We start from the raw sequence: 56,278 nt of genomic DNA, 5'->3' as shown, positions 1-56,278 counted from the left end.
TTCCGCCTCACCGGCGACGAGCCCGTCGTCCGGGACCGCGGCGACGGCACCGTCTCCCTGCTCACCTGGTGCCACGACCGCGGCTCCGAGTGACGGCGGCGGGCTCCGCCGGACCGCGGCGGTGCCGACCGCTCAGTAGGTTGAAGGTTCAGGACGGTTCGAAGGTTCGAGGCGGCCCGAAGGTTCGAGGCGGCCCGAAGGTTCGAGGCCCCGCAACCGAGCTCAGGAGTGGCCACCGATGCAGCCCGATCGCCCGCTTCCGGCCCTGACCCGGGCCGAGCAGGACTTCCTCGATCACTACCTGCGGATCCTCGAACTCCTGGGCCGGATCAACCCGGCCTCCGCCGAGTACACCTATGCGGGGGTCACCGCCGCGCAGGCGCTGGCGGCGGAGGCCGCCAAGCTGCGTGATGCGCTCACGCTGATGTACGACAGGGCGGAGAAGGAGATCCACCGCGAGCCCCTCGTCCGGGCGCTGCGGATCCTGGGCGCGGAGGACCGCCTCCGCAGGCTCGCCCTCCCGGGTCCGGAGCCGGACCGGGGACCCGCCTGATCCACCGGCCGTCCCGCCCGGCTCGGGAGGATCGTCCCGCCCGGCTCGGGAGGATCGTCCCGCCCGGCTCGGGAGGATCGTTCCACCCGGGGAGGAGCCCTCCCGGGACAGGCCGCCCGCGTCCCTCAGGGCGGCATGTCACACGCCCCTCCGGGACAGAGACCGCCCCGCGCCCTGGCAGGACCCGGAGCCGGGGCGGAGACCGCCCCGCGCCCTCAGGGCAGGATCCGGAGCCGGGGGCGGCGGCAGACCAGCACGCGGGCGGGCGGCACGTTCCGCCACACCGTACGGCTCACGACGATCTCGTCGAACCGCTCGTGCAGGCGCTGACGGAACTCCCTGGCGGCCGGGAAGAGGCTCGACGGATGCGCGGAGATGGTGGCGAACGCCGCCTCCGGCCGTATCACGGCGCAGATCTGGTCCAGGATCCGCTCCTGCTGGGACCCGTCGAACAGGGTCCACGGCAGCGCGCTGACCACCGCGTCCACCTCCCCGGCGCCGACGCCCGCCGCGTCGAGCAGCCTCCGCAGGTCGGCCGCGTCGCCCTGGACGACGTCGATCCCGGGCCGGGTGGCCCGCAGGTGCTCGGCCAGGTCCCGGTCGAGCTCGACGGCGAGATGGCGGCTCCCGGGCCGGAGCCGGTCCTGGACGGCGTCGCTGACCGGACCCGTTCCGGCGCCGAGCTCGACCACGACGGCCTCGCGCGTGCTGGGCGTGATCGTGGCCAGCAGGCGGGCCACGCGCGCGCCGGTGGGCGCCATGGCCCCGATGGTGGAGGGCCGCTGCACGGCGGCGCCCATGAACGCCCGCACGTCGCCGGCACGCGTCGCGCGGCGCTCCTCCTCACCGGTGGACGGGACCGGCGTGAGATGTCGGGCGGCCGGAGAAGGGGGCGTGGTGAACGTCATACGGCATGTCCCTCGGCAGTCGGGTGGAGAGGCGGCGGCCCGCGCCACCGCCCTTACGGTGCTCCCCTGCCCAGCGGCGGCCGGTGTACTCGACCGTCTCGGGCGACGGCCCGCATACTGCGGTCAACCTCAATGACACGGCGGACCTGCGTCGGCCAGTCTTGGCGTCATGGACACCACCACCTCCCTGGGCGACCTCGTGCGCCGGGCCGCCGAACGGCTCGCCGCCAAGCGACGCGGGGCCGTCGCGGTCGGCGCGGTCCTCGGCGAGGAGACCGCGACGCACGGCGCCGACCCGGGCACCCTGTTCGAGATCGGCTCGATCAGCAAGACCTTCACCTCCCTGGCCCTGGCCCGGCTGGCCGTACGCGGCGAGGTCGCCCTCGACCAGCCGCTGCGCGACCTGCTGCCCGAGGGCACCGCCGTACCGCGCCGCGACGGCGGGGAGATCGAGCTGGTCCACCTGGCCTGCCACACCTCGGGCCTGCCCAAACTGCCCAGAGGGCTGCTGCCGCGCGGGCTGTTCAGCTCCGACCCCTACGCCGGCTGCACGCCCGGGATGCTGCTGGAGGGGCTGGGCCGTACCCGGCTGCGCTCGGCGCCGGGGCGCCGCTTCCGCTACTCCAACCTCGGCGCCGGCCTGCTCGGCCTGGCCCTGGCCCGCCGCGCCGGCGGCGGTGCGGGCTCCGGCGCCGACTACGACGAGCTCGTCCAGGCGGAGATCTGCCGCCCGCTCGGCATGGCCGACACCGGAGTGGTCCTCGACGCCGGCCGCACCGCCCGGCTGGCCCCCGGCCACTCCCGCCTGGGCAGGCCCCGCCCCCGCTGGAACCTGGCCGCGCTCGCCGGAGCGGGCGGCCTGCACTCCACCGTGCCCGATCTGCTCCGGTTCGCACGCACCCAGTTCGGCGACGCGCCGGACGGGCTCGCCGAGGCCGTGGCCCTCACCCACTCCACCGGCCACCGCATCACCGGCGGCGCGACGGTCCGCCCCGGCTGGATCGAGCTGCGGCAGCCCCCCGGCCGGGGCGAGCACCGGACCCTGTTCCACAACGGCGGCACCGGCGGCTACCGCTCCCTGCTGGCGGTCTCCCCCGAGCGCCGGGCCGCGGTCGTCGTGCTCAGCGCCGACGCGCGGTCGCCCGACCGCGTCGGCATGGACCTGCTCGCCGAGCTGGCCGCCCGCTGACGGGCCCGTCACCCCCCGCCGTCCGCCGACGGGCCGCGGCACCCTGCGGCCGTCCGCGGACGAGCTCCACCGCCCTCCGGCCGCCCCGCTGACGGGCTCCACCGACCCCGGGGTGGCTCCGGGACGGCCGGTCGGGCAGCGGCCGGGACTCCGGGACGGCCGGTCGAGCAGCGATCGGGGACGTCCGCGCCGGCGTCCCCGCGGCGCGGCACCGGCGATCCCACGCCCCGAACCGGAATGGCGGAGGAGCTCACACGATCCGGGCGGTGCGCGCCCCGATGAAGGGCAGCAGGCGTTCCGCCTCCGCGAGCACCGCTCCGGGGTCGGCGAGCGGCCGGAACGGAGAGACGAGCACGGCCCCGTCCTCCAGCGCCCACGTGCCGCCGACGAAGCCGTCCACGAGGAACGCCGGGACGCCGCCCGAGGCCGCCGGAGCGATGCGCCTGCGGTCCTCCTCGCTGATCACCCGTGTACGGTCCCGGTGCCCGAGCAGGACGTTGTCGAACGCGGGCAGGAACCGTACCGGGGCCGGCAGGTCGGCGTCCGCGAGCGTCGCCTCCGGCACGTCGAACAGCTCCCTGCCGTCCTCGTCCCGGTGGACGCGCAGGCGCGGCCGGAGCCCCTCCACCACCTCGCGCAGGCGGGTCACCCCGGCCCAGGCCTGCACGTCCATGACGCTCGCCGGCCCGAACGCCGCCAGATAGCGCACGACCATCGTCTCGAGCCGCCGCTCCGGGGCCATCGGGACGCCCGTCCACTCCTCCGCGAGGGCCACCTCGATCGAGGAGCGGTTCCGCCACGCTCCCCAGACACCGGCCGACGGGCCGTGGACGAGCGGCTCCAGGAGCTCCACCGCGTCGGCGAGCCGGCGCGCGTGACGTCCGGGGAACCGCTCGCCGAGCGACCGGCCGAGTTCGCCCCGCGTCAGCGTCCGGCCGCGGAGCACCTCCCTGCCGGTCCGCGCCAGCTCGTCGAGATCGACCCCCTCGATCTCCTGCGCGTAGTAGGAGTGCCGCAGGGCGGCGCCGACGACGGGCTCGACCGCGGGCCGCAGCCAGGCGAAGTCGTGGGCGCACACCAGGTGCACGGTCCTGCGGATCGCCGTCGAACGCACCACGGCGCGATCGTGGATCAGCGCCTCCAGCTGCTCGTGCCGGAAGCCGTCGATGCGCGTCCACAGCCCGACGTACGGCCAGTTGGGCTCCTGCCCCTGTACGGCGACCAGATGCCGGAGCACGTCCAGGGGAGCGCGGGAGGTACGGGCCAGCAGGAACTGCCGGTCGAGGAGGGTGCGGTTGAGGACGCGCCGGGAGATGATCAATGGTCCGCCTTCGGGAGGGTTGCGGCGTTTCACCGATGATCTCATCGACGCCGTTCCCGAAGGCCCAGGCGGCGCGCAGGCCCAGGCGGCACGGAGGCCCAGGCGGCACGGAGGCTCAGGCGGCGCGGAACACGACGGTCGTGGTGAACGTCGTGCCGTCGACCTGCAGCACGTAGCAACCGGGCCCGCCGACCGTCGTCGTCCCCGGCAGATCGCTCGTCGGAGAAGCGAGCTCGGCGTAGTGGCCGCCGTGGCGCTGCTCACCGATGTAGGAGAACCTGCTGCTCGCGGTGCCCTCCCCGTCGATCCGGGCGGCCCGGACGAGGACCGGTCCACTGTATCCCGCGCCGATCCAGCGGACCTTCTTCACGTAGGAGCCGTCGGGCCCGCGGTCGTCGGGGCGCAGTTCCAGGACGGTGCCGGCCCTGAAGTAGTCGGCGACCGGGTACACCGGCCCGTCGCCGAGAACCGCCGTCGCCACGCCGGGGCCGGACCACCGGCGCGGGGCGGTGGTGGGGCATCCGCCCCCCGCCGGGATGCGGGGGATCCGGAGCGCCCGGGGTGTCAACGTCGCCGAGGGCGTCGAGGCCGACGGCGGTGGAGCCGGTGAAGCGGCCGGATCCCGCGGCGGCGGATCGTCGCAGGCCGCCACGGCCAGCGCGAGCAGAACGAGTGCTGCCGCCCGCTTCGGTGCCTTCATGGGAGCTACTATCGCCCAGAACATCCAGGTTGTCGCCGTCAGCGGAGGACGATGGCCCGCCCGACCGCCCGACCGACCGTCCGACCGACCGGCCGCTGCCCGAGGTGCCCTTCCCAGCCGGCGATGCGGACCGGACTGGTCAACACGGTCGGAGGCCAGGCCGTCGGCGTCAGTCTCCGGCCGCGCGCTCGCGTTCGGCGTTGATGCGCAGCGCCTCGGCGAGCTGGTCTTCCAAGACGATGATCCGGCAGGCGGCTTCCACGGGGGTGCCCTGGTCGACGAGTTCCCGGGCGCGCGCGGCCAGGCGCAGCTGGTAGCGGGAGTAGCGGCGGTGGCCGCCGCTGGAGCGTTTCGGCTCGATCAGGCGGGCGGCGCCCAGAGCCCGCAGGAACGTCGGGGTGACGCCGAGCATCTCGGCGGCCGCGCCCATGCTGTAGGCGGGGTAGTCCTCATCGTCGAACCGGTCTTCGGCCGCGGGTCCGGCCGTATCCGTGATCTTGCCGCGAGCGAGCGTGTCACCCTCGGCAGCCGAGCGACGTTGATCCATGCGTTCCTTTCTCACCACGCGTACAGGGGCCCCGGCGCCTGTTGCGCCGGGGCCCCGAAGAGTTCAACACCATCTACCGGCCTACCGGCCGGCTCACCGTTGTGCGCATCCGCCGTACTGAGCGGCGATGATGCGCGGATCGCGGATGCGTGACCGTAGACCACCTTCCAATCCCGTGGAACTGCGGTACCCGCGCGGCGACACTCAGCCGGCGACGGGCGATCCCGATGGCGTCAACACTCCTTTCATCTCTTCCGGTATTACTCGTCCGGCTTCACCTTCGGCAGCGCGTCCACGCTCTGGGCCCCTTACCACTGCACCGGCCCGTCACGTCCGACCTTCTGCCGTCAACCTTCGACTTCAGCGTGCTCCGGGCAGTTCGTCGTAATGCCGATAACCACTTCTGCTGCCCGGTGGATCCGTTCCTTGCTACGTCAGAAACCATAGCTCCCACAGTGGCGAATGTCTACTGCGGCGACGACAGATTTTCCGCACGGGGCATGGCAGCCTTTCGGCGGCACGCAGGCGGACCCCGAGACGGCACGCCGTCTGGAGCCGCCCATCCCGACCGGGAGCGGCCCCCGGCTCCTTTCCGTCGCATGCCGTACGGCGGCGGCTTCAGCCCGTCGTCGCGAAGCCGTGCAGCAGGGACCGGACGACCTCGTCGGGATCGGGGAGGTCGAGGCCGAGCAGGCCCCGGTAGGCCACGAGCCCGGCGAACAGATCGGTCAGCAGCCACAGGTCGCCGTCGGGGCGGAGTTCGCCGCGCTCGATCGCCCGCTCGTAGACCACCCAGGACCGGGCCATCCGGTCGCGCATGCTCGTGCGGACCAGGTCGGCCACCACCGGGTCGCGGCCGGTCTCGCCCAGGACCTGGCGGCTCAGTGCGGCGAGCCGGTCGTCCCGCCAGACGGCCAGCGTGTCGGCGACCACCTGCCGCAGGTCGCCGGCGAGCGAGCCGGTGTCGGGGATGGCCACCTGGACGTCGAGCACCTGGGTCAGCGCGTCCAGCAGCAGGTCGCGCTTGGTCGGGTAACGGCGGAACACGCTGGCGCGGCCCACCCCGGCGTGCGCGGCCACCTCGTCCATCGTCATCTCCAGTCCGCGCTGGAGCAGCAGTTCCAGTACGGCGGCGCGGATCTTCGCGTCGACGGCCGGGTCCGGCCGGCGGCCTCGGGGGGACGGAGATGTCGACATATATGATACTTTCGATATCAGATACTTTGAGTATCAAAATTGAGGTGGCGTGATGAGAGTACTGGTAGCCGGTGCGGGCGTCGCCGGACTCGCCGCCGCGCGCGGCCTGGTCAGGGCGGGGCACGAGGTCGAGGTGCACGAGCGGGCGCCCGCGCTGCGCACGGTGGGCGGGTCGGTGACGCTCTGGAGCGGGAGCACCGGGATCCTGCGCGACCTCGGGGTCGACCTGACCGGCGTCGGGCGGCGCATCGACACGATGGAGTCGTGGTCGTCCGGTGGACGGCCGCTGGTCACCGTCGACATCGCCGCCGTGGCCCGCCGCTACGGCACGCCGAACGTGCACCTGCCCCGGCAGCGGCTGGTCGAGCGCCTCGCCGACGGCCTGCCCGAGGGCACGCTGCGCTTCGGCTCCGCCTGCACGCGGGTGGACCCCGAGCGGGGCGGGCTCGCCTTCGTCGGCGGGAGCACGGCGCTCGGTGACGTCGTGGTCGGCGCGGACGGGCGCTCCTCGGTGGTGCGCGACCACCTGTGGGGCGCCGATCCCGCCCGGCTCACCGAGTGGGTCACCTGGCAGGGCTTCATCAGGCGCCCGTTCGACCTCGTCTCGTCCCACCGGGCCATCATGATCGTCGGACGGGAGGGGCTCTGCGGCCTGATCCCCGCGGGCGAGGGGCTGCTGCTGTGGTGGTTCGACCACCGGGTCGACCACCGCGAGCCGCCGCCCGCCTCCCCCGCCGAGGCCCTGGCCGAACGCTTCGGGAGCTGGGCCGCGCCCGTCCCCGAGGTGCTCGCCGCGATCGACGGGATCGACCGCTTCACCCACCACCGCCACCGCGTGCCGAAGGTCTGGGGCCGCGGTCGCGCGACGCTCGCCGGGGACGCCGCGCACTCCATGCCCCCGACGATGGCCCAGGGCGCGAACCAGGCCCTGGAGGACGGCTGGACGCTGGCCCGCGAGCTGGACGGCGCCGGCCCGGTGACCGAACGGCTGCGCCGCTACGAGCGGATCCGATCCCGCCACGCCGCCCGGGCCGCCGACCTGGCGGCCACCGAGCAGACCGACAGGTACCGGCCGCCGGCCCTGATGCGGCTGCTCCCCGACCGGCTGGTCACCGCGGGCTACACCGCCTGGCTCCGCCGCGTCAGCACCTACCTGAGCACCACCGCCTGACCAGGCCGGTGCGGCGCCGCCCTCATCCGCGGGGCTCCTCCCCGGTGAAGCCGCGCAGCTCCGGGCTGAGCACGGCCGCGGCGGCGGTCAGGCCGAGCAGCCCGCCCAGCACGACGAGCGCCGCCGCGCCGCCCAGCGCCGCCGCCAGCGCCCCGCCGAGGACCGCCACGACGGCCGGCAGCAGCCTGCCGGGCGGCAGGAGCCTGCTGATCCGGCCCGACAGCAGCGACCCGACCAGGCCGCCGACGCCGAGGCCGGCCAGGACCGCGCCGGTGACGAACGCGTCGCCGCCGCGCTCGCCGACGAGCACGATCAGCGGGATCAGGAACGCCCCGCCCAGCAGGTTGAGGACCATCACCGCCGCGGTGACCTCCCGCAGACCCTTCCGGCGCCACAGCCAGGCGACGGCCTCACCCGCCTCCCGGCACAGCAGGCCGCCGAGCGGGGGGCCGATCAACCCGGTGGCGTGGGTGCGGGCCTCCTCCTGCGCGTAGGCGGCGTGCAGCTGGCCCGGCGGGACGATCCCGCGGATCGCCGTGGCCTGGGCGGGTCCGATGAACGCGGCGCACAGCCCGTCGAGCACCGCCAGCGCGACGAAGTGCCAGGCCTGCGCCCGGCCGGTGAGGATCAGCGCCGCCAGCAGCACCGAGACGACCGTCTGGCACCCCTGAGCGGTGACCAGCGTGCGGCGGCGGTCCCACCGGTCCACCCACACGCCGGCGGGCAGCTGGACCGCGACGAAGGCGACGGTACGGGCACCGGCGACGACGCCCGCCAGCCCCGGCGAGCCGGTGAGCGCCAGCACCAGCAGCGGCATGGCGAGCCGGGTGAGCTCCGATCCCAGCTGGGAGACCGCGCTGCCGAGCCACAGCAGTTGGAAGCGCACGTTCCTGCGCAGCGGGACGATGTCGGTCACGAAATGTCTTCCTCGGCTTCCGGAACGCCGTTCGCCCGGCCGGGGGCGCGCTTCCGGCCAGAGGGTTCCGCACCGACGGGCTGTCCGGCGCGGAGTCCATGATGCCCGCCGGGCCACATGGCTTCGGCATCCGCGCCTTCCCGAGAGCTCCGTCGGCGTTGTCGGCGCCTACCTCGGCGGCACCATCTGGTCAACGGGCGAGATCGTCAAATCGCGGACGCTCGACCGGCCGAGTGAATCGGCACCCGGCTCGTCAGGCGTGACGTCGCCGGGGAACTCACGAGGTTCAAGCATGAGCCCGGCGAGGACATCGCCATCGTCGGCAGCTCAAAGCCGACCGCGAGCGTCCCGCGGATGGACTCCTCGACGAACTGCGGATCACGGTGAATCCGGTCGTGCTCGGAGGCGGCGCCCCGCTCTTCGGGGACGCGGTCGGCCGGATCGACCTGGAACTGCTCAACACCAGGACCTTCGGCTCCGGAAACGTCCTGCATTCCTACCAACCCGACCCCTCGTAGTGCATTTTGGCCACTTTTACCCAATTCCCATTTGCTCGTGATTATTGCGCCAATACAGTTATCCTTAGTTCCCGATCAAGGAGGTCTCCTCCTGGAATCACGTGAGCAGGAGGCACCTATTCGTGGACGGCGCACCCGTTGTCGGCCTGTACGACTCGCTGGTCACGCTCCAGCTCGCCCAACGTGCGGCCTCCTGGAGCGATTCCGGTCATCTCGTTGAGATCTCCCAAGTCGACAAGGAAGAGGTGGCCCACCTACTTGGCCGGTTCATCGGTGAGGCCGCGTCTCGGGCACTGGCCGCGCTCAAGAACCCCGACGAGCAGGTGGCACTGGCCAACCGGTTGCTGCAGCAGCTGACCGAGCCCGAAGCCGTGGAGAGCGGCCCGAAGAGACTGCTGTCGGTCGTCAAGGACGTCCCCGGTGCGGAATCGCCTCGCCGCCCGCTGACCTCGCTGTCGGAAGCGGCGCTGCTCACCAACGCCCGGGAAGATCCGAACCTGGCCCACGAGCTGGTGACCGAGCTGGCCAGCGCCGACCGGGTGGATCTGCTGTGCGCCTTCGTCAAGTGGTCCGGGCTGCGCATCCTGGAGCGGTCGCTCACCGAGCTGCGTCGCCGGGGTGTGCCGCTGCGCGTCATCACCACCACCTACATGGGCGCGACCGAACGGCGTGCGCTGGACCGACTGGTGCGTGACTTCGGAGCCGAAGTCCGGATCAGCTACGAACAGAACTCGACCCGCCTGCACGCCAAGGCCTGGCTGCTGCGTCGCCGTACCGGGTTCGACACCGCATACGTCGGCAGTTCCAACCTCTCACGCGCCGCACTGCTGGACGGCCTGGAGTGGAACGTCCGCCTGTCGTCGGTGACCACACCCCGGTTGCTGGACAAGTTCGAGGGCACCTTCGACTCCTACTGGAACCGGCCGCAGTTCGAACCGTACGACCCGGAGACCGACGGCGATCGCCTCGACGAGGCGCTGGCCCGTTCGAAGGCCGGTGAACGGCTCTTCGACATCCCCGCACTGGTCCCGCATCCGTTCCCGCACCAGCGGGAGATGCTGGAGGACCTCGACGTCGAGCGGACCGTGCACGACCGGCACCGCAATCTGCTGGTCGCCGCAACAGGGACCGGCAAGACGGTGGTGGCCGCCTTCGACTACCGCAACCTGCAGCAGCGTCTCGGCCGCCAGCCCTCGCTGCTGTTCGTCGCGCACCGCAGGGAGATCCTCAATCAGGCGTTGCGGACCTACCGGCAGGTTCTGGCCGTGCCCGACTTCGGTGAGCTGCACGTCGGCGACGAGCGGTCCAGGCACTGGCGACACGTGTTCGCCTCGGTCCAGTCGCTCACCTCCCGCGGCATCGACACCTTCGATCCCAATCACTTCGACGTGGTGGTCATCGACGAGTTCCACCACGCGGCGGCCCGCACCTACCGGTCGATCATCGACCACCTCAAGCCGAAGGAACTGCTCGGGCTCACCGCCACCCCCGAGCGCGCCGACGGCACCTGGGTCCAGGACGAGTTCTTCGACCGGCGCATCGCCTCCGAGCTGCGGCTGTGGGACGCGTTGGACGCCGATCTGCTCTGCCCGTTCCACTACTTCGGGATCAACGACGAGACCGACCTCAGCGGGGTGAAGTGGTCGCGGGGTTCCTACGACAGTCGCGCGCTCGACGACGTGCTCACCGGTGACACCGCCCGTGCCCGGCTGGTGTTCAACGCGCTCCTGGACAAGGTCAGCGACCTGGCCGCGGTCCGCGGGCTGGGCTTCTGCGTCTCGGTACGGCATGCGCGCTTCATGGCCGACTTCTTCACCGACGCCGGCCTGAAGTCCCTGGCGGTGGACGGGACGACCGACGACGCCGACCGCAGGGCGGCCCTGACCGCCCTGCGCGAAGGGGAGATCGCCTTCCTGTTCGCGGTGGACCTGTTCAACGAGGGTCTGGACATCCCCGACGTCAACACGCTGCTCTTGCTCCGCCCCACCGAGAGCGCGACCGTCTTCCTCCAGCAGCTCGGCCGCGGGCTGCGCCGTACCCCCGATAAGGACGTGCTGACCGTCCTGGACTTCGTCGGCCAGCACCGCAAGGAATACCGGTTCGGGAACCGGTTCCAGGCGCTGACCGGATTCACCCGCGGGCGCTTGAAGGGGCAGGTGGACGGTGACTTCCCGCTGCTTCCGTCGGGCTGCCAGATCGTCCTGGACCGAGTCACCAAGGACCGCCTGCTCGCCGAGCTCAAGACCCATCTCAGCGTCACCGTCAACACGATCACCCAGGAGATCCGGTCCTGCGCGGAGTCCTCCCTCTCCGGTTATCTCGAAGCGACCGGACGCGACATCGGCGACCTCTACCGGAACAATCACTATTGGACCGGGCTGCTGCGCCGGAGCGGTCTCCTCGACGGTGTCACCTCTCCCATGGAAGAAACGCTCGGCCGCCGGGTGCGCGCTCTGCTCCACGTGGACGACCGCCGCCGAGCCGAGGCGTACGTCCGGCTGCTGCGGCCCGACGGTCCGCGCTACGACGACTGCTCACCGGTCGACCAGGCGTTCGCCCGAATGCTGTTCTTCTCGTTCTGGCGCGACGGCGGCGGCTTCGGCTCCTACGACGAAGCGCTCGCCCGGCTGCGCGCGGAGCCCGCGCTACGCGAGGAGATCCAGCAGGTCCTCACCTACGGCGTCGAGCGCCCCCGGCACGTGGCCAAGCCGCTTCCCGAGTCGTTGGAGCGGATCCCTCTGGCGGTCAACGCCCGTTATTCGGCCGACGAGATCCTCGCCGCCCTCGGCTGGGCGAAGCTGGGCGGATCCGTGCCGTCGACCATGCGTGAAGGCGTCGCCTGGAGCCCCGCCACCCGCTGCGACGCGCTTCTCGTCACCCTGAACAAGAACGAGAAGGAGTTCTCACCGCAGACCATGTACCGGGACTTCGCGCTCACCCCGACCTTGTTCCACTGGGAGTCCCAGAACCGCACCAGCGCGACATCAGCGACCGGCCTGCGCTACCAGAACCACGAGCGCGAGGGCAGCCACATCATGCTGTTCACCCGGGAGCGCACGGAGAACGAGAACCGCCATCCCGAACCGTTCGTCTTCCACGGCACCGCACGCTATGTGGAACACCAGGGCGAGCGCCCCATGGCCGTCACCTGGAAGCTCGACGAGGAGATGCCCGCCGACCTGTTCCGCCGCGCCGCCATCGCGGGGTGAGGAGGACCGTCCGGTCTATCGGTGAGTACCCAGCCACAGCTGATCGGCCGGGTGCTCGCCGCGGGGCATCAGGTCAGACCGTCGAATTCACCATTCCGGATGCCGGCGGTGAAGGCGCGCCAGTCGACGGTGGAGAAGACCAGCACCGGCCCCTGCGGGTCCTTGCTGTCCCGGACGGCCACAACACCGGAGAGATTGTCGGCGACCTCGACGCATGCACCGCCGTTGCCGTTACTCAGTGAGCTCTTACGCCACACCGCACGGGAGAGGTCCACAGGCTGGTTCTCTGTCATCCCAAGCTCCTTCTCGATTGCTCGTCTGCCGCCAGAGCCCACGGTTCAGAAGGCAGTCCAGCATGGTTTGTCGACGTGGTCGCTCCTCGGTGGGTTGTGTCGCTTCACCCGCATGATGATCCGATGAAGCACGCCGCCCACGTTCCGTACGGTGGACCCATGACTGCGGCGAGACCTGTCGGCGCATCCAGCGAGGGCGTGCGCAAGAGCATGCGGGCGAACAAGGGACGGGACACCAAACCCGAACTCGCCCTGCGGCGCGCGGTGCACGCGCTCGGCCTCCGTTACCGGGTGTCGATCCGACCGCTTCCGAAGATCCGTCGTACGGCCGACCTGGTGTTCACCAAGGCCAAAGTAGCAGTCTTCCTCGACGGTTGTTTCTGGCACGGATGTCCCGAGCACCACACCAAGGCGGTGACCAACGCGGGCTACTGGGCCGAGAAGGTGACTCGTAACCGCGAGCGGGACGCACAGACCGATCGGTTGCTCGCCGAAGCCGATTGGGTGGTCATCCGCGTCTGGGAGCACGACGATCCGGGCAAGGCTGCGGTTCGGGTCGCCGAAGAGGTGCGTGCACGACGACCATGACCGCAAAGGCCTCGCACGTCCCGGTCATGATCGCCGGGCGACGACGGGCCTTGATACACGGCTCAGTGGGTCTCCACGAGGCGGTCATCGTCGAACTCGCCGTTCTTGACGCCGCCGGTGAACGCTCTCCACTGGTCCGGGGAGAACGTCAGGACCGGGCCGTGGGGGTCCTTGCTGTCGCGGAGGGCGACGAGGCCGGGGAGGTTGTCGGCCACCTCGACGCAGTTGTTGCCGCTGCCGCTCAGGCTGCTCTTGCGCCAGACGGCGCCCGACAGATCAGTCACGGGGAAGACGCTCCTTCGCCTCGGCGATCAGCCCCACGGAGTCCTCCGGGGACAGAGCCACCTCGCAGATGCGGGCGAAGGCCAGACTATAGCGATCCACCTGCTCCGAGCTCTCGACGTATATGTCACCCGCCGTGCCCTCCACGTAGGCGACGTCGGGGTCGATCTCCTCGGGGAAGGACAGGACGGTGAACGCTCCCTCCAGGCCCGCGTGCGCTCCGGCGCTGTACGGCAGTATGCGGATCGTCACGTTGGGTCGCCGGGCGGCGGCCAGCAGCGCCTCCAGCTGTTCCCGCATCGTCTCCCGGCCGCCGATCGGACGGCGTACGACCCCTTCGTCCAGCACCGCGTGGAGCTCTGGCGCGTCCGGTCGGCTGAGCAGCGTGCGCCGGGCCATGCGGGCCATGACACGACGCTGGATGTCATCGGCGTTGTGCGGTTCCGGCCGCCCGGCCCTGATGACCGTGCGCGCGTACTCCTCGGTCTGTAGAAGACCGGGAACGAGCTGCACCTCCCACTGGCGGATCAGCGCCGCCTCGTCTTCGAGTCCGATGTAGGAACCGGTGAACACGTCCGCGTAGGCCGTCCACCACCCTCGCTGACGGGCCTCCTTGGCGAGCTGGAGCAGCCCGGCGCGGGCCGACGAGCCGACACCGTACAGGTCGCAGATGCTCGCGACGTCGGTGAGGCCGGCGCGGGTGCGGCCGGTCTCGATGCGGCTCACCTTGCTACGGCTCCATCCCAGGCGAGCCGCGGCGTCCTCGGGGCGCAACCCGCTCTCTTCACGCATCCTGCGCAGTTCACGGGCGAGACGCCTCAGCCGGACCGTGGGGCTGTGGGTCGGTGACATGTGGTCAGTGTGCCGAAGGAGTCCACTCTCCGCGCCCGAATGCACGACCCGAACAGAATCTGCACAGTGCATTGACATCATGCACAGAGCAAATCATCATGGCCGTGACGTCACCGTGCGCTACGAGTAATCACTAAAAGTTAGAGAAATGTGGACATAGCGCACGCTGGCCCTCCTTTCGCTCCACGTCGCGCAGACCACGTCTGCAGTACGGCCCCACTCCGGAGGTTCGACACGATGAGTACGCACAATCCGCAGGCGCAGTTCATCCACCTTCTGCGGCTGGGATGGGATCTCCGGACCCTCGGGGTCGGCACCGCGCTCGTCCTCCCCGCCATCGGCCGGCCGGTGCTGGAGGTCATGTCCGGGGGTGAGACGCGCGCCCGGATCACCGCCGTACGGCGGGGCCGCGAGTGGGTGTTCACCTGGCGGCCCTGGTGGTCGCGGTGCTGGCGGCGGGGCGACTCGGTCTGCGCCGAGGCGGACAACGCGGCGGACATAATCGTCGCGGAGGTGATCGCATGACCGCGCCGCAGCGGATCCAGCGGAACGGGCCCCGGCAGGCGCGCCACGCCGTACTCGAAGTGCTCCGGCGCCGGGAGTTCCCCGGCGTCCCCGCATCCGTGGCGGAGGCCCGCGCGTGGGCTCGGGACCTGCTGACCGGTCAGGTCTCCGGTGACACCCTCGACGTCGCGCTGCTCCTGCTCAGCGAGGTCTTCACCAACTCCGTGGTGCACTCCGACTCCGGCCGCGTCCCGGGCGGGACGGTGACCGTCTACCTCGGTGCCCTCGACGGCCTGGCCCACGTCGAGGTGATCGACGACGGGTCGGCCACGACGATGCCCTTCCTCCGCGCCGCGACCCCCGACGGCGAGAACGGGCGCGGCCTGGCCCTGGTGGACCTGCTGGCCGCGAAGTGGAGCGTCCACCACGACGAGGAGACCGGCACCGCGGTCTGGTTCCAGGTCTGCGAGGAGACAGCGATATGAGGCTGCCCGCCGTGTTCGCCGAGGCTTCAGCCCCCGAAACCGCACAGCGGAAGCCGTCGTTCATCGGACTGGGAGCCTCTGGACGCGGCGATGTCTCCGAACGGCATGACGAACTGCTCCGGGAGGGATTGGATCGTCCTTCGTGACGGCGGTCCCGGAAGGGCTGCGGGCCGGTGTGCCGCGGCTACGCGCCGACGGCCGAGACCTCCTTGCGGTACGCGGTGGGGCTGATGCCCCGGACCCGTTTGAAGGCCGTGCTGAAACCGAAGGCGTCGGCGTAGCCGACCCGGCGGGCCACCGAGGTGACCGTGGTGGCCGGCTCGGTGAGCAGGTCGGCGGCGAGCGCCATCCGCCACCCGGTCAGGTACGCCAGCGGCGGCTCGCCCACCAGCTCGGTGAAGCGCTTGGCCAGCGTGGTGCGGGAGACCCCCGCCTCCGCGGCCAGGGAGGTGAGCGTCCACGGCCGGTCCGGCGCCTCGTGCATGGCGCGCAGCGCCGGGCCCGCCACGTCGTCGCCGAGCGCGCGGTACCAGGCGGGCGGGACGGACTCGGGCCGGTCGAACCACTCCCGCAGCGTGCAGACCAGCAGCCAGTCCAGCAGGCGGTCCAACACGATCTGCCGGCCCGGCCGGTCCGCGGCGAGCTGCGTCTCGAAGTAGTCGCGCAGCGGCCCGCAGTCGTGGTGGTCCGCCACGACGACCACCGGCGGCAGCACCCGCAGCAGCCGCCGGGGCACCTCGCCCCGGACGTGGTACGCCCCGGCCATCAGCACCGTCCGGCCGTCCAGCTCCCCGCGACCGCCCGGCCCTCCATGACCGCCCGGCTCCGCGCGCCCGCCGGTCCCTCCATGACCGTCCGGCTCCGCGCGCCCGCCCGGTCCTCCGTGACCGCCCTGCTCCCGGCCGCAGCGCACGTCGAGCGGCGGGTGCGGCCGCGCGGCGGCCCCGGGATCGTCGGCGAACACGAAGGGCTCCGGCCCGCGCACGATCGCCACCTCGCCCAGCCGTACGGCGTGCGGCCGCCCGCCGTCTCCCCCGTCGCCCGGCGGGATGATCCAGCCCTCCCCGCGCAGCGGCACGCACAGCGTCATGGAGGCGCCGTCGGTGAAGCGCAGCGCCCACGGCGGCGACAGCACCGACCGGCCGAAGACGGCGCCGTCGGCGCGCACGCCCCGGAGCAGATCGTCGAACGGGTCCATGAACGTCACGATATGCCCGCCGTACGGCCCGCACGCCGTACAACGGCCCCGGACGGACGATCGCGCATGCACGCCGTACGGACGGCCATGGCGCGGTCCCGGTGCCGGGCGGTTGACTCGACGGCATGACGACGACACATGCGGATCAGATCCTCGTACTGGGCGGCACCGGCAAGACCGGGCGGCGGGTGGTGCGGCGGCTCCGGGAGGCGGGCGTGACCGTGCGGGCGGCGTCCCGCTCGGGCGAGGTGCGGTTCGACTGGTCCGAGCCGGACACCTGGGCCGCCGCGCTGGAGGGCGCCTCGGCGGTGTACCTCGTCGCACCGGACGACCCCGCGCCCGTCCACGACTTCGTCAAGCGGGCGGTGGACGCGGGCGTCCGCCGGTTCGTGTCGCTGTCCGGGCGGGGCATCGAGCACGTGACCGGCGACTTCGGGCAGGGGATGGTCGCCGCCGAGCAGGCCGTACGCGGCTCGGGCGTGGAGTGGACGATCATCCGGCCGAACAACTTCGACCAGAACTTCGACGAGGACCTGTGGCGGGAGCCGCTGCGGGCCGGTCGGCTGGCCCTGCCGATCGGGGACGTGCCGGAGCCGTTCATCGACGTCGAGGACGTGGCGGAGGTCGCGGCGGTGCTGCTGACGGAGGACGGGCACGCCGGGCGGGTGTACGAGCTGTCCGGGCCGCGTGAGCTGACCTTCGCCGAGGCGGCGGAGACGATCGGGCGGGCGGCGGGCCGGACGATCGAGTACGTGGAGCTGACCCCGGAGGAGTACCACCGCGAACTGCTCGCCGAAGGACTTCCGGAGGCCGCCGCCTGGGCGCTCGGAGAGCTGTTCGCGGCGCACCGCGCCGGGCATCTCGTCGGGGTCGCCGACGGGGTGCGCCGGGTGCTCGGCCGCGAGCCGGCCTCCTTCGAGGACTACGCCGCCCGGGCCGCCGCAGCCGGCGCCTGGTCCTGACCCGGACGGCGGTGGCCGGTGAAAGCACAGGTCACCGCTACCGCCCGGCGGAACGCGGCCTCCTCGCCGGAGGCCGCGGCGCCGTACATCGTGTGGATCGTTCTACCGGGGGGCGCGGCCGGGCGGGCCCGGTTACACGCCGAGGGCGGGCGGGACGAGGCCCGGCATCGCGGGGACGTTGCCGTCCATCGGGGCGAACGGGCTGCCCGATCCGCCCTGGCCCATCGGGGACCCCGGGAATCCCCAGTTCTGGCGGTCCTCGCACCCGTGGGTGCCCTCGGCGTAGGCCGGCATGGTCCCGTCCACGCTGTAGATCATGCCGGTGTAGCGGACGCACCTGCCTTCCGTCGTCAGCTTGACGGGTCCGGCGTAGTACCGGTATTTGCCCTGCATCGCCTGGTTGTAGCCGCGTCCGCCGCCGTTCTCCGAGTCGACCTCCAGGGCCACCTGGGTCGTCGTGGCGGTGCCGAGGGACGTCGCCTTCATGGTGAGCACGCAGTGCTGCCGGGTGTCGGCGTTGTACAGCAGGTAGAGGTAACCGACGACCCCGCCGGGGAAGCCCGCCCGCATCGGGCGGACGCCCCCGGGGACCTTCTTGAAGCCCGAACCGCACACCGCCTCGGGCTTGTAGGGGTTCGTCACCGCCGAGGCCGCCTGGGCGGGAACCACGGTGACGGCGGCAGCGGCGGCGACCAGCGCCGCCAGAGCGGCTTTCTTCTTGACGAGTCTCATCATCGATATCCCCCGAATATGACGCCGGAGATTCCCGTTACCAGTGCGGAAATCCTTTTCATGATCAATCGAGGGCCCCCGAAAGGCAAGGACATCCGTGCAAAAAACCCGCATCCCTTCATTCACCGCGCCCCTAAATGGGAAGAAACATATACGGGCCGATAATTCACACTAATAGTGGATGAAACCCCGCAAGAGCCACGGCCTGCGGGGACGACGGGACGACGCGACGACCACGCCCCGGGCTACTGGCCCGAACTCCCGTTGGGCGAATACGGTGGGCGCCCATCGGTACCCGATGTCCCGGAATGTCCGGCGGCATCCGGCAGTGAGGAGCACCCCCATGGACGCGGACGTCATCGTCGTCGGCGCGGGCCTGGCCGGTCTGGTGGCCGTCCACGAGCTGACCGCGGCGGGCAGGAAGGTCGTCCTGGTCGACCAGGAGAACGCCGCCAACCTCGGCGGGCAGGCGTTCTGGTCCTTCGGCGGCCTGTTCCTGGTCGGCACGCCCGAGCAGCGCCGCCTGGGGGTCAGGGACTCCTTCGAACTGGCGTGGAGCGACTGGACGGGCAGCGCCGGGTTCGACCGCCTGGACGACGAGGACGCCTGGGCCGTCAAGTGGGCACGCGCCTACGTGGAGTTCGCCGCCGGGGAGAAGCGGTCGTGGCTGGCCGGGCACGGCATCACGTTCCTGCCGACCGTCGGATGGGCCGAGCGCGGCGCCCTGCGCGCCGGCGGGCACGGCAACTCCGTGCCCCGCTTCCACGTCGCCTGGGGCACGGGGACCGGCGTGGTCGAGCCGTTCGTCCTCTCCGTGCACCGGGCCGCCGCGGCCGGGCTGGTCCGCTTCCACCACCGGCACCGGGTCGACGAGCTGGTGATGACCGACGGCGCCGTCACCGGGGTGCGGGGGACGGTGCTGGCCGACGACGACTCCCCCCGCGGGGTCGCCTCCAACCGCGACGCGGTCGGCGAGTTCGAGCTGAGCGCCCAGGCGGTGATCGTCACGACCGGCGGGATCGGCGCCGACCACGACCGCGTGCGGCGCCACTGGCCCGAGCGGCTCGGCCGGCCCCCGGCGCACATGGTCACCGGCGTCCCCGCCTACGTCGACGGGCGGATGCTCGACATCGCCGAGGGCGCCGGGGTCCGGCTGGTCAACCGCGACCGCATGTGGCACTACACCGAGGGCCTGCACAACTGGGACCCGATCTGGCCCGGACACGGCATCCGCATCCTGCCCGGCCCGTCGTCGCTGTGGTTCGACGCCCTCGGCCGGCGGCTGCCCGAGCCGTGCCTGCCCGGCTACGACACGCTGGGCACGCTGAAGCACCTGCGCACCACCCCGGACATCGCCGGTTACGACCACTCCTGGTTCATCCTCAACCAGCGGATCATCACCAAGGAGTTCGCGCTCTCTGGCTCGGAGCAGAACCCCGACATCACCGCCAAGGACCGCAGGGCGTTCCTGCGCTCCCGCCTCCTCGGCAAGGGCGCGCCCGCCCCGGTGGAGGCGTTCAAGCGCAACGGCGCCGACTTCGTGGTGGCCCGCACCCTGGAGGAGCTGGTGGAGCGGATGAACGGGCTCACCGACGAGCCGCTGCTCGACGCCGCCGCCGTCCGCGCCCAGATCGAGGCCCGCGACCTGCAGGTCGCCAACCCCTACGGCAAGGACGTCCAGGTCCAGGGCATCCACAACGCCCGCCGCTACGTCGGCGACCGCCTCGGCCGCACCGTCCCCCCGCACCGGATCCTCGACCCGGCGGCCGGGCCGCTGATCGGCGTGAAACTGCACGTCCTCACCCGCAAGACCCTCGGCGGGATCCAGACCGACCTCGACTCCCGCGCCCTGGGCCGGGACGGGCAACCGGTCCCCGGGCTGTACGCCGCCGGAGAGGTCGCCGGGTTCGGCGGCGGAGGGGTGCACGGCTACAACGCCCTGGAGGGGACGTTCCTGGGCGGCTGCCTGCTGTCCGGCCGTACCGCGGGCCGCGCCGCCGCCCGGCAGACGGCCTGACGGCCGCCCGACGGGAGGATCTTCTCCGCAGAAATCCGGATAGGCGAGAAACGGGGCCCCGGTGCCGGACACGTAGGGGATGACGAGTCCCCGACGGAAGGAGCAGCGTGGGCCCCCTGACCCCCAGCGGCGCTTCGAGGAGATCTACACCGCGCACTACCCCGGCCTCCTCGCCTACGTGCGCCGCCGCACCGCCTCCCCCGACGACGCCGCCGACGCGCTCGCCGAGACGTTCACCACGGCCTGGCGCCGCCTGGACGACGTCCCCGAGGGGCACGCCGCCCGGCTCTGGCTGTACGGCACGGCCCGGCGCGTACTGGCCAACGGCCGCCGGGCCGCCGACCGCCGGACCGAGCTGGCCGTACGGCTCCGCGCCGAGCTCGCCGTCTGGGCCGAGCACACCGGTGACGCCGGGCCCGCCGGGCATGATCCCGGCGGGGTGCGGGAGGCCTTCCGGCGGCTGAGCGCCGATGACCGGGAACTGCTCGCCCTGGTCAGCTGGGAGGGCCTGGACGCCGGGGAGATCGCGACCGTGCTGGGCTGCTCGCGCGGGGCCGTACGCCTCCGGCTGCACCGGGCGCGCAAACGGCTCGCCCGGGAACTCGATTCCGCCGGCCTGGATCCGGCCAGGTACGGCTCGCGCGCGGCCGCGCTGGCGAAAGGAGAAGTGTGATGCACGACATCGACCGTCTCGTGGCGGGAATCGTCCCCGATCCCGGCCCCGGCATGACCCGGGGGGCGAGGGAGCTGTTCGACGAGATCACCGCCGTCGCCCCGGCCGCTGACGTTTCCGGCGGGCCCGCCCGGCTCCGGTGGCGGCCCGCGATGCCGGCCCGGCGGCGCCGGTGGATCGCTCTGCCGGTCGTCGCGGGCCTCGCGGCCGTGGCGACGCTGGCGGGCTGGGTGCTTCCCGGCTTCCTCGGCGCGGCTCCCGCCTCCGCCGCGCTCGACGTCATGCGGGAGGGCGACCACTACGTCATCACGGTGAAGGACCTCTACGCCGACCCGGAGAAGTACGAGTCCGAGCTCAGGGCCCTCGGCCTGAACATCAGGCTCAGCGTCGAGCCCGCCTCGGAGGCCGGGGTGGGCCGGTTGCTCAACGTCACGGAGGAGGGCAGGCTGCGGCACCTGCGCCGCCTCATCGCGGAGGGGAGGCTGAAGGCCGGGCAGGACGTCCCATCCGTCGAGGGCGAGATCACCGTCATCGACTCGTCCGACTCGTGCTCCGACCAGCCCTCCTGCTCGATCATCGGCCTGAAGGTGCCGGTGGACTACGCCGACAGCGCGGAGATCTCCCTCGGACGGGCCGCCCGGCCCGGCGAGGAGTACAGGGACTGGCCGGATCTCGGTGCGCCGCACCAGGTCTTCCACTGCGTCCGGTACGCCAACAAGACCGTCGCGGAGGTGACGGCGACGCTGCGGGAGCGCGGCGTGACGCCGACGTGGACCTCCTACACCGAGAAGGGGGACCGGCCCTCGGTCCCCGGCGACTGGTACGTGTACGAGGGCATCATGACCTCGGCCACCACCGCGCGCGTCCTGGCCGAGCCCACGCCGCAGCGCACGCCCCGGCCCCTGGAGGTCTTCTGCCCCGGAGGGTCGCCGGACTCCCCGACCCGGTGAGCCCGCCCTCCCCGGACTCCCCTGCCTCCTGAGAGGGCGCGGGCCGACCCGCGCCCTCTCGGGAGGTGCCCGGCGTATCCGTGCGGTCCGCCGCCGGCCGCGGTCCTGCCCGTCGTCCCCGGCCCCTTCTCCTGCCTCGCAGCGGTCCCTGCCCGTCGTCCCCGGCCCCTTCTCCTGCCTCGCAGCGGTCCCTGCCTGTCGCTCCTGCGGACGACGCCGTCGGGGGCTTCCGGCACCCGTGGCGCAAAGAGGCGTTCCGCCGGGCGGAAGGCTCGGAAATCCCGTGCCGTCGCCGACGGACAGGTCGACAACGAGCTGACACGGCGACAGAGAGCACACCATGAACGACATGTCTGACCAGGCGACGAAGACGACCACCGGCGGGCCGGGCCGCTGGCACTGGACCATCGGCCGCCGGCTGACCGCCGGGTTCGCAGCCGCCCTGGTCATGATGGGCGTCATCGGTGCCGTCTCCTACAGCAACACCGTCGACCTGGTCGAGAACGAGAAATGGGTGGAGCACACCCACCAGGTGCTGAACAGGCTCGACGGCGTGCTGTCGACGCTGAAGGACGCCGAGACCGGCCAGCGCGGTTACCTGATCACCGCCGAGGAGTCCTACCTCGGCCCCTACACCGAGGCCAAGGACGCCGTCGGCGACCTGCTGGACGAGACCGCGGAGCTCACCTCCGACAACGCCGCCCAGCAGAAGAACATCGAGACCCTGCGCCCGCTGGTCGACGCCAAGTTCGCCGAGATGCAGCAGACCGTCGACCTGCGCCGCGCCGAGGGCTTCGAGGCCGCCGCCGCGGTCGTGCTGTCCGACAAGGGCAAGGCGGTCATGGACAAGATCCGCGCCACCCTGAGCGAGATGCGCGACGCCGAGGCGGGCCTGCTCACCGTGCGCGCCGCCGAAGCCGAGGCGACCGCGTCGGCGACCAAGAACGTGGTGCTGTTCGGCACCGGCCTGGCCGTGATCGCGCTGCTGGGCGTGGCCTGGTTCCTGACCCGCAGCGTCACCCGGCCGGTCAACGACCTGGCCCGGCGGTTGCGCGACATCTCCGAGGCCGCCACCGGCGCGACCGCCATCGCGCAGAGCGTCCAGGAGATCGCCACCACCGCGCACGCGATGGTGAACAGCATCGGCGAGGTGCGGCGGGCGTCGGAGGAGCTGGCGCAGAACTCCACGCACCTCAACTCGCTGGTGGGACGCTTCCGCGTCTGACAGCGACCGGCCGCCCGGCCGGTGGACGATCCTCCCGGGGCCGGGGCCGGGGGCGCACGCGGTGCGCCTCCGGCCCCGGGCCGTTCCCCGGCGAGGGAGGGCGACGTCGGCGGAACCTCAGGCGTAGACATCCTGGGGGGTGACGAGACGCAGCCCGGGCGCGGTCGCCGCGTAGGCCGCCAGTCTGGCGCTGAACCCGTTGCGGGAGAAGATGAACCTCTCCTCGGTTCCGGTGGAGCCCTCGACGTGCGGAGTGAGGCGGTCCAGAAGGTTCAACTCGTCGAAGTCCACCTCTCCGGCCGTCCACTTGCACATGCCGACGGCCAGCGGGGTCCGGTTGCCGTCGACCCCCACCACGTCGATCTCACGCTCCTGCGTCCTGGGGCCGTCGCCGGCGGGGACCTGCCCCCACCACCGCCCGACCGCCATGACCCCGGGCACGGTACGGAGCACGTACTGGCGGCACATGTCCTCCCACGCGTAGGAGGCGTGGTGGTCGAGCTGCGGGAGGACCGTCTCGGAGAGGTAGGCGGCCGCCAGTGCGCTGGTCCGCAACTGTGACCTGGCGGGCTCGACGAACCGGTGGTGGAACCTCAGGAACTGGTCGCTGATCGCGTACGCCGTCTTCTTCGCACGCGATGACGCCGTGATGGGCCGGAGCCGTTCGACCAGCCCCAGTTGCTCGAGCGAGCTGACGATCTTGACCACGTGGGCCGGAGTCAGCCCCGTGCGCTGACTGATCTCGTTGTTGCGGTTGTGCCCGTGGGCGATCGAGCGCAGCACCGCCGTGTGGTTGGCGAGGTCGGCGATCGACTGCCTCAGCATGAGTTCGGCCTCGTCGTGCAGGAGGCCGGTGCGCTCGAACACCTCCGTCAGCAGGTGCTCGGCGAGCGGGCGGTCGTCGGTGAAGCGCTCGAGGTAGTAGGGGACACCCCCGCAGATCGAGTATGCGCGGACCCGGTCCTCGGCGCTGTAGCCCGGGTGGAAGAGCGCGGCCTCCCTGGCGAGGAAAGGGGCGAGCTTGAGCTGCCCTGTCCGCCGGCCGTACAACTGCCCGGCCAGCACCTTGTCCTCGAAGAACGACAGCTCACTTCCCGCCAGGACCAGGACGATCGGGAGGTCTCGCCCGGTCGTGCGCCACCACCTGCTGAGGGTCGTCTCCAGCTCGCGCGACCGGCCCGCCAGCAGCTGGAACTCGTCCAGCACGACCAGCGTGCGTTGCGTGCCCACGAACTGGGCGAGTGCGGTGAGCGCCGCTTCCCAGCTGCCCAGGGGCTGTACGGCCAGCAGCTCATTGCCCCAGACCCGGGCCAGCTCGTCGGTGAAGTCGCGCAGCTGCTGCGGGGCGACGGTGTCCGTCGCCTCGAAGTAGAACGACCGCACTCCGCCCGCGAGATGAGCCAGCAACTCGGTCTTTCCGACACGGCGGCGGCCGTACACCACCAGCAGTTCGGCCTGGATGCCGGAGATCCGTCGTCCCAGCATCTCCAGCTCGTCGGTCCTGTTCAGAAACTTCACAGGATTATCCTATGAAGGAATTTCCTCACCAGGACAATCTTTTTCAGGAAACTCGCTCCGCACGGAAGGATCCCGATCGCCGCGGTGCGCGCCGGTCCCTCGTCTCCCCCGAAAGCCGTCGGCGGCCCTCTCCTGGAGACCCGTGGAGCGCCTCCACCTGCCCGTGCGCCGTACCGGTGGACCCGAATGTACGAACACCTGAGCGACATGTACTTTTTGTGCGATCGTTGATCGGGATTCACCGAACGGGGAGGTATGCCGGTGTCCAGGCCGACGCGCCGGGAACGGATGCGCTACTGGTTCGACAACACCATGTCGCGGGGCACGGCGGCGCTGATCGGGTGGCTCGCGGCGATCTCCGCGGCGCTGATCGTCGTGGTCACCGGGCTCGTGCTCTGGCTGACGCCGGTCGAGGCCGAGCGGCACCACGGCGTGGCGGGCGTGCTCTGGGCGACGCTGATGCGCACGCTCAGCCCCGGCAAGGTGGCCAGCGACACCGGGAGCGCGCCGTTCGTGGCGCTGATGTTCGTCGCGTCGCTGGGCGGGCTCTTCATCGTCAGCGCCCTGGTCGGCGTGCTCGCCAACGGGCTCAAGGAGCGGTTCGAGCAGCTCCGCAAGGGCCGGTCGCGGATCATCGAGCGCGGGCACACGGTGATCCTCGGCTGGTCCGACCAGGTCTTCACGATCGTCCGGGAGCTGGTCCAGGCGCACGCGAGCCAGCGCGGCTCCGTCATCGCGATCCTCGCCGACCTCGACAAGGTCGCCATGGAGGACGCGCTCCGCACGCACGTTGGCGACACCGGCGCGACCAAGGTGGTCTGCCGGACCGGACGCCCCGTGGAGCCGGCCGACCTCGACCTGATGAACCTCGACGCCGCGCGCTCGGTCGTCGTGCTCTCCCCGCACGGGGACGACCCCGACGCGCACGTCATCAAGACGCTGCTCGCCCTGGACAAGCGCGCCGGAGACCACCCGCCGGTGGTGGCCGCGATCGCCGACACCGCCAACATGGCCGCCGCCCGCCTCGCCGGCGGCCACGGCGTGCACCTCGTCGACTCCGACGACACCGCCTCCCGGCTCATCGTGCAGTCCTCCCGCCAGTCGGGCACGTCCGTGGTCTGCATGGACCTGCTGGACTTCGCCGGGGGCGAGATCTACCTGCGCTCGGACCCCGGCCTGGCGGGCACGCCGTACGGCAGGGCGCTCCACGCCTACCAGGCGGCCACCGTCATCGGCCTGCGCCGCGGCGGCCGGACCATGCTGAACCCGCCCGCGGACACGGTGATCGAGGCCGAGGACGAGATCATCGTGATCGCCCAGGACGACTCGATGATCCGCCTGGCGGACGGCATGCCGAAGGCCCAGGAGGACGCGATCGTGATGACCGCGCACCCCCTGCCCGGACCCGAGCGGACCCTGGTGCTCAACTGGAACGGCCGGGGCCGCCAGATCGTCCGCTGCCTGGACGGCTACGCCGCCCCCGGCTCGATCCTGGACGTCGCCTCCGACCACCCCGACGCGGCGACCGGCGTCGACGGCCTGGTCAACCTCACGGTGAACGTCAAGGACTGCGAGACCACCGACCGCTACGCGCTGGAGTCACTGGGCCTGGGCGTCTACCAGCACGTCATCGTGCTGTCCGACGACCGCTACGACGCCGGGCACGCCGACACCCGGACGCTGATGACCCTGCTCCAGCTGCGCGACATGCAGACCTCGCTCGGCGAGCGCTACTCGATCGTCAGCGAGATGCACGACGAGAACAACCGGTCCCTGGCCGAGGTCACCCGGGCCGACGACATCGTGATCAGCGACACGGTGATCGGCCTGCTCCTGGCCCAGCTCACCGAGAACCGGCACCTGGCCGACGTGTTCGGCTACCTCTTCGACTCGCGCGGCTCGGAGATCTACCCCCGCCCCGCCGAGCGGTACGTCCGCTCCGGCGCGCCGGTCAGCTTCGCCACGGTGATCGAGTCGGCCGCCCGCCGGGGCGAGACCGCGATCGGCTACCGCCGGGCCGACCGGATCGGCGAGGCCCCCCACTTCGGCGTGGTCCTCAACCCCGACAAGTCCCGCCTGGTCCGCCTCGGCCCCGGCGACTCGGTGATCGTCCTGGCCGAGCACTGATGTAGGCGACCGGCGGCGGACCGCAACTTCCGGGGTACGGCGGGCGTCATCCCCGGGGGGACGCGCGGGCGGGGCCGTACCGGGACGCTGGGGCCATGGACACGCTCGACCTGGCCCGGCTGCAGTTCGCCCTCACCGCGGGGACGCACTTCCTGTTCGTCGCGCTCACGCTCGGCCTGGCCACGCTCATCGCGGTCGTGCAGACGCGGGCCACGCTGACCCGCTCCGCCGTGCACGAGCGGATGACGCGGTTCTGGGGACGGCTCTACGTCATCAACTACGTGATGGGCATCGTCACCGGGCTGGTGATGGAGTTCCAGCTCGGGATGGCGTGGAACGGGCTCTCGCACTTCTCGGGCAACGTCTTCGGGGCGGCGCTGGCGATGGAGACGCTGGTCGCGTTCTTCGTCGAGTCCACCTTCCTGGGACTGTGGATCTTCGGCTGGGGGCGGCTGAACCGGTGGGCGCACCTGGCGGTGTTCTGGGTGGTGACGCTCACCGCCTACGCCTCGGCCTACTGGGTGCTGGTGGCCAACGGCTTCATGCAGAACCCGGTCGGCGCCGAGCTCTCCGGCGGGGTGCTCCGGCTCACCGACGCGGCGGCGGTGCTGGCCAACCCGGCGGCGCTCACCGCCTTCGGGCACGTCATGGCCGCCTCGCTGGTCGCCGCCGGGTTCTTCCTGGCCGGGGTGAGCGCCCACCACCTGCGCCGCCGGACCGCCGAGCAGGAGTTCTTCCGCCGCTCGCTGCGGATCGGCGTGTTCACCGGCCTGCCCGGCCTGGCGGCCGTCCTCGCCTTCGGCGAGCTGAGCTTCTCCACGGTGCAGCCGATGAAGTGGGCCGTCTTCGAGGGGGACGCGGCGGAGATCGAGCGGCTCCGGGCGGAGGCCGCGGCGGCGTACGAGGCGGTCCGGGAGAGCGTGGGGGGAGCGGGGGGCGCCGGAGGTCCCGCGGGCCTCGCGGACCTCGCGGACCTCGTGCCGCCCGCGCTCCCGGTGCAGGCCGGGGGGATCGCGATGCTGGGGCTGTTCGGGGTGATGGCGCTCGTCTCGCTGGTGAGCGTGCCGCTGGCGCTCTCCTCCCGGGCGGTCCGGGGGCTGCGCGCCTGGCACGTGCTGCTGACCGCGGCGGTCCCGCTGCCGTTCGCCGCCGTGCTCGGCGGATGGGTGCTGCGGGAGGCGGGCCGCCAGCCGTGGGCGGTGCAGGGGCTGCTCACCACCGAGGAGGCGCTGAGCGACCTGCCGCCCGGTCTGCTCCGGTTCTCGCTGGCCGCCTTCACCGTGCTGTTCGCGGCCCTGGTCGCGGTCAACGTCTGGATGCTCGCCCGTGCCGCCCGCCGCGGCCCGGACCCCGCCGGCGGCCCGGCGGGCGGCGCTCCGGACCTCCCGTCCGGCTCCTCCGCCGCCCGGGACGAGCCGATCCCGGCGGTCGTCTTCTGAGCCGCGTTCCGCGCCTCCTCCGGAGGCCGCCTCCCCGCCGCGTCCCGGAGGCCGCCTCCCGGAGGCCACCGCACGGCCTCCCGGGAGGCCGCGTCCCCGCCGCGTCCCGGAGGCCGTGCCCGACCGTGCGCCGAGCCGCCTCCCGGCGTCCCCGCCCTTCCCGACAAGGACCACCACGATGGAAATCGCCCTCCTCGCCTTCTTCACCGCCGGGTACCTCGTGCTCTCGGGGGCCGACTTCGGGATCGGCATGCTCCTGCCGTACCTCGGGCGCACCCCCGGCGAGCGCGGCCGGGTACTGGGCGCGATCACGCCGTTCTTCCTGGCCGACGAGGTCTGGCTGGTCGTCGCGGTCGGCTTCTTCGCCGGGGCCTTCCCCATCCTGGAGGGTGAGTTCCTCGCGGAGAACTACGCGGCGTTCACCGTGCTGCTGCTCGGCTGGGTGGCTCGGGACGCGGGGATCCTGCTGCGGGGACGGGTGGACCGGGCGGCGTGGCGGACCGGGTGCGAGGCGGCCGTGGTCGCCGGGAGCTGGGCGGTGGCACTGAGCTTGGGGTTCATCCTCGCGGGGAGCGCGGGGAGCGCGGGGAGCGCGGGGAGCGCGGGAGCGGCGCCGCCGGTCCTGGCCGCGGCGGTCGTCGTCCTCGCCGCGCTGTTCTGCGCCCAGGGACTGGCGCTGGCCGCGCTCCGGCTGCGCGGGGAGACCTCGCGCGGGGAGACCGGGAAGGCGTCCGGCGGGGAGGCGGGGAAGCCGTGGCGGCGGGCACGGCGGCCCTTCGGCGCGCTGGGCGAGCGTGCCGCCTACGCCCTGACCTCGGCCGCCATCGTGTCGGCCGGGCTGGCGGCCGGATCCCGCCTGCCGCTGGCGGAGCACCTCGCCGACCCGGCGACGCTCGCCCTGCTCACCCCCGCCGCCGCGATCCTCACACCCCTGCTGGTGGGCACCCAGGTGTGGCTCTGGTGGGTCCTCGCCCGCCCCCAGGCAGGAGCGGCGGGGACGGCGACGTCATGATCCTCCGCCGGTGCGCCCGCGGCGGGAGGGGCCGGTCGGGCCCGCGATCGGCGCCCTCTCCGGACACGGAACGGCCGCGCCCCGCCGGAGGGCGGGACGCGGCCGCGTCGCGGAGATCATGAGGTCTCGAGAAGGACCCGTCGTCCCCTTCAGCACAGCGCCCTGATCGCGGCGCCGTCCGGGTCAGGCCGTCGCCGTGATCATCCAGGCCAGGCCGAGGAGCACGGCCACGGGGATCAGCCACACCACGGCCTCGATCGCGAACTCCTTGTACACGGTGAACTTCCTTCTCTGGGGAACCGGGTCGATGACAATATCGGCCCGTAGCATACGGGGTTGAGGGAATCGGGGGCTCCCGGGGACGGCCGAGACCCGCCTCAGCCGATGGAGGCCCGGCGGGCGGCGAAGGCGCGGGCGCCCTCCGCCCAGGTGCGCTCCAGGTCGGACCCCTCGGGATAGCGGCCGTCGAGCTCCAGGATCACCATGCCGTGCGCGAAGGACCACAGGGCCTGCGCGAGGTACGGATCGCCTGCGGCGAGGAAGAACGGGGTGCCCGACCACTCCTCCAGCACGCCGTACAGGACGGCGTCGATCTCCATGAGGCCGCGCTCGATGAGGGCGGCCTCGACGGCGGCCTTGTCGGAGAAGTGCTTGTAGAGCGAGGGCGCCCGGATGCCGAGCCGGTCGGCCAGCGCCCGCATGGTGAGGGCGTCGCAGCCCTCCTCCTCCAGCAGTTCCCGTGCGGCGGACACGATCTGCACCGCGCGGGGGTGAGGGGGCTCGGTTCCGAAGACGGGAGATGCATCAGGGTTGGGCGAGCAGGAGCGGACAGATCGGATAGATCACTCAAAGGATTTACGGAATCACCGTGCGTTGCGCTCCCTGCAGGAGTAGCTTGACCAGCGAATTAAGGCTAGCCTTGAATTGGGGAGACCTCTTGGCCTGGACGGTGAAGGTCACGGATGAGTACGCCGACTGGTTCAGCACGTTGATCAAAGAAGATCTCGATTCCGCGATCCAGGTCGCACAGGCCGTTGCCGCCCTGCGGGAGGAAGGGCCGACCTTGGGAAGGCCACTCGTGGACCGGCTCAAGGGAAGCGCTCTGCATCACTTGAAGGAGTTGCGTCCAGGATCACGAGGCCGGTCAGAGATCAGAATCATCTTCGCGTTCGATCCCACCCGGGCGGCTCTGCTGTTGCTGGGCGGGGACAAGGCGGGAAACTGGGATCGGTGGTACAAGGAGAACATCCCCCTGGCCATACAGCTCTACATCGACTACACCAGCGACATCGAGGAGTGAACGTGCCGAAGAGGACTCCGGGGGACTGGGAAGATCTGGAGCGGCAGCTGCACGCGGCCGGCGTTTCTCCTGCGGAGATCGAGGCGGGGGCGCGCCGACTGCTCGCCGAAGCGAGAGGCCACCAACTGGCCGAGGCGCGCAAACAGCTCGGTCTGGGACAGAAGGACGTTGCGGCGGCCATGGAGGTGAGTGTCGCCCGCGTCTCCCAGATCGAACACGGCGAGGTCACCTCCATCGAGGTCATCGCCCGCTACGTCGAGGCGCTCGGCGCACGCCTCGACCTGGTGGTCGATTTCGGTGATCGGACCCTGCGCCTGCCGGTCAGCGAGAAATCTCTGGACAGCGCCGCCTGATCGAGGACGGCTCGACGGATCGGCGCCCGGTGGCAGCGTCTCCGAGGTGGTCGGCCGAAGCGCTGCGACCGGGCGGGAGCAGTGGCGGGCGGTCAGTGGCCCTTGGCCGAGGCGTCCTCCGGGAACTCGTCGGGCTCGGCCACCCGGAACCAGCGGCAGCCGTACGGGCCCATGGTGAAGCGCACGCGCCCGCCGGGACCGACGTCCAGGGTCCCGTCCACCAGCAGGTCGACCAGGACGCACGGGTCGCCGAGACCCTCCAGGACCAGTTCCACCTCCGCCTCGCGGTCGGCGAAGTTGTGCACGGCGACCACGGTGCCGCCCTCGGCGTCGGCCCGGTGGGCCAGCACGGCCTCGTCCCCGGCGTCGAGGACGTCGTAGTCGCCCCAGGCCAGCTCCGGGCACTCCCGGTAGCGCTCGACCAGCATCGTCACCCAGTGCAGCAGCGAGTCGGGGTCGCGGCGCTGGTCCTCGACGTTGACGTGGCGCGGGCCGAACTCGCCGGTCACCGGCGGCACGGGCGTGCGCACCTCGCCCCGCGAGAAGCCGCCGCTCGGCGCCCACTGCATGGGCACCCGCACGGCCATCCGCCCCTTGGCGTCCAGGTTCTCGCCCAGCCCGATCTCCTCGCCGTAGAAGAGCACCGGGGTGCCCGGCAGGGAGAACAGCACGCTGTAGGCCAGCTTGAGGCGGCTCAGGTCGCCGCCGAGCATCGGCGGCACGCGGCGGCGCAGTCCCCGGTCGAAGAGCTGCATGTCCTTGTCCGGCCCGAAGGCGTCGAAGACCTCGTGCTTCTCGGCCTCGGTGAGCTTGTCCAGGGTCAGCTCGTCGTGGTTGCGCATGAACATCGCCCACTGGGCGTCGTCGGGCGCCTTGGGCCGCTCGCGCAGCGCCTCGGCCAGCGCCTTCGGGTTCTTGCGGGCCATGGACAGGTGGAAGCGCTGCATGGCGATGAAGTCGAAGCACATGGTGACCTCGTCGCCGTTGCCGTCGCCGAAGTACTCCGTCAGCTCCGGGTAGGGCAGGTTGACCTCGCCCAGCAGGATCGAGGTGCCGTCCCGCCGGTTCATGAAGGCCCGCAGGTCCGCGAGGAACTCGTGCGGGCCGCCGTCGATGCCCTCGATCAGGAACGGCACCGCGTCGACCCGGAAGCCGGACAGGCCGAGCTCCATCCAGAAGCCGAGGATGCGCGCGATCTCGTCGCGGACCTCGGGGTTGGCGGTGTTCAGGTCCGGCTGGAAGCGGTAGAAGCTGTGGTAGTAGTACTGCCCGGTCTCCTCGTCGAGCTCCCAGAGGCTGTCCTCCTCGTCCGGGAAGATGATGGCCTTCGGGTCGAAGGGCTCCGGCTCGTCCCGCCAGACGTACCAGTCGCGCTTGGCCGAGTCCCGGCTGGACCGCGACTCCTTGAACCACGGGTGCTGGTCGGAGGTGTGGTTGACCACGAGGTCGGCGATGACCCGGATGCCCCGGTCCCTGGCGGTCCGCATGAACTCCACGAAGTCGCCCAGGGTGCCCAGCCGGGGGTCCACGGAGTAGAAGTCGGTGATGTCGTAGCCGTCGTCGCGGCCGGGCGTCGGGAAGAACGGCATCAGCCAGATGCAGGTCACCCCGAGGCGGTCGAGGTGGTCGATCTGCTGGGTCAGGCCCCGGAAGTCTCCGATGCCGTCGCCGTTGCCGTCCTTGTAGGTCTCGACGTCCAGGCAGTAGACCACGGCGTTCTTCCACCACAGGTCTCCGGTGTAGGTCAGTCGCATGCGAGCGCACTACCCTCCCGTGGGACTTTTATGAGGATGCGACGGCATCCCTCCCGTGGGGCTTCATGAGGATGCGACGGCATCGCGGCCCCCTGCGGCCCCCTGCGACCCCCTGCGACCCCTTGCGGCGGCCCACTGCGGCCCGTCGGCCGGAGCGTCCCGGCCGGCGCGGTGGCGACCGGTTATGGTGGGTGGGATCACACGAGGTGGTCCCGGTCCACCGGAGGGCGTCATGCGGCAGCGAAGGTGCGGTGCGCCCTTCGGCTGGCTGCTCGCCCTGCTGCTCCCGCTGTTCGTCTCGGGCGGGCTGAACGCGCCCGCCGCCCTGTCGTACGGCGCGCAGCACCGGCCGTCCGTCGCCAAGGCCCCCGGCGACCACCACCCCTTCTCCCGCCAGGCCCCGCTGGGCGAGCGCCAGTTCTCGGCCGCCTCCGCCTTCACCGGGACCGGCGCGGGAGGCGGCCACCCGGCCGCGTCCCCGTCGCGCTCCCTCCTGCGACCGCCGTCCTCCCCCGGCCCGGCCGCGCGCCCGGCCCGGGACGACGACCCCCGCCCGCTCGCGGCCCTGCTCGTCAGGTCCGGCCGCGCGCCTCCCTCCACAGGCGGCTGAGGCACCCCGCGTCCCCGCGTTCCGGGGTGCTCCGCCGTACCCGCCGACCGACGTCCCCCCGGACCCGTCCTCCGGGTGCTCCGCCGTATCCGGCGTAGTCCCGCGGGCCCGCGCCGGGGCGCCCGGCCGTACGCGGGACCGCTCCCTTCCTCTTCGAGCCTGTGGAGGCTTCCATGTCGCGTGCCCCGCTGATACGCGCGATAGCGGCGTTCGCCGTGATCGCCGCGTCTCTCTACGTAGCCCTGACCATGCGTCCGACCCTCGGTCTCGACCTGCGCGGCGGGACCCAGATCGTCCTGGAGACCAGGGACTCCCCGACGGTCAAGGCCGACGCCGAGACCACCGACCGCACCCTGGAGGTGCTCCGCCGCCGCGTCGACGCGCTGGGCGTGTCGGAGCCGACGCTGGCCCGCTCCGGCGAGCAGCGGATCATCGTCGAGCTGCCCGGCGTGCTGGACCCGAGCAAGGCGGCCGAGGTCATCGGCAAGACCGCCCAGCTGACCATCCATCCCGTCATCGCCGTGGCCGACGCGAACACCAAGCCCGGCCAGGGCGAGCAGGTCATCGCCGACGAGGACGGCTCCCGCATCCTCGTCGGCCCGGCCCGGCTCAGCGGCGACGACGTCGGCGCCGCCGAGGCGGGCATCGACCCGCAGTCGGGCGGCGGCTGGTTCGTCACCATCGACTTCCGCGGCAAGGGCGCCCAGGCCTGGCCGAAGCTGACCGGTGAGGCGGCCTGCAACCCCTCCGGCGACCCCAAGCGGCGGGTCGCCATCGTGCTCGACGGCAAGGTGCTCGTCTCGCCCCAGGTGAACGAGGACGTGGCCTGCAACGTGGGCCTGCCGGGCAACTCCACCCAGATCACCGGTTCCTTCACCGCCGAGGAGGCCAAGGAGCTGGCCGTGCTGATCGAGGGCGGTTCGCTCCCGGTCCCGGTCGAGACCGTCGAGCAGCGGACCGTCGGCCCGACCCTCGGCGCCGCCGCGATCGCCGCCAGCGCCCAGGCCGCCGTCATCGGCGTCGCGCTCACCGCGCTGTTCATCGTCATCACCTACCGGCTGGTGGGGCTCGTCGCCGCCTTCGCGCTGGCCTGCTACGGGCTGATCTCCTACGCGGCGCTGGTCGCGCTCGGCGCGACCCTCACGCTGCCCGGCCTGGCGGGCTTCGTGCTCGCGATCGGCATGGCGGTGGACGCCAACGTGCTGGTCTTCGAGCGGGCCAGGGAGGAGTACGCCGCCCGGTCGCGGCCCGGGACCGGGTCCGCGGCCGCCAAGCAGGCCGGGGAGCGGCGGGAGGCCGCGGCGGCCGGTGGCGGGACGCGGCTCCGGCAGGCGCTGGAGAAGGGCTTCCGCAACGCCTGGAGCGCGGTGGCCGACTCCAACATCACCACGCTGCTCGCCGCCGGGCTGCTGTTCTTCCTGGCCTCCGGGCCGGTGCGCGGCTTCGGTGTGACGCTCTCCATCGGTGTGATCGCCTCCATGGTCACCGCGATGGTCATCACCCGGGTCATCGCCCAGTGGGCGGTCAACCGCCGGGCCGTCGCCTCCCGGCCGAAGATCACCGGCGTGGCCGGCATCGGACGGCTCCGCACCTGGCTGAACGAGCACGGCCCCGACCTGATGCGCCGCCACGTGACCTACCTCGTGGTCGCCGCCGCGGTGGCGGTCGTGGCACTGGCCGGGCTCGCGGTGCGCGGGCTGAACTACGGCGTGGAGTTCACCGGCGGCCGGATCGTCGAATACTCCACCACTCAGGCGATCACCGCCGACACCGCCCGCGACCTGGTCGCCGACGCCGGGTTCCCCAGCGCCGTGGTGCAGACCTCGGGCAAGGACATCTCCGTGCGGACCGGCCAGATCGGCAACGCCGAGGTGAACCGGATCGAGGCGTCGCTGGAGCGCGGGGCCGGGCAGGTGAACAAGGTCCGCGACGAGCTCATCGGCCCGAGCATGGGCGCGGAGCTGCGCCGCAACGCCCTGATCGCGCTGGCCGTGGCGCTCGCCGCGCAGCTGGCCTACCTGGCCTTCCGGTTCCGCTGGACCTTCGGCCTGGCGGCCGTGCTGACCCTGGCCGTCGACGCGTCGGTCGTGGTCGGCGCGTTCGCATGGATGAACAAGCCGATCGACGGGGTGTTCCTGGCCGCCATGCTGACGGTGATCGGCTACTCGGTCAACGACAAGGTCGTGGTCTTCGACCGGGTCCGCGAGCTGTGGGGGGAGCGGCGCAAGGAACCGTTCGCCGCGGTGGCCAACACCGCGATCCTGCAGACCGTGCCGCGTACGGTGAACACCGGTCTGGGCGCGATCTTCATCCTGGCCGCGCTGGCCGTGCTCGGCGGTTCCTCGCTCACCGACTTCGCGGTGGCGCTGCTGATCGGCGTCATCGTCGGCACCCTGTCGTCGGCGTTCGTCGCGGCGCCGCTGGCGATCCGGTTCGAGAAGCGCAACCCGGCCCCGCCGCCGCAGCCCAAGCTGAAGCGGACCGCCCGTCCCCGGGAGGGTTCCGGGGCGGTCGTCTGAGGTTCGTGTCGGCCCGGGATCCCGGGAGATCCCTCCGGGGTCCCGGGCCCGGGCCGCTAATGTGCATCCGTCTGATTCCTCCGCATCCGGAAGGCGGATCCACCCATGGCCAACGACTACGCGCTGACGTTCAGCATGGTCGACGTCGACGGTGACGGCCTGATCTCGGCCGTCGAGCTGGCGCGTCTCATGGAGGTGCTCGGCCAGCCCCTCACCCCCGAGGCCGCCGCCGCGGCGATCTCCAGGATGGACGAGGACGGCGACGGGCTCATCTCCCTGGACGAGTTCGCCGCCTATCTCGGATAGGTCTCAATCCCTCCCGCCGGATGCGTCAGGTGTTGCGCCTGCGACGCTAACAAGCGTTTGCTTACTGCCAAGTGTTATCACGTCAGAACATGAGGCGCACTCCGACGGGAGGGTCTGTGGCGACGAAGGAACACACGAGGATCGCGGTCCGGGGACCGGGCGGCCGCGGCGGGCCGGACGACGCGGTGTCCGACCAGAGGCTCTGGGGCTCCACCCCGTCCGCGGTGGCGAGGCTGCTCCGGCCGGGCCTGTCCCGGATCGCCGAGCAGGTGATCGGCGAGATCGTCCTCCGCATCCCCGAATACTCCCGGCCGGCCGACGAGACGTACGTCAAGATCGTACGGCTGGCCGTGGACGAGGCGCTGCGCCAGTTCGTGGACCGGATCGAGAACCCCAGCAGGCCGCTGGAGGCCGACGTGTTCCGCACGATCGGGCGCGGCGAGGCCAACGAGGGCCGCAACCTCGACCCGCTGCAGACCGCGATGCGCCTGGGCGCCCGGGTGGCCTGGCGGCGCCTGACCGAGCAGGCCGAGGACCTCGGGCTCACCCCCCAGCAGCTGTACGACCTCGGCGAGGCCATCTTCGTCTACCTCGACCAGCTCGCCGACGCCGCCGCCGAGGGCTTCGACGAGGCCCGGGCGCGCGCCGCCGGGGAGATGGAGCGCCGCCGCCACCGCCTGCTGAACCTGCTGCTCAGCCGTTCCCCGGCCTCCCCCGACGCCATCGCGGACCTGGCCAAGACCGCCGGCTGGCGGCTGCCCAGGACGGTCGCCGGGGTCGCGCTGGACGAGCGGTGCGGCGGCTACCGCCCGCCCTCGCTCCCGCCGGACGTGCTGACCGGCCTCGACCGGCCCGATCCCTGCCTGATCGTGCCCGACCCCGGCGGACCCGGCCGGGTGCAGACCCTGGAGGCCGGACTGCGCGGCTGGAAGGCGGCGATCGGCCCCGCCGTGCCGCTGTCCGCCGCCGCCACCTCGCTCCGCTGGGCCCGCGAGACGCTGGAGCTGGGCAGGCGCGGCGTGCTCTCCGGCAAGCGGGGCCTGGTCCGCTGCTCCGACCACATGGCCACCCTGGTCGTGTTCCGGGACGAGGAACTGGTCAACGCCCTCGCCGAGGTACGGCTCGCGCCCCTGGCCCACCTGCGCCCCAGCCAGCAGGACCGGCTGGCCGAGACACTGCTGGCGTGGCTGCGGCACGGCCGGGGCGCCGGCGAGGTCGCCGCGCGGCTCCACGTGCACCCGCAGACCGTGCGCTACCGGCTGCGGCAGCTGGAGGAGCTCTACGGCGACCAGCTCTCCGACCCCGACGTCCGCTTCGAGCTGGAGATCGTGCTGCGCGCCCGGCAGGCGGTCAGCTCCGGAACGTCCTGATCCGGTCCTCGCCGATGCGCTCGCGCAGCGCGTGGTCCTCGATCCCGAGGTCCTCGGCGGGGGCCAGTCCCAGCACGCCGACCTTGCCGACGTGCCGGTTGAGCTGCACGGCGCGGGCCGCCTCGCCGGTCCGCGCCAGCGGGTAGACCGCTGACAGGGTCGGCTGCAGCATGCCCAGCGCGAGCAGCCGGTTGACCTCGTGGCACTCCTGGTAGTTCGCGCCGTGCGAGCCGATGATGCTCTTCAGCTTCATCCACAGGTGCCGGTTGTCGTAGGAGTGCGCGTACCCGCTGGAGGAGCCGCAGGTGACGACGGAGCCGCCGCGCCGGGCCACGTAGACGGACGCGCCGAAGGTGTCCCGGCCGGTGTGCTCGAAGACGATGTGCGGGTCCTCGCCCACCTGGCGGCGGATCTCCGCGCCGAAGGCCCGCCAGGCCTTCTCGTCGTCGAGGTGCTCGAACTGCGAGCGGTCCACGATGTGCTCGCAGCCCAGCCTGCGCAGCAGGTCGGCCTTCTCCTCCGAGCCGACCACGCCGACCGGGATGCCGCCGCCGTTGCGCACCAGCTGCACGCCGTACGCGCCGAGCCCGCCGGCGGCGCCCCAGACGAGCACCACGTCGCCCTGCTTCATGCGGGCGCCGCGCGGGCTGACCAGCATCCGGTAGGCGGTGGAGGCGCACAGCATGTTGCAGGCGGCCTCCTCCCAGCTCAGGTGCCGGGGTTTGGGCAGCAGCTGGGTGGCCTTGACCACGGCGAACTCGGCCAGCCCGCCGTAGTTGGTCTCGAACCCCCAGGCCCGCAGGTCCTCGCCGAGCATCGAGTCGGCGTGGGTGATCGGGTCCTGCGCGTCGACGTAGGCGGGCGAGACGACGACCCGGTCGCCGATCCGCCAGTGCCGTACGGCCGCGCCCATCCGGACGACCACCCCGGAGGCGTCCGAGCCGAGCACGTGGAAGTCCCGGTCGTGCCGGGGGTCGGTGCGGCCGAACCGCTCCAGGAAGGCGAAGGTGGGGATCGGTTCGAACATGGCCGTCCACACGGTGTTGAAGTTGATCGCGCTCGCCATGACGGCCACCAGCACCTCGTCGGGGGCGAGCTCGGGCATCGGCACCTCGCCGACGTGGACCGACTTCGTGATGTCCTTGTCCACGCCGCCGGTGCCGTGCGGGACCCGGCCGAACACGCCGACCTGGTCCTTGCGGGTGTGGGCCGCCCGGAAGGACGAGGGGACCTCCAGGCGGGCGAGCTCTTCGGGGTCGGCGCCGTCTACGACGGCCTGGGCGAGGGTCATGGCTGGCCTCCAGCGTGTTCGGCGAGGTGAGCGGCGATGACTTCGACGTGGGGCGGGTCGAGCAGGTCGAGGTGGTGCGAGCCCGGGACGGTGACGACCTCCAGGGCCGGGCTGTACGGGCCGAAGCCCCGTGAGGGGTCGCCGGCGTGGACGTACCGGACGTCGTGGACCGCCCAGGGGGTCGGCTCGGTGGAGCGGTAGAGGATCACGCGGCCGGTGAACACCCCCGGCCGGTAGGCCTCCAGCGCCCGGGTGTCGGCGTGCGAGGTGACCTGGTGGCGCAGGATCGCCTCGCCCAGCAGGCCGGCCACCCCCGAGGCGGCGACGCGCGCCTCGGTGAGCGCGAGCTGCCCGTCCTCGTCCAGGACCGCCAGCTCCTCGTAGCCGAGCTCGACGGCCGCGCCGTACGTCTCGTGCAGGTAGACGGCGAAGTCGGCGTACCGGCGGGCGGTGATCCGGGTGCGCTCCCCCGGGTCGGTCTCGTCCGGCAGGCCGGAGTCGATCATCGCCACCAGCTCCACGTCCCGCGCGCCGAGCCGCCGCGCGATCTCGAAGGCCAGGACCCCGCCGAACGACCAGCCGCCCAGCCGGTACGGCCCCTCCGGCCGCACCCTCCTGATCTCCTCCACGTAGCGCTCCGCTCGCTCCGCCACCCCCCGCCCGTCCAGCCGCTCCAGCCCGAACACCGCCGGGCCGGGGCCCAGCAGCTCCACCAGCCGCGCGTAGACCTCCGTGGTCCCGCCCGCCGCGTGCGCCAGGAACAGCGGCGTCCCCGTCCCGGTCTCCCCCGCCAGGTGGGCGCGGGCCGCCGGGTTGAGCGGCCGGACGACGCCCCGCGCGGCCTCCTCCGCACCCCCGGCGCGCCAGGCGGGATCGGCCCGCCGCAGGAGACCGTCCCGCCGCGGCCCGACCGGCGGCTCCCCCGCTGATGACTCCCCGGCCTGCGGCCCGCTCGGCACCGGCTTCCTCGACGGCGGTTCCCCGGTCGGCGGCTCCGGGTCGCGCACGCCGAGCTCCGCGGCCACGGCCGCGGCGACGTCGCCGAGCGTCGCCCCGTTCAGCAGCAGGGCCGCCGGGAGCGTCACCCCGAAGTCCAGCTCGACCGCGCCGCGCACCCGGGTCGCCGCCAGCGAGTCGAGCCCCGCCTCGGTCAGCACCGTGCCCTCCCGGAGCCGGTCCCGCTCGAAGCCCAGCACGGCGGCCGTCCGCTCGGCGAGCCCGGCCGTGATCACCGCCACGGCCGCGTCCGGTTCCAGGCCCTCCAGCGCCTCCGCGCCCGGCCGTCCGGAGCCGGTCCCGGCACCCTCCCCGGAGCCGCCCGCCGTACCCGCCAGCTCCGCGAAGTACGGCATGCGCGCGATCCCGGGGAAGGCCGCCACCGCCGCCGCCGCGTCCAGGCGGACCACCCCGGCCGCGGGCACGCCCCTGGCCAGCAGGGCCTCCAGCGCCTCGACGCCCTCATCGGGGGTGATCGGCGAGACCGCGGGCAGCACCGCCCGCCCCGCCCCGCCGACCTCGGCCCAGGTGCCCCAGCCGACCGTCGTCCCGGGCAGCCCCTCCGCCCGGCGCCGCTCGCAGAGCGCGTCCAGCCAGGCGTTCGCCGCGGCGTAGGCCGCCTGCCCCGGCGAGCCGAGCAGCGCGGCGGCCGACGAGAACGCCACCCACCAGTCCAGGCCGGGCCCCCGGGTCGCCTCGTGCAGCGCCAGGCCGCCGTGGACCTTCGCCGACCAGACCCGGTGCAGGTCCGCGGCCCCGACGTCGGCGACCAGCCGGTCGTCCAGCACGCCCGCGGCGTGCACCACCCCGCGCAGCCGCAGGCCGCCCGCGACGGCCGCGCCGACCATCCGCCCGGCCGTCCCCGGCGCGGCCAGGTCCCCGATCACCACCCGGACGTCCGTCCCGAGGTCCCGCAGCTCCTCGATGGCGGCGATCCCGGAGGACCCGGGCCCCGAACGGCCGCCGAGCACGATCCGCCCGGCCCCCCGCTCGGCCAGCCACCGGGCCACCACCAGCCCCAGCCCGCCGTACCCGCCGGTGACCAGGTAGCTCTCGCCCCGCCGCACCACCGGCCGCGCCGTACCGGGCGGCGGCGGGGCGGGAAGGGGCAGGGCGGCCAGGCGGGCCGCCAGGCGGACGCCGCCGCGCCAGGCGACCTCGTCGTCGGCGGATACGGAGTCGCCCGGTGCAGCGAGGCCGGTGGTGCGGCGGGTCAGCTCCGTCAGGAGCGCGGCCGGGTCGTCGGCGTCGATCAGGCAGGCGCGCAGGCCGGGGTGCTCGAAGGCCAGCACCCGGACCAGCCCGCGCAGGGCCGCCGCCCCGGGGTCGGCGCCCTCCCCCGGCAGTACGGCCTGCGCCCGCTCGGTGGCCAGCCGCAGCCTCGCCCCGCTCCCGTTCCCGGTGAGGTCGCGGACGAGGCGGGTGACCGCGAGCATCACCTCCTCGGCCCCGGCCGGGTCCAGCCCGGCGGGGACCAGCACCACGGCCTCCGCGGTGACCGGTACCGGACCGTCCTCGTCCGCGTGGGGTGCGCGGCGCTGGGCCGGGACGAGAACGGGGCCCGGAGACGAGGTCCGGAGCAGGGGCGCACGGCGGACGGTGTGACCCTCGGCCGTCAGACCGGCCGCGAGCCGCTCCGCCCGCGGGTCCCCCTCCACCGCCACCAGCAGCCAGGAGCGGGCAGGTCCCGTTCCGTCCGCGGTTCCGGCGTCCGGCGACTCCGCCCACCTGCGGCCGACCAGCTTGGCCGCGAGCGGGACCGGCACGGCGGTGGCGGGGATCCGTCGGACCCGCACATCCTCCGGTGTGCCGTCCGGACCGAGGTATCCGATCTCAACGGGCACCGGTGCGGCCCCGCCCGGTTCCCCCGCCGACCGGCCGTGCAGCCGGGCGGCGAGCTCCGCCGGGCTCGGGACCGCTCCGGCCGGGGGCGCGTCGGTGACGATGGTCGCGGTGCCGTACCGGATCCAGGTTCCCGCGGCGTTCCTCGCGTCGATCTCCACCTCGCCGCACGGGGTGACGGTGGTGACGACCTCGGCGGGCAGCGGGAGCAGCCCGTCCAGGACGACGTCGGTCAGCTCGGCCCGGCCGCAGGCCTGCGCGGCCGCGGCCTGCGCGAGGGCGGCCACCGCGGCCAGCGGCAGCACCGGCAGGCCGTGGACCCGCCAGTGCGCGGGGTCCAGCCGCCAGGGGGCGTCGGCCAGGTCGTCGACGGTCGTGGTCCACACGTGTCCGGCGGGACCCTCGACGTGCGTGCCGAGCAGCGGGTGCGTCCCCGGCGGGAGCGCGGCGCGCCGGGCGGCGGAGACCCAGTGCCGCTCGTGCCGCCACGCGGGCAGGGGCAGGTCGGTGACCGCGCCGTACGGGGCCAGCTCCGCCGAGGGCAGCGCCACGGCCACGGCCGCCAGCTGGGCGGCGAACTCCTCGTCGTGCCCCCGGCGGAGCGAGTGCGTGACCACGGTGCCCGCCGGGAGGGTGTCGCGCAGCGCCGCGGCCAGGACCGGGTGCGGGCCGATCTCGGTGAAGACGGTGTGCCCGTCCTCGGCGGCGGCCCGGAGCGCGGCCATCAGCCGGACCGGGCGGCGGACCCCGGCGGCCCAGTAGGCGGGCTCGAAGACCGGGACCTCACGGGGGTCGTCGAACACGGTCGAGTAGAAGGGGATGCCGGGCTTTCCCCCCTCGATCCCGGCGAGTTCCTCGCGCAGCCTCGGCAGGAGCGGCTTGACCTGGGGCGAGTGCCCGGCGCCCTCCGCGGTCAGCAGCCGGGACAGCAGGCCCCGCGCCTCCACCTCTGCGGCGAAGGCCGCCACCCGGCCCGGATCCCCGGTGACGACGCACTGCCTCGGCGAGGAGTGGACGGCGACGTGCAGGTCGGCCGGGACCTCCTCGGCCGCCACCTCCAGCACGGCCATCGCGCCGCCGCCGCCGAGGGTGCCCAGCAGCCGGGCCCGGCGGCAGACCACCCGGACCGCGTCCTGCGGGCCGATCCCGCCCGCGACCAGGGCGGCGGCGATCTCGCCCATCGAGTGCCCGACCACGGCCGCGGGCCGTACGCCGTGGGAGTTCCACAGCCGGGCCAGCGCCACCTGCACCGCGAAGATCAGCGGCTGGGCGGTGGCCACTCCCCCGGGGTCGCGGCCCGCGGCGACGACCTCCCTCAGCGGGAGGTCCGCCTCCTGGCGGAACAGGGGGTCCAGCTCGTCGATCACGCCGGCGAAGACGGGCTCCAGGGCGTACAGGCGCGCTCCCATCCCGGCCCACTGCGAGCCGTACCCGCCGAACACCCAGACGGGCCCCCGTCCACCGGCCGCGGTGCCCACCGCCGTGCCCTGTGCGGGCCGTCCCTCGTGTACGGCCCGCAGCCCGGCGGCCAGCTCCCGCGCGTCCCGGGCGACCACGGCGGCCCCGGCCCGGCCCCGTCCGGCGCGCCGGGCGAGCGTGCGGGCGACGTCGTCCAGTCCGGCCGGGACGCCGCCGATCCACTCGGCGAGCCGTCCGGCGTGCTCCCGTACCCGGTCGGCCGAGGCGTCCGTCAGCAGGAACACCCGCGCGCCCCGCACCTCGGCCGCGCCCTCGACCTCGGGCCCGGGTCCGGCTCCGGGCCCCGTTCCGGCCCCGGGCCCGCGTCCGGCTTCGGGATCGGCTTCGGATGTGGCTTCGGATTCGGTTCCGGCCCCGGGCCCGCGTCCGGCTTCGGGATCGGTTTCGGGCGTGGCTTCGAATTCGGTTCCGGTTTCGGCTCCGGACGGGACGGCGGGCTCCCGGAGGGCCGCGTCGAGGACGACGTGGGCGTTGGTGCCGCCGAAGCCGAAGGAGGAGACGCCCGCCCGGGGGCGTGCGCCGAGTCCGCCCGGCCAGGGGGTGGGGGCGGTGACGACCTCCAGCCGGTCCCAGGGGATGTGCGGGTTGGGGCGGTGGAAGTGCGCGCTGGGCGGGACGACCCCGTGGTGCAGGGCGAGGACGGTCTTGATCAGGCCGGTGATCCCGGCGGCGGCCTCCAGATGGCCGAGGTTGCTCTTGGCCGAGCCGAGCAGGACCCGGTGCCCCGGCGGCAGGGCCGCGTCGATCGCCCGCGCCTCGATCGGGTCGCCGAGGAAGGTGCCGGTGCCGTGCGCCTCGATGTAGTCCGGCGGCTCCAGCCCCGCATAGGCCGCGCGCAGCAGTTCCTCCTGGGCCTCGGGGTTGGGTGCGACCAGTCCGTTGGAGCGGCCGTCCTGGTTCACCGCCGTGGCGCGGACCACGGCCAGCACCCGGTCGCCGTCGCGCAGCGCGTCGGACAGGCGCTTGAGCACCGCCACGCCGCAGCCCTCGGCCCGGACCATCCCGTCGGCCGCCGCGTCGAACGCCTTGCACCGGCCGTCGGGCGCGGTCCCGCCGCCCCGGTCGAACGCCATCGTGACCACCGGCGAGAGCAGCAGGTTCACCCCGGCCGCCAGCGCCAGGTCGCTCTCCCCCTCCCGCAGGCTGCGCACGGCCAGGTCGACGGCCACCAGCGACGAGGAGCAGGCCGTGTCCACCGCGAGGCTGGGCCCGCGCAGGTCGAGCACGTAGGAGAGCCGGTTCGCGGCGATGCTGGACGCCGCCCCGGTCGCCGTCCAGGCGTCCACCCGGGAGACGTCCGCGGTGGTCAGGTAGGCGTACTCGTGGCCGGAGACTCCGGCGAACACCCCGGTACGGCTGCCGCGCAGCGAGCGCGGCGCGATCCCGGCGTGCTCCAGCGCCTCCCAGGCCGTCTCCAGCAGCAGCCGCTGCTGCGGGTCCATGGTCTCGGCCTCGCCGGGGACGATCCCGAAGAAGTCGGCGTCGAACCCGGCCACGTCGTCGAGGAAGCCGCCGTGCCTGGTGGTCCGGGCCAGCGCCTCGGCGGTGCGGGGGGAGCCGTCGTCGAACTCCTCCCACCGGCCCCCGGGGACCTCGCCGACCGCGTCGCCGCCCGCCAGGAGCAGCCGCCAGAAGTCCCCGGGCCCGTGGACGGAGCCGGGCAGGCGGCAGCCGAGGCCGACCACCGCGACCGGTTCGCCCGGGGCCGCCCGCCGTACGGCCTGCGGAGCCGGGTCCGCGGTCCGCGCGGCGAGGCCCCGGGCGAGCCGGTCGATCGTGGGGTACTCCCAGACCAGCGTGGGTCCCAGCGCCCTGCCGAGCAGCGTCTCCAGCTCCCCCGCCACGGCGACCGCGTCACGCGAGGACAGCCCGAACTCCTCCAGGGGACGGTCGGCGTCGACGTCGGCGAGAGGCAGGCGGCAGCGGGCGGCGATCCGCTCCGAGAGGAAGCGGCGGATGTCGTCTTCACCGAGCAGGTCCACGGGGCGACTCCTGAGAACAGCCGAGGTGATCGGCCAACTTACCCAGGGGGGTCGGCGGGAGGGATCCCTGGCGGACCACAATCCACCAGGGCGTTTTGTCATGGGCGTGACAACGGGCCGGTACGGCGCCCGGGGCGCGGGCGGGTTTGTCGCCGGAGCTCAAGCGGGTCCGGCGATTCGTTGCGGACGCCCATATCGGCGCCCCGCCGTCCGGCCTAAGGTCGCCTCCCACGGCCCTCACCGCTCCGGGCCGGTGGAGGAATGACGATGCGCCCTGCCCGACGCGGATTCCCGGTCCCCTCGACCCCGCCGTCGCCCCCGCCTCCGGTCCCACCGGCGCCCTCCCCGCCGCTCTCACCGTCGACCTCCCCCCCGCTCTCACTGCCGCTCTCACTGCCGGTCGCGCTGGTGGTCTCGCTGTCGGCCTCGCTGCTCTTCGGACCGCCGGCGACCGCGCACGCGACCACGCACGCAGCGGCGGCCCCGGCGGCGGTCCCGGCGGTGAAGCCGAGTCCCTCCGCGAAGCCGGGCCCGGACCCGAGCGCGTCCCCGCGCCCGTCCACGGGACCGGCCTCCGCCGCGAAGGCGGGCCGGAGCCCGTCGGGTCCCTGGCCGGCGGCGCTGCGCGGCAGGGCGCGGGTGGTGAAGGAGCGCTGGTTCGGCCTGCGCATGGTCGACCTCACGGTCTCGTCCCCGGCGGTGAACGCCCGGCTCCCGGTCCGGGTGCTGGTCCCCGGCGGCTGGTCGAAGCGGGCGGACCGCACCTGGCCGGTGCTCTACCTGCTGCACGGCGGCGCGGACGACTACACCTCCTGGACCCGGATGACCGACATCGAGGAGCTCACCGAGGACCTCGACGCGATCGTCGTGATGCCCGAGGCCGGACGGGCCGGGAACTACAGCGACTGGCACAACGGCGGCAGGGGCGGCCCGCCCGGCTGGGAGACCTTCCACACCCAGGAGCTGCGCCGCCTGCTGGAGTCCGGATACCGGGCCGGGACCCGCCGGGCCGTGGCGGGCCTGTCCATGGGCGCCTACGGCGCGATGAAGTACGCCGCGCGCCATCCCGGCATGTTCCGCTTCGTCGGCGCCTACAGCGGGGTCATGTCCACCCGGCTGCCCGGCATCCCGGATCTGATCATGAACGCCCAGGCCGCCGAGGGCCAGGATCCGAAGGCTTTGTGGGGCGACCCGGTCAGGAACCGGAACGTCTGGAAGGCCAACGACCCGGCGCACCTCGCCCGGAACCTGCGGGGGACGGGCATCTACATCTCCAGCGGCACGACCAGCCTCCCCGGCGAACTGGACGCGCCCGGCACCCCCTGGTCGCCCGCCCACCTGAGCGAGCCGGTCTCCGCCTACACCACCAAGGACCTGGTCGCCAGGCTCCGCCTGCACGGGATCAAACCGGTGGTCCACCTCTACAAGGACGGCACGCACAGCTGGCCGTACTGGAAGCGCGAGTTCACCCGTTCCTACCCGATGATCGTGACCGCCCTCGGCCTGTCCCGCGACGAGCGGCCGTCCCCGCCCGACGGGTCCTCCGGCGAGGACCCGTTCGCCAGGACGGACGCTCAGGGGACGCCCGCCGGCTCGAAGGAACCGGTCGAGCAGGACCGCTGACCGGGTGAGCGGCTCCGTCCGCCGGACGCAGAAACCCGCGACCGGAGATCGCTAGGCGTCGCGGCGCAGCGTGAACCAGAAGGTCGGCACCGAGTTGGTGCCCGGTGTGACGTCGAGCAGTTCCCAGCCGGCGAACCTGGCGCGGAGCTCGTCGGCCGTGACGCCCGCCGCCCACGACGCGACCTCGGGGGTCGGATTGCCCAGCGGCTCGGGGCCGTACCCGAACATCAGCAACCGCGCTCCGGGAGCGGCGCGGTGGGTGAGCCCGGCGGCGTAGGCGTCGCGGCGGTGCAGCGGGACCCCGCAGTAGCAGCTCAGGTCGAAGAACAGGTCGAAGGGGCCCGGCACGTCGAGCTCGTCGAGGCGGGTGGCGTCTCCGTGCAGCAGCCGTACCGCCGCTCCCGCCGCCGCGGCCTTCTCCCTGGCCTGGTCGACGGCACGGTCGATCAGGTCGACGGCCGCCACCTCCCAGCCGTGCCGTGCGAGGTAGATGGCGTTGGTCCCCGTGCCGCAGCCGAGTTCGAGGGCGCGGCCGGGCGGCAGCGCGCCGTGCCCCTCCACCAGGGCGACCAGCTCGGGAGGCGTCACGCCGGTGTCCCACGGTGGTCTGCCGGTGCGGTAGTAGCCCTCCAGCGCGCGGTGGACGGCCTCCTCCTCCGGGTCTCGCCGCGTTGCGGCCAGGTCCGGTTCCGGCTTCCGGGCGGCGTCGGGCTGGTTCATCGTCTCCTCCAATAATTTAGAGTTGAACTCTAGTGATGTACTCTATAGATATACTCGCAATATGGACGGAGTCAAGCGGCCGGACAAGCGAGCCGAGCGCTCACGCCGCACCCGCGAAAAAGTCGTCGAGGCGGCCCGCGAACTGTTCGTCGCGCAGGGTTACGGGGCGACGAGCCTGCAGGAGGTGGCGGACCGGGCGGGCGTAGCCGTCCAGACGGTCTACTTCGTCTTCCACAACAAGCGCACCCTGTTCAAGGACGTCGTCGACACGTCCATCGCCGGGGACACCGAGCCGGTCGCCACCATGGATCGTGAGTGGTTCCGCGCCGCGTGCGCCGAGCCCACCGCGGCGGGGCAACTGCGCGCGCACGTCCACGGCACCCGCGAGGTCCTGGGCCGGGTCGCCCCGATCATGCCGATGATCGCGGCTGCCGCGGCCACCGACCCCGAGATCGCCGTGCAATGGCCGGCCGGCCCCGACCCGCGTTACACCGTGCAGCACGCAGCGGCCGAAGCCCTGACCGGCAAGCCCGACGCCCGTCCCGGCCTCTCCGTCGAGACGGCGGCGGACCTGCTGTTCGGCCTGCTCAGCCCGGAGCTCTACCTGGTCTTCGTCCGCGACCGCGACTGGTCACCGGACACCTGGGAGGAGTGGGCCCGCGTCACCTTGACCTCCCAGCTCTGCGCCGATCCCGGCTGAGCGGGCGGACGTCGCGACCGTCCTCCACGACACCGGCCCCGTCCCGAGCCCGGCCGTCAGGGGCCGGCGGCTCGCGGACGATACGGCTCGGGGGGAGGGCGGTCTCCCGCTACCGGCGGACACCGCTTTCGAGCACCGCCGCGATCTCCGCCGCGGCGAAGGGCGCCCGGGCCGGTGAGAGCCGGCCGTACCCGATGACCAGGGCGGGCCGGAGGCGGCCGCGGGTGTAGCGCGACAGGGGCATCACGGCCACGCCCCGGCGCTCCAGGCGGCCGGCGACGTCGCGGTCGTCATGCCCGGACGGCAGCGGGAGCACCAGGTGCAGTCCCGCGGCGATCCCGCCGGCGGGACCGGCGTCGCGGATGACGGAGTGGCCGCGCAGGGCCGCGAGCACCGCCTCCCGGCGCTCGCGGTACAGCGCGCGGGCGCGGCGCAGGTGCCTGTCGTAGTCGCCGGCGTCGATGAGCCGGGCGAGCGCCAGCTGGTCGAACACGCCGGGACCCGCCCCGGACCGTTCGAGGGCCTCGGTCACCGGGTCCCTCAGGCGTGCGGGAGGGATCATCCAGCCCATCCGCAGGCCCGGGTGCAGGGTCTTGCTCACGGAGCCGAGGTAGGCGACGTTGTCCCGGTCGAGGGCCGCCAGCGCCCCGATCGGCTTGCGGTCGTAGCGGAACTCGGCGTCGTAGTCGTCCTCCAGCACGACGGCCGAGCGCTCCTTCGCCCACGCCAGCAGCGCCCGCCGCCGCCCCGCCGACAGGGCGGCGCCGGTGGGGAACTGGTGGGCGGGCGAGCAGAGCACCGCGTCCGCGTCCGTCCGCCGCAACCGCCCGACGTCGACGCCCTCGCCGTCGACGGCCACCGGCTCGACCGCCAGCCCCGCGTGGGCGGCCGCGTCGCCGAGCCGGCTCCAGCCGGGGTCCTCCACCGCCAGCCGCGACGCGGACCGCCGGGCCAGGACACCGGCCAGCAGCCCCACCGCGTGCGTGGTGCCGCAGGTGATGACCACCTCCTCGGGCGAGACCGCCACCCCCCGGGTCCGCCCCAGGTAGCCGGACACGACCTCACGCAGCCGCCGCACGCCCCCCGCCGGCGGGAAGACGTCCGAGCCTCCGCCGGTCATGAGGGCGTGGTGGACGGCCCGGCCCCAGGCCGCGGCGGGGAAGCCCGCCACGTCGGGCGCGCCGGGCCGCAGGTCCGCCACGATCGGGAAGGGCGTCCGCGCGGCGGGTACGGCCGGCGGGGCGGCCGGTCGCGTCGACGCCTCCGGCGCCACCCGCGTGCCCGACCCCTGCCGCGCCGTGAGGTGCCCTTCGGCGACCAGCTGGGCGTAGGCCTCGTTGACGACCCAGCGCGAGCAGTTCAGCTCCTCGGCGAGCGCCCGGCTCGGGGGCAGTGCGTCGCCGGGGCCCAGGCGGCCCGCCAGGACTGCGGCTCTGATCGCGGCCGTCAGGCGCTCGTGCAGCGCCCGCCCGTCGTCGGGCACGTCGAGGAGGAGACCGGTGATGCGATTGGTCCGGTTCGGCGGCATGCAAGTGGACTGTATCACCGGACCAGTCAGCCCCTAGCCTCTGGATCGGCCCTCTTCCGCAGGGCCCGTACCACCGAGGAGAACGCCGTGACATCGACGAACACCCCTTTGACGGTCATCGCGCGGATGCGCGCGAAGGACGGCCGCGAAGCCGCCCTGCACGACGCCTTGGCGGCGCTCGTCGCACCGACCCGGCAGGCACCGGGCTGCCTGGCCTACGACCTCCACACCGAGGTGGGCGAGCCCGCCCGGTTCTGGTTCCACGAGGTATGGAGCCGACCCGAGGACCATGCCGCGAACCTGAAGTCCCCGCACATCACCGGCTTCCTCGGACAGGCGGCGAACCTGCTCGACGGCGAGCTGGAGGTCCACTTCCTCGACTAGGGCCCGTACGGACTCCGGAGCCTCGGCCGGGCCTGCGGCTCCGGATCCACGGCCGGGCCTGCGGCTCCGGATCCACGGCCCGGCTCCGCCGCGGGACGGGGACGGGTCCCCTCGGACCTCAGTCGACGTCGACCCAGTCCAGGGTCCGGGTGACGGCCTTGCGCCAGCCGGCGTAGCCGCGGGCGCGCTGCCCGTCGGACCAGCCCGGTTCCCAGCGGCGGTCCTCCTGCCAGTTGCTCCTCAGCTCCTCGGTCGACGACCAGAAGCCGACGGCCAGCCCGGCGGCGTAGGCCGCGCCGAGCGCCGTGGTCTCGGCCACGACGGGCTTGGAGACCGGCACGCCGAGGATGTCGGCCTGCAGCTGCATGCACAGGTCGTTGGCGGTGACCCCGCCGTCCACCCGGAGCACGTCGAGCACGACGCCGGAGTCCTGCTGCATCGCCTCGACCACGTCCCGGGTCTGGTAGCAGATCGACTCCAGCGTGGCCCGGGCCAGGTGCGCGTTGGTGTTGTAGCGGGACAGGCCGACGATGGCGCCGCGCGCGTCGGATCGCCAGTACGGCGCGAACAGGCCGGAGAAGGCGGGCACGAAGTAGACGCCGCCGTTGTCGTCCACCTGCCGGGCGAGCGACTCGCTCTGCGCCGCGCCGGAGATGATGCCGAGCTGGTCGCGGAGCCACTGCACCGCCGAGCCGGTGACCGCGATCGAGCCCTCCAGCGCGTAGACCGGCTTGTCGTCGCCGAACCGGTAGCAGACGGTGGTGAGCAGGCCGTGCTCGGAGCGGACGAGCTCCTGACCGGTGTTGAGCAGCAGGAAGTTGCCGGTGCCGTAGGTGTTCTTGGCCTCGCCGGGGGCGAAGCAGACCTGCCCGACGGTCGCGGCCTGCTGGTCGCCGAGGTCGCCGGAGAGGGGCACCTCGCCGCCGAGCGGCCCGGCCGCCCGGGTCACGCCGTACAGGCCCGGGTGGGAGGACGGCTTGATCTCCGGCAGCATCGCGCGGGGGACGCCGAAGAACGAGAGCAGCTCGTCGTCCCAGTCCAGGGTCTCCAGGTCCATGAGCATGGTGCGGCCGGCGTTGGTCGGGTCGGTGACGTGCACGCCGCCGTCGGGGCCGCCGGTGAGGTTCCACAGCAGCCAGGTGTCGGTGGTGCCGAAGAGCGCGTCGCCCGCCTCGGCCGCCGCGCGCACGCCGTCGACGTTCTCCAGGATCCACTGGAGCTTGCCGCCGGAGAAGTAGGTCGCCGGGGGCAGCCCGGCGCGGTGCCGGATGACGTCGCCCCGGCCGTCGCGGTCCAGTGCGGAGGCGATCCGGTCGGTCCGGGTGTCCTGCCAGACGATGGCGTTGTAGTACGGCCTGCCGGTCCTGCGGTTCCACACCAGCGTGGTCTCCCGCTGGTTGGTGACGCCCAGCGCGGCCAGGTCGGAGGCGGCCAGGTTCGCCCGGTTCAGCGCGGTCTCGATCACCGACCTGGTGCGCTCCCAGATCTCGGTGGGGTTGTGCTCCACCCAGCCGGCCCGCGGCAGGATCTGCTCGTGCTCCAGCTGGTGCCGGGCGACCTCGTTGCCACCGTGGTCGAAGATCATGAAGCGGGTGCTCGTCGTCCCCTGGTCGACGGCTCCGACGAAATCGGGCATGGGAATCGCGCTCCTTGGTGGGTCGGAATCGGGACGGCTGTCGGACGGCTTCGGACGGGCTCTCCGCCGCCACGCAGGCGGCCTCCGGATCATCTTCCGGTGGCGAGAACCGGCCGACAAGGACCCAGTGGCCACATCAGGCGACGTTCGCCCTGTTCACGACCTCGTGGAGTCGTTCGTCGGCGGCGTGCTCGCTCCGCCTCGGCCATGCCGAACAGTCGGGACCCGACGCGCTGACCGGAAACGACTTCCGGCCGGCGCGCCGGGCACTGCGATCTCGTGTCAGCCCAGATGCCGGGTGAAGAACTTCAGCGAGCTGTCCACTTCGAACGGCGGCGCATCCCCGTGCTCGCCCGGGTTGGCGTGCAGCGTCTTGTGAGCCGAGGCCAGGGCGTCGAACAAGGCCAGGCTCTCCTCCCGCGGCACCAGCTGGTCGTCCCACTGGACCAGGAACTGCACCGGCACGGTGATCCGCGCAGCGTCCTCGGCCAGCCCGTGCACGCCGAGCAGGCCCAGCACCGCGGCGCGGATCCGGGGCTCCGCGGCGATGAGCGGGATGCCGAGCCCGCAGCCCATCGACATGCCGCAGTAGCCCACCGGGCCGACGCCGACCCGGTCGAGGCACTGGACCGCGGTCAGGACCGCCTGCCAGTCGGCGACGGCCTGACCGGCCAGACGGCTGTGCATGCCGGCGACCAGCGCGCCCGGATTCTCGCCGGCGGCCATGCCGGCCCGCATCTCGGCCATGATGCGGACGAACTCCTCGTCCCTGGGGCGGTCGCCGTGGTTGGGTGCGTCGATCGCGACGACCGCGAAGCCGCTGGCGGCGTAGCAGCGCGCGCGGGACACGGTTCCGGGGGCCGTCTTGTGCTGCCCGCCGCCGTGGCCCAGCAGGATCAGGGGAAGGGTGCCGCAGGCGTCTTCCGGCGTCCACAGCACGCCGGGGATCTCGCCGAGGGTGAAGAACTGCTCGATGACGCCGTCCGACGACGTCTGGGAGGTGAAGCGCATCAGCGTTTCAAGCCTTTCGGGATGCCTTGTGCGGGCGCTCCCTAGACCATGCAGAGGAGGGAGCCCCGACCTGTCGCAGCGTTGATCGGTCTCACCTCCTCGCGTTCGCGGTGATGCACGGCGACGCCGAAGGTAACACAGAGATCATCGCTTGCGCCTCATCGAGACGAACGCTGCCTGGTGCGGTGGCCGCAGGGTGATCACCCAGGAAGGCGACGGCGAACCTGGCCACGGGCGGCACATCGGCCGGATCGAACGAAAGGGGCCTGTGGTGACCGTGATGACCAGCCGGCCGCTCGTTCCCGAGCCCGGAAGGATCGTCAAGGGAATCCGGCCGCCCCGAACCGGATCAAGCCCAGGGGACACAAAACGGTTCACCCCGACTGCGAGGAGCCGCTAGCCTCACGGGCAACACCTGATCATGAGCGGTGAGGGAGGTTGATGAATATGGCTGCCAACAGCCGTCATCAGCATGTCCTCATCCGGCCCGTGCACGCCTAGAGCGCGGACCGGACCGTGACCACCGACCAGGAGACTCAGGTGTCTTCCTTCTTCTCAACGACCGATGCCGATCTGACCACCGACCGCCTCATCCTGCGGTCGTGGACCCCGGACGAGGTCGCCGCCGCCCTGAACGGCGCCCGGCCGGCGCACTGGGTCCACGACTTCCCCGCCGAGGGCGATCAGGTCATCGCCAGTCTGCTCGCCGAGCATCCCGCATGGCTGGGCGAGTACGGCCACCGTCAGATCATCGAGCGCGACAGCGGTCTGGTGGTCGGGTCGATCGGCCTGTTCTGGCCGCCCGACGACGGTGCCCTGGAAATCGGGTACGGCATCGTGCCCTCCCGGCGAGGACTCGGCTACGCGTCCGAAGCCGCGCGCGCACTGACCGGGTTCGCCCTCACCGCACCAGGCGTCCACATGGTCTACGCCGACGTGGAGCTGTCGAATCCTCCCTCGATCCGGGTCCTGGAGAAGGCTGGCTTCCAGCGATCGCACACCGACACCGAACAGGGCACCGCCCGGTTCACGTCGAACGCGGCACCGACGGCTCGCCGGTAGTCGCCCCATGGGTCGGCGGCGGGATACCGCTGCCGGCCCTGAAGCCGGCCCGCCCAGTGACGTGGTCCACGCGCCGTCAGGGACGCACGGAACGAGATGTCCCGCGTCAGCGCGCGTATAGGGCCGCGTCCAGGGTGGCGAACAGGTGCCGGTCGTCGGTGGGCGTCCCGGTGGCGTACACGGTCGCCGCCCGGCTCGCCCACCGGCGGGCGGGTCAGCGCCAGCGCGAGATGGGCCGCCGGGTGGAAGCCGAGCACCGCGTCGAAGTCGTGGACAGCGGGCAGCGGGCAGCGGGCAGCGGGAGTGCGAACCGCGAGCCTGAGATCCGTGCAGGTCAACGCCGTTCCGTGTCGCCTGCGGCAAGAATGACGATGTCGAGGGCGCGGAGGCGGCCGGGGTCGGTGTCGATATCGATGCGGGTGATCTTCCCGTCATCGACGGTGAACGCGAAGACGGCCTTCGGCCGGCCGAGGTGCGACCAGACGGCCCCCGGTACACCGTCGACCAGCGCAGGCCGGGCGGCCTGAGCCCGTCCGGCGAAGAAGGACGCCGCCGCGTGGCCGCCGCGGATCTCGCCGACCACGACGTCCGGATCGAGCAGCTCGAGCAGGGCGGCGAAATCCCCGTCCCGGGAGGCGGCCAGGAAGGCTTCGACGATCTCCCGCTTCGCTGATCGCGCGGCATCGGATGCCGCGGCCGCTCCTCGTACCCGGCGCCGGGCCCGGCTGGCGAGCTGCCGGGCGGCCGTCGGGGAGCGGTCGATGATGGTGCCGATCTCGCCGAATGACACGGCGAAGACATCGTGCAGGACGAATGCGAGCCGCTCGGCGGGAGTCAGCGTGTCCAGCACCACCATCAGCGCGACCCCCACCGAATCGGCCAGCAGCGCCTCGCCCTCGGGGCCAGCCTGGCCGGTGGGCTGGATGCTCGCGTCCGGCTCGGGCGGCAACGCCCCGGCCGAGTCTTCACGCCGGGTCCGGCGTGCCTCGAGCATGTTGAGGCAGACACGGGCGACGACCGTGGTCAGCCACCCCGCCGGATTCTCCACCTGGCCGGTGTCTGCGCGGCTGACCCGCAGCCACGCCTCCTGCACCGCGTCTTCGGCCTCACCGGTCGAGCCGAGCATCCGGTAGGCCACCGCCTGCAAGCGGCTCTGGTGCTCGGCGAACCGCTCGCTCACCCAGTCGTGTTCGACCATCGGTCACATTCCTCCGTCTCGCCGGTCATACCAGTTGACCGTCGAACCCACCTCGATGTGACGTCCCGGGCCCGGCCCGGACGTCCGGTTCGCCGGCTCAGGCGGCACCTGTACGTCAAGCACAAAGGAGACAAGGCATGAAAGCGCACGTGAGCTCGATCCTCCTCGGCGTCCGCGACATGGAGGTGTCGAAGCGGTTCTACACGGAAGGGCTCGGCTGGAAGGTCAAGGACGACTACGGCATCTCGGTGTTCTTCGAATCGGACGGAGCCTCCCCCGTCGGTTTCTACGGTCGTGAGGGCCTGGCCGACCAGGTGGGCACGAGCCCGCAGGGCAGCGGCTTCAGTGGGCTGGTCCTCACCTACGTCGTGCGCAGCGAGGCGCGGGTCGACGAGATCATCGCAGAAGCCGAGAAGGCCGGTGCCACGATCCTCAAGCCCGCCGGATCCCTGCCGTGGGGCGGATACGGCGGTTCTTTCGCGGACCCGGACGGCTACATCTGGAGCCTCGGTTACAGCGCCCAGGGGCAGGACCAGTCCTACGCGGAGTAGCCGCCGGCGGGTGCGGGCGGCGCCAAAGACCTGGTCCGCGCCAGATGCTCCATGAGGATCTGAGCCGCCAAACCGAAGGGGACCTCCGTCATTTCGTCTCGTTCAGCCGGGGCGGGGGATCCCCGCCGCCGGCCCCTGCGAATCCCAGTCGACATCGGCAGTCACCAACCGTCCTTGAAAGGACAGACATATGACCACCCGAACCTGGCCGCGGCGCTTGATGACCGGCCTGTACTGGTTCGTCGCCCTCCAGTTCGCACTGGGCGCCATCACCAAATACTGGCCTGGCGAAACGTTCGCTGGTCCGCCCTACTCGACACAATTCATCGAGTGGGGTTACCCGTCCTGGATGCGCTTCGTCATCGGCACCCTGGAAGGTCTCGCCGCCATCCTGCTCATGATCCCCAGCAGACGAACACGCTTCCTGGGTGCTACCACGCTGGTGTTCGTGCTCACCGGAGCGGTCACGACACACATCATCAACCATGACGTGCTGGCTGAAAGCTGGGCCGCACCGACATACCTCATCATCTCTGGCGTTCTTGCGCTGGTCGACTGGCCGGCCGACTGGCGAGACCTCCTACGGACCGCCACCCCGTCCGCAGCCCGCGCAGCACATTCAACGGAGTGACGACATGAGGACCTTGCCGGCCCGGGGATTCGTCTCCCGCCGCTGGAGCGCACCTGACGGATACATCGCGCTGGCGATGCCGGCCCGGATGGGACCGCAGCAGCGGGCGCCGGCTGGACCCGGTGCCGCACCAGGTCTGCCCTGTCGGCGACGGCACGTGGGCGCCGCTCTTCGTCCTCATGGATCTCCCGGACCCGGCCCCGCCCTGCCACCCACCCGAACGGACCGGGACGCACGGTCCGAACCGGCATCCGGGCGGCGCGTCATCGCGACAGGGCGGGAGTCAGGCATTCGATGTCCGCCGCCGCGCGGTCGGCGAACGGCCGGCTCAGCTCGCGCAGCCGGG

General features: G+C 72.7%; 49 protein-coding genes and 1 pseudogene (1 of these 50 cut by a window edge). 29 read left to right on the top strand and 21 right to left on the bottom strand.

Annotated features, from left to right (window positions below):
* Both IEZ06_RS18650 and IEZ06_RS18645 read left to right on the top strand, forming a co-directional pair.
* Nucleotides 1-93, top strand: partial view of a GNAT family N-acetyltransferase gene (locus tag IEZ06_RS18650; protein ID WP_189237982.1) — the end only. Its footprint begins 474 nt before the window's first position; 93 of the gene's 567 nt are visible here — the last part of the coding sequence; its start codon lies beyond the left edge, outside the window; it ends in the stop codon at nt 91-93.
* Nucleotides 94-238: 145 nt separating this feature from the next.
* On the top strand, nt 239-553 hold the full coding sequence (locus tag IEZ06_RS18645; protein ID WP_068902220.1) for a hypothetical protein: 315 nt from the start codon (nt 239-241) through the stop codon (nt 551-553).
* A 215-nt stretch (nt 554-768) separates the two neighbouring features.
* Here IEZ06_RS18645 and IEZ06_RS18640 read toward each other — a convergent pair whose 3' ends face one another.
* On the bottom strand, nt 769-1,461 hold the full coding sequence (locus tag IEZ06_RS18640; RefSeq protein WP_189237981.1) for a class I SAM-dependent methyltransferase: 693 nt from the start codon (nt 1,459-1,461) through the stop codon (nt 769-771).
* A 169-nt stretch (nt 1,462-1,630) separates the two neighbouring features.
* Here IEZ06_RS18640 and IEZ06_RS18635 point away from each other — a divergent pair, with 169 nt between their 5' ends.
* A complete protein-coding gene (locus IEZ06_RS18635; protein WP_189237980.1) occupies nt 1,631-2,650 on the top strand; it encodes a serine hydrolase domain-containing protein in 1,020 nt (339 codons plus the stop codon).
* Between the two features lie 250 nt (nt 2,651-2,900).
* Here IEZ06_RS18635 and IEZ06_RS18630 read toward each other — a convergent pair whose 3' ends face one another.
* The 4 genes from IEZ06_RS18630 to IEZ06_RS18615 form a co-directional block, all read right to left on the bottom strand.
* Nucleotides 2,901-3,971: a winged helix DNA-binding domain-containing protein gene (locus tag IEZ06_RS18630; protein ID WP_229798334.1), complete on the bottom strand. Its 1,071-nt coding sequence runs from the start codon at nt 3,969-3,971 to the stop codon at nt 2,901-2,903.
* A 115-nt stretch (nt 3,972-4,086) separates the two neighbouring features.
* On the bottom strand, nt 4,087-4,671 hold the full coding sequence (locus IEZ06_RS18625; RefSeq protein WP_189237978.1) for a hypothetical protein: 585 nt from the start codon (nt 4,669-4,671) through the stop codon (nt 4,087-4,089).
* Nucleotides 4,672-4,840: 169 nt separating this feature from the next.
* Nucleotides 4,841-5,101, bottom strand: a complete 261-nt coding sequence (locus IEZ06_RS18620) for a helix-turn-helix domain-containing protein (RefSeq protein ID WP_229798359.1) — start codon at nt 5,099-5,101, stop codon at nt 4,841-4,843.
* A gap of 735 nt (nt 5,102-5,836) precedes the next feature.
* Nucleotides 5,837-6,415, bottom strand: coding sequence for a TetR/AcrR family transcriptional regulator (locus IEZ06_RS18615; RefSeq protein ID WP_189237976.1), 579 nt, complete (start codon nt 6,413-6,415; stop codon nt 5,837-5,839).
* A 52-nt stretch (nt 6,416-6,467) separates the two neighbouring features.
* Between IEZ06_RS18615 and IEZ06_RS18610 the strand changes: the two genes are divergently transcribed.
* On the top strand, nt 6,468-7,586 hold the full coding sequence (locus IEZ06_RS18610; RefSeq protein WP_189237975.1) for an FAD-dependent monooxygenase: 1,119 nt from the start codon (nt 6,468-6,470) through the stop codon (nt 7,584-7,586).
* Nucleotides 7,587-7,608: 22 nt separating this feature from the next.
* Here the strand turns inward: IEZ06_RS18610 and IEZ06_RS18605 are convergent, their stop codons facing one another.
* Nucleotides 7,609-8,502, bottom strand: a complete 894-nt coding sequence (locus tag IEZ06_RS18605; RefSeq protein ID WP_189237974.1) for an MFS transporter — start codon at nt 8,500-8,502, stop codon at nt 7,609-7,611.
* A 365-nt stretch (nt 8,503-8,867) separates the two neighbouring features.
* Here IEZ06_RS18605 and IEZ06_RS18600 point away from each other — a divergent pair.
* Both IEZ06_RS18600 and IEZ06_RS18595 read left to right on the top strand, forming a co-directional pair.
* A pseudogene (locus tag IEZ06_RS18600) lies at nt 8,868-9,020 on the top strand (dihydrofolate reductase family protein); the annotation flags it as partial.
* Between the two features lie 122 nt (nt 9,021-9,142).
* A complete protein-coding gene (locus IEZ06_RS18595) occupies nt 9,143-12,229 on the top strand; it encodes a DEAD/DEAH box helicase (protein ID WP_189237972.1) in 3,087 nt (1,028 codons plus the stop codon).
* Nucleotides 12,230-12,297: 68 nt separating this feature from the next.
* Here the strand turns inward: IEZ06_RS18595 and IEZ06_RS18590 are convergent, their stop codons facing one another.
* Nucleotides 12,298-12,522, bottom strand: a complete 225-nt coding sequence (locus IEZ06_RS18590) for a DUF397 domain-containing protein (protein WP_229798332.1) — start codon at nt 12,520-12,522, stop codon at nt 12,298-12,300.
* Nucleotides 12,523-12,681: 159 nt separating this feature from the next.
* On the opposite strand from IEZ06_RS18590, the gene IEZ06_RS18585 reads away from it, so the two are divergent.
* Nucleotides 12,682-13,110, top strand: a complete 429-nt coding sequence (locus IEZ06_RS18585) for a very short patch repair endonuclease (protein ID WP_189237971.1) — start codon at nt 12,682-12,684, stop codon at nt 13,108-13,110.
* A gap of 62 nt (nt 13,111-13,172) precedes the next feature.
* On the opposite strand, the gene IEZ06_RS18580 is transcribed toward IEZ06_RS18585, so the two are convergent.
* A complete protein-coding gene (locus IEZ06_RS18580) occupies nt 13,173-13,394 on the bottom strand; it encodes a DUF397 domain-containing protein (RefSeq protein ID WP_189237970.1) in 222 nt (73 codons plus the stop codon).
* Nucleotides 13,387-14,244: a helix-turn-helix domain-containing protein gene (locus IEZ06_RS18575; protein ID WP_189237969.1), complete on the bottom strand. Its 858-nt coding sequence runs from the start codon at nt 14,242-14,244 to the stop codon at nt 13,387-13,389. Before IEZ06_RS18575 ends, IEZ06_RS18580 begins: the two co-directional genes overlap by 8 nt.
* 237 nt (nt 14,245-14,481) lie before the next feature.
* Between IEZ06_RS18575 and IEZ06_RS18570 the strand changes: the two genes are divergently transcribed.
* Together IEZ06_RS18570 and IEZ06_RS18565 are read left to right on the top strand one after the other, a co-directional pair.
* Nucleotides 14,482-14,769 (top strand): hypothetical protein, encoded by a 288-nt coding sequence (locus tag IEZ06_RS18570; protein WP_189237968.1) that lies wholly within the window; start codon nt 14,482-14,484, stop codon nt 14,767-14,769.
* Entirely contained in the window at nt 14,766-15,233 is a 468-nt protein-coding gene (locus tag IEZ06_RS18565) for an ATP-binding protein (protein WP_189237967.1), read from the top strand. The genes IEZ06_RS18570 and IEZ06_RS18565 overlap by 4 nt, the downstream gene beginning before the upstream one ends.
* Before the next feature lie 184 nt (nt 15,234-15,417).
* Here the strand turns inward: IEZ06_RS18565 and IEZ06_RS18560 are convergent, their stop codons facing one another.
* Complete coding sequence (locus IEZ06_RS18560) at nt 15,418-16,431, bottom strand: AraC family transcriptional regulator (RefSeq protein WP_189237966.1); 1,014 nt, start codon at nt 16,429-16,431, stop codon at nt 15,418-15,420.
* 125 nt (nt 16,432-16,556) lie between these two features.
* On the opposite strand from IEZ06_RS18560, the gene IEZ06_RS18555 reads away from it, so the two are divergent.
* A complete protein-coding gene (locus IEZ06_RS18555; protein WP_189237965.1) occupies nt 16,557-17,393 on the top strand; it encodes an NAD(P)H-binding protein in 837 nt (278 codons plus the stop codon).
* 132 nt (nt 17,394-17,525) lie between these two features.
* Here the strand turns inward: IEZ06_RS18555 and IEZ06_RS18550 are convergent, their stop codons facing one another.
* Entirely contained in the window at nt 17,526-18,128 is a 603-nt protein-coding gene (locus tag IEZ06_RS18550) for a hypothetical protein (RefSeq protein ID WP_189237964.1), read from the bottom strand.
* 340 nt (nt 18,129-18,468) lie between these two features.
* On the opposite strand from IEZ06_RS18550, the gene IEZ06_RS18545 reads away from it, so the two are divergent.
* The 4 genes from IEZ06_RS18545 to IEZ06_RS18530 all read left to right on the top strand — a co-directional run bounded on the left by IEZ06_RS18545 (nt 18,469) and on the right by IEZ06_RS18530 (nt 22,990).
* A complete protein-coding gene (locus tag IEZ06_RS18545; protein ID WP_189237963.1) occupies nt 18,469-20,142 on the top strand; it encodes an FAD-binding dehydrogenase in 1,674 nt (557 codons plus the stop codon).
* A 79-nt stretch (nt 20,143-20,221) separates the two neighbouring features.
* The gene (locus tag IEZ06_RS18540; RefSeq protein WP_189237962.1) at nt 20,222-20,815 is read left to right on the top strand and encodes an RNA polymerase sigma factor; all 594 of its coding nucleotides are present in this window, start codon (nt 20,222-20,224) and stop codon (nt 20,813-20,815) included.
* Entirely contained in the window at nt 20,815-21,765 is a 951-nt protein-coding gene (locus tag IEZ06_RS18535; protein ID WP_189237961.1) for a hypothetical protein, read from the top strand. The genes IEZ06_RS18540 and IEZ06_RS18535 overlap by 1 nt, the downstream gene beginning before the upstream one ends.
* Nucleotides 21,766-22,105: 340 nt before the next feature.
* Complete coding sequence (locus tag IEZ06_RS18530) at nt 22,106-22,990, top strand: CHASE3 domain-containing protein (RefSeq protein WP_189237960.1); 885 nt, start codon at nt 22,106-22,108, stop codon at nt 22,988-22,990.
* A gap of 117 nt (nt 22,991-23,107) precedes the next feature.
* On the opposite strand, the gene IEZ06_RS18525 is transcribed toward IEZ06_RS18530, so the two are convergent.
* The gene (locus IEZ06_RS18525) at nt 23,108-24,508 is read right to left on the bottom strand and encodes an ATP-binding protein (RefSeq protein WP_189237959.1); all 1,401 of its coding nucleotides are present in this window, start codon (nt 24,506-24,508) and stop codon (nt 23,108-23,110) included.
* 261 nt (nt 24,509-24,769) lie between these two features.
* On the opposite strand from IEZ06_RS18525, the gene IEZ06_RS18520 reads away from it, so the two are divergent.
* The 3 genes from IEZ06_RS18520 to IEZ06_RS18510 all read left to right on the top strand — a co-directional run bounded on the left by IEZ06_RS18520 (nt 24,770) and on the right by IEZ06_RS18510 (nt 29,086).
* Nucleotides 24,770-26,635, top strand: a complete 1,866-nt coding sequence (locus IEZ06_RS18520) for a CASTOR/POLLUX-related putative ion channel (RefSeq protein WP_189237958.1) — start codon at nt 24,770-24,772, stop codon at nt 26,633-26,635.
* Nucleotides 26,636-26,730: 95 nt separating this feature from the next.
* On the top strand, nt 26,731-28,074 hold the full coding sequence (locus IEZ06_RS18515; protein WP_189237957.1) for a cytochrome ubiquinol oxidase subunit I: 1,344 nt from the start codon (nt 26,731-26,733) through the stop codon (nt 28,072-28,074).
* 178 nt (nt 28,075-28,252) lie between these two features.
* Nucleotides 28,253-29,086 carry a cytochrome d ubiquinol oxidase subunit II gene (locus IEZ06_RS18510; protein ID WP_189237956.1) on the top strand — a complete coding sequence of 278 codons (834 nt, stop codon included), beginning with the start codon at nt 28,253-28,255 and terminating at the stop codon, nt 29,084-29,086.
* 377 nt (nt 29,087-29,463) lie between these two features.
* Here IEZ06_RS18510 and IEZ06_RS18505 read toward each other — a convergent pair whose 3' ends face one another.
* Nucleotides 29,464-29,847, bottom strand: a complete 384-nt coding sequence (locus tag IEZ06_RS18505; protein WP_229798330.1) for a TetR/AcrR family transcriptional regulator — start codon at nt 29,845-29,847, stop codon at nt 29,464-29,466.
* Between the two features lie 176 nt (nt 29,848-30,023).
* Here IEZ06_RS18505 and IEZ06_RS18500 point away from each other — a divergent pair, with 176 nt between their 5' ends.
* Nucleotides 30,024-30,386, top strand: a complete 363-nt coding sequence (locus IEZ06_RS18500) for a type II toxin-antitoxin system RelE/ParE family toxin (protein ID WP_189237955.1) — start codon at nt 30,024-30,026, stop codon at nt 30,384-30,386.
* A gap of 2 nt (nt 30,387-30,388) precedes the next feature.
* Entirely contained in the window at nt 30,389-30,739 is a 351-nt protein-coding gene (locus IEZ06_RS18495; protein ID WP_068902176.1) for a helix-turn-helix domain-containing protein, read from the top strand.
* A gap of 92 nt (nt 30,740-30,831) precedes the next feature.
* Here the strand turns inward: IEZ06_RS18495 and IEZ06_RS18490 are convergent, their stop codons facing one another.
* Nucleotides 30,832-32,493 (bottom strand): alpha-amylase family protein, encoded by a 1,662-nt coding sequence (locus IEZ06_RS18490; protein WP_189237954.1) that lies wholly within the window; start codon nt 32,491-32,493, stop codon nt 30,832-30,834.
* Between the two features lie 232 nt (nt 32,494-32,725).
* On the opposite strand from IEZ06_RS18490, the gene IEZ06_RS18485 reads away from it, so the two are divergent.
* From IEZ06_RS18485 to IEZ06_RS18470, 4 genes are all read left to right on the top strand, one after another.
* Nucleotides 32,726-33,103, top strand: coding sequence for a hypothetical protein (locus IEZ06_RS18485; protein ID WP_189237953.1), 378 nt, complete (start codon nt 32,726-32,728; stop codon nt 33,101-33,103).
* A 173-nt stretch (nt 33,104-33,276) separates the two neighbouring features.
* A complete protein-coding gene (gene secD / locus IEZ06_RS18480) occupies nt 33,277-35,622 on the top strand; it encodes a protein translocase subunit SecD (protein ID WP_189237952.1) in 2,346 nt (781 codons plus the stop codon).
* 105 nt (nt 35,623-35,727) lie between these two features.
* On the top strand, nt 35,728-35,928 hold the full coding sequence (locus tag IEZ06_RS18475) for an EF-hand domain-containing protein (RefSeq protein ID WP_189237951.1): 201 nt from the start codon (nt 35,728-35,730) through the stop codon (nt 35,926-35,928).
* Between the two features lie 116 nt (nt 35,929-36,044).
* A complete protein-coding gene (locus tag IEZ06_RS18470) occupies nt 36,045-37,298 on the top strand; it encodes a PucR family transcriptional regulator (protein ID WP_229798328.1) in 1,254 nt (417 codons plus the stop codon).
* Here IEZ06_RS18470 and ccrA read toward each other — a convergent pair.
* Both ccrA and IEZ06_RS18460 read right to left on the bottom strand, forming a co-directional pair.
* Complete coding sequence (gene ccrA / locus IEZ06_RS18465; protein WP_189237949.1) at nt 37,279-38,589, bottom strand: crotonyl-CoA carboxylase/reductase; 1,311 nt, start codon at nt 38,587-38,589, stop codon at nt 37,279-37,281. The two genes, IEZ06_RS18470 and ccrA, sit on opposite strands and share 20 nt — an antisense overlap.
* Nucleotides 38,586-44,888, bottom strand: coding sequence for a type I polyketide synthase (locus IEZ06_RS18460; protein ID WP_189237948.1), 6,303 nt, complete (start codon nt 44,886-44,888; stop codon nt 38,586-38,588). Before IEZ06_RS18460 ends, ccrA begins: the two co-directional genes overlap by 4 nt.
* Before the next feature lie 267 nt (nt 44,889-45,155).
* Between IEZ06_RS18460 and IEZ06_RS18455 the strand changes: the two genes are divergently transcribed.
* Nucleotides 45,156-46,511 (top strand): alpha/beta hydrolase, encoded by a 1,356-nt coding sequence (locus IEZ06_RS18455; protein ID WP_229798325.1) that lies wholly within the window; start codon nt 45,156-45,158, stop codon nt 46,509-46,511.
* A 51-nt stretch (nt 46,512-46,562) separates the two neighbouring features.
* Here the strand turns inward: IEZ06_RS18455 and IEZ06_RS18450 are convergent, their stop codons facing one another.
* A complete protein-coding gene (locus tag IEZ06_RS18450; RefSeq protein ID WP_189237947.1) occupies nt 46,563-47,231 on the bottom strand; it encodes a class I SAM-dependent methyltransferase in 669 nt (222 codons plus the stop codon).
* A 61-nt stretch (nt 47,232-47,292) separates the two neighbouring features.
* Here IEZ06_RS18450 and IEZ06_RS18445 point away from each other — a divergent pair, with 61 nt between their 5' ends.
* The gene (locus IEZ06_RS18445; RefSeq protein WP_189237946.1) at nt 47,293-47,931 is read left to right on the top strand and encodes a TetR/AcrR family transcriptional regulator; all 639 of its coding nucleotides are present in this window, start codon (nt 47,293-47,295) and stop codon (nt 47,929-47,931) included.
* Nucleotides 47,932-48,040: 109 nt separating this feature from the next.
* Here IEZ06_RS18445 and pdxR read toward each other — a convergent pair whose 3' ends face one another.
* Nucleotides 48,041-49,459 carry a MocR-like pyridoxine biosynthesis transcription factor PdxR gene (gene pdxR / locus IEZ06_RS18440; protein ID WP_189237945.1) on the bottom strand — a complete coding sequence of 473 codons (1,419 nt, stop codon included), beginning with the start codon at nt 49,457-49,459 and terminating at the stop codon, nt 48,041-48,043.
* An 87-nt stretch (nt 49,460-49,546) separates the two neighbouring features.
* Between pdxR and IEZ06_RS18435 the strand changes: the two genes are divergently transcribed.
* Nucleotides 49,547-49,843 (top strand): putative quinol monooxygenase, encoded by a 297-nt coding sequence (locus IEZ06_RS18435; protein ID WP_189237944.1) that lies wholly within the window; start codon nt 49,547-49,549, stop codon nt 49,841-49,843.
* Nucleotides 49,844-49,961: 118 nt separating this feature from the next.
* On the opposite strand, the gene glpK is transcribed toward IEZ06_RS18435, so the two are convergent.
* Together glpK and IEZ06_RS18425 are read right to left on the bottom strand one after the other, a co-directional pair.
* Nucleotides 49,962-51,479 carry a glycerol kinase GlpK gene (gene glpK, locus IEZ06_RS18430; RefSeq protein WP_189237943.1) on the bottom strand — a complete coding sequence of 506 codons (1,518 nt, stop codon included), beginning with the start codon at nt 51,477-51,479 and terminating at the stop codon, nt 49,962-49,964.
* A 282-nt stretch (nt 51,480-51,761) separates the two neighbouring features.
* Nucleotides 51,762-52,490 (bottom strand): dienelactone hydrolase family protein, encoded by a 729-nt coding sequence (locus IEZ06_RS18425; protein WP_189237942.1) that lies wholly within the window; start codon nt 52,488-52,490, stop codon nt 51,762-51,764.
* 516 nt (nt 52,491-53,006) lie between these two features.
* Between IEZ06_RS18425 and IEZ06_RS18420 the strand changes: the two genes are divergently transcribed.
* Nucleotides 53,007-53,552 (top strand): GNAT family N-acetyltransferase, encoded by a 546-nt coding sequence (locus tag IEZ06_RS18420; protein ID WP_229798323.1) that lies wholly within the window; start codon nt 53,007-53,009, stop codon nt 53,550-53,552.
* A 334-nt stretch (nt 53,553-53,886) separates the two neighbouring features.
* On the opposite strand, the gene IEZ06_RS18415 is transcribed toward IEZ06_RS18420, so the two are convergent.
* A complete protein-coding gene (locus IEZ06_RS18415) occupies nt 53,887-54,750 on the bottom strand; it encodes a sigma-70 family RNA polymerase sigma factor (protein WP_189237941.1) in 864 nt (287 codons plus the stop codon).
* Between the two features lie 137 nt (nt 54,751-54,887).
* Here IEZ06_RS18415 and IEZ06_RS18410 point away from each other — a divergent pair, with 137 nt between their 5' ends.
* Both IEZ06_RS18410 and IEZ06_RS18405 read left to right on the top strand, forming a co-directional pair.
* Nucleotides 54,888-55,301, top strand: a complete 414-nt coding sequence (locus IEZ06_RS18410; protein ID WP_189237940.1) for a VOC family protein — start codon at nt 54,888-54,890, stop codon at nt 55,299-55,301.
* A gap of 190 nt (nt 55,302-55,491) precedes the next feature.
* A complete protein-coding gene (locus IEZ06_RS18405) occupies nt 55,492-55,932 on the top strand; it encodes a DoxX family protein (protein WP_203872013.1) in 441 nt (146 codons plus the stop codon).
* The last annotated feature ends 346 nt before the right edge of the window (nt 55,933-56,278 follow it).

This window comes from Planomonospora antibiotica, from assembly GCF_014647955.1.
Classification (GTDB): Bacteria; Actinomycetota; Actinomycetes; order Streptosporangiales; family Streptosporangiaceae; genus Planomonospora; species Planomonospora parontospora.
This window is presented reverse-complemented; position numbering and strand designations above follow the sequence as displayed.

What these genes read in the sequence shown, in the direction of transcription:
- IEZ06_RS18645 (WP_068902220.1), top strand. Translation starts at nt 239, where the DNA reads ATGCAGCCCGATCGCCCGCTTCCGGCCCTGACCCGGGCCGAGCAGGAC.
- IEZ06_RS18640 (WP_189237981.1), bottom strand. Translation starts at nt 1,461, where the DNA reads ATGACGTTCACCACGCCCCCTTCTCCGGCCGCCCGACATCTCACGCCG.
- IEZ06_RS18635 (WP_189237980.1), top strand. Translation starts at nt 1,631, where the DNA reads ATGGACACCACCACCTCCCTGGGCGACCTCGTGCGCCGGGCCGCCGAA.
- IEZ06_RS18625 (WP_189237978.1), bottom strand. Translation starts at nt 4,671, where the DNA reads ATGAAGGCACCGAAGCGGGCGGCAGCACTCGTTCTGCTCGCGCTGGCC.
- IEZ06_RS18620 (WP_229798359.1), bottom strand. Translation starts at nt 5,101, where the DNA reads ATGGGCGCGGCCGCCGAGATGCTCGGCGTCACCCCGACGTTCCTGCGG.
- IEZ06_RS18615 (WP_189237976.1), bottom strand. Translation starts at nt 6,415, where the DNA reads ATGTCGACATCTCCGTCCCCCCGAGGCCGCCGGCCGGACCCGGCCGTC.
- IEZ06_RS18610 (WP_189237975.1), top strand. Translation starts at nt 6,468, where the DNA reads ATGAGAGTACTGGTAGCCGGTGCGGGCGTCGCCGGACTCGCCGCCGCG.
- IEZ06_RS18590 (WP_229798332.1), bottom strand. Translation starts at nt 12,522, where the DNA reads ATGACAGAGAACCAGCCTGTGGACCTCTCCCGTGCGGTGTGGCGTAAG.
- IEZ06_RS18585 (WP_189237971.1), top strand. Translation starts at nt 12,682, where the DNA reads ATGACTGCGGCGAGACCTGTCGGCGCATCCAGCGAGGGCGTGCGCAAG.
- IEZ06_RS18575 (WP_189237969.1), bottom strand. Translation starts at nt 14,244, where the DNA reads ATGTCACCGACCCACAGCCCCACGGTCCGGCTGAGGCGTCTCGCCCGT.
- IEZ06_RS18570 (WP_189237968.1), top strand. Translation starts at nt 14,482, where the DNA reads ATGAGTACGCACAATCCGCAGGCGCAGTTCATCCACCTTCTGCGGCTG.
- IEZ06_RS18565 (WP_189237967.1), top strand. Translation starts at nt 14,766, where the DNA reads ATGACCGCGCCGCAGCGGATCCAGCGGAACGGGCCCCGGCAGGCGCGC.
- IEZ06_RS18560 (WP_189237966.1), bottom strand. Translation starts at nt 16,431, where the DNA reads ATGGACCCGTTCGACGATCTGCTCCGGGGCGTGCGCGCCGACGGCGCC.
- IEZ06_RS18555 (WP_189237965.1), top strand. Translation starts at nt 16,557, where the DNA reads ATGACGACGACACATGCGGATCAGATCCTCGTACTGGGCGGCACCGGC.
- IEZ06_RS18550 (WP_189237964.1), bottom strand. Translation starts at nt 18,128, where the DNA reads ATGATGAGACTCGTCAAGAAGAAAGCCGCTCTGGCGGCGCTGGTCGCC.
- IEZ06_RS18545 (WP_189237963.1), top strand. Translation starts at nt 18,469, where the DNA reads ATGGACGCGGACGTCATCGTCGTCGGCGCGGGCCTGGCCGGTCTGGTG.
- IEZ06_RS18540 (WP_189237962.1), top strand. Translation starts at nt 20,222, where the DNA reads ATGACGAGTCCCCGACGGAAGGAGCAGCGTGGGCCCCCTGACCCCCAG.
- IEZ06_RS18535 (WP_189237961.1), top strand. Translation starts at nt 20,815, where the DNA reads ATGCACGACATCGACCGTCTCGTGGCGGGAATCGTCCCCGATCCCGGC.
- IEZ06_RS18530 (WP_189237960.1), top strand. Translation starts at nt 22,106, where the DNA reads ATGAACGACATGTCTGACCAGGCGACGAAGACGACCACCGGCGGGCCG.
- IEZ06_RS18515 (WP_189237957.1), top strand. Translation starts at nt 26,731, where the DNA reads ATGGACACGCTCGACCTGGCCCGGCTGCAGTTCGCCCTCACCGCGGGG.
- IEZ06_RS18510 (WP_189237956.1), top strand. Translation starts at nt 28,253, where the DNA reads ATGGAAATCGCCCTCCTCGCCTTCTTCACCGCCGGGTACCTCGTGCTC.
- IEZ06_RS18490 (WP_189237954.1), bottom strand. Translation starts at nt 32,493, where the DNA reads ATGCGACTGACCTACACCGGAGACCTGTGGTGGAAGAACGCCGTGGTC.
- IEZ06_RS18485 (WP_189237953.1), top strand. Translation starts at nt 32,726, where the DNA reads ATGCGGCAGCGAAGGTGCGGTGCGCCCTTCGGCTGGCTGCTCGCCCTG.
- secD (WP_189237952.1), top strand. Translation starts at nt 33,277, where the DNA reads ATGTCGCGTGCCCCGCTGATACGCGCGATAGCGGCGTTCGCCGTGATC.
- IEZ06_RS18475 (WP_189237951.1), top strand. Translation starts at nt 35,728, where the DNA reads ATGGCCAACGACTACGCGCTGACGTTCAGCATGGTCGACGTCGACGGT.
- ccrA (WP_189237949.1), bottom strand. Translation starts at nt 38,589, where the DNA reads ATGACCCTCGCCCAGGCCGTCGTAGACGGCGCCGACCCCGAAGAGCTC.
- IEZ06_RS18455 (WP_229798325.1), top strand. Translation starts at nt 45,156, where the DNA reads ATGCGCCCTGCCCGACGCGGATTCCCGGTCCCCTCGACCCCGCCGTCG.
- IEZ06_RS18450 (WP_189237947.1), bottom strand. Translation starts at nt 47,231, where the DNA reads ATGAACCAGCCCGACGCCGCCCGGAAGCCGGAACCGGACCTGGCCGCA.
- IEZ06_RS18445 (WP_189237946.1), top strand. Translation starts at nt 47,293, where the DNA reads ATGGACGGAGTCAAGCGGCCGGACAAGCGAGCCGAGCGCTCACGCCGC.
- pdxR (WP_189237945.1), bottom strand. Translation starts at nt 49,459, where the DNA reads ATGCCGCCGAACCGGACCAATCGCATCACCGGTCTCCTCCTCGACGTG.
- glpK (WP_189237943.1), bottom strand. Translation starts at nt 51,479, where the DNA reads ATGCCCGATTTCGTCGGAGCCGTCGACCAGGGGACGACGAGCACCCGC.
- IEZ06_RS18425 (WP_189237942.1), bottom strand. Translation starts at nt 52,490, where the DNA reads ATGCGCTTCACCTCCCAGACGTCGTCGGACGGCGTCATCGAGCAGTTC.
- IEZ06_RS18415 (WP_189237941.1), bottom strand. Translation starts at nt 54,750, where the DNA reads ATGGTCGAACACGACTGGGTGAGCGAGCGGTTCGCCGAGCACCAGAGC.
- IEZ06_RS18410 (WP_189237940.1), top strand. Translation starts at nt 54,888, where the DNA reads ATGAAAGCGCACGTGAGCTCGATCCTCCTCGGCGTCCGCGACATGGAG.
- IEZ06_RS18405 (WP_203872013.1), top strand. Translation starts at nt 55,492, where the DNA reads ATGACCACCCGAACCTGGCCGCGGCGCTTGATGACCGGCCTGTACTGG.